Here is a 43,524-nt window from a genome sequence, read left to right as displayed (position 1 = left end):
CGCCCAGAGACGATCTTGATCAAGGTTTGGTTCACTGTTGGCAGAAAAAGCGCTAGAATGTCGCCCCTTTTGCTTAGTTCATGCTCACACACTTACCCAGGTTGAGGCTTTAATCATGTTTTACCAGGATCACTTTGACGTCATCGTTGTTGGTGGTGGCCATGCTGGTACCGAAGCGGCACTTGCCGCAGCACGGATGAACCAAAAAACGCTGTTATTGACCCATAACATTGATACGTTGGGTCAAATGTCGTGCAACCCAGCGATCGGTGGGATCGGGAAAGGACACCTGGTAAAAGAGATCGATGCGTTAGGCGGTGCGATGGCGCAAGCCATTGATAAAGGTGGGATCCAATTTCGAATCCTCAATGCGTCGAAAGGTCCAGCGGTACGCGCGACACGTGCTCAAGCAGACCGTGCACTGTACAAGGCAGCCATTCGTCATACTCTTGAAAACACGCCAAATTTGTCACTGTTCCAACAAGCCGTGGTGGATTTGATCGTCGACCAAGATCGTGTCACTGGCGTCGAGACCGAAATGGGGCTCAAATTCAGTGCCACTACCGTGGTCTTGACCGTGGGAACTTTCCTTGGCGGTAAAATCCATATTGGACTGGATAACTATGCCGGCGGTCGTGCTGGGGATCCACCGTCAAACAAACTCGCGGATCGCTTACGTGCCTTGCCATTTCGGGTGGATCGCCTAAAAACCGGCACTCCCCCGCGGATCGATGCCCGCTCGGTCGATTTTAGTGTGATGCAAACCCAACATGGTGATACTCCATGTCCGGTGTTTTCATTTTTAGGCGATGTGTCTGAGCACCCACAACAAGTTCCGTGCTACATCACCTATACCAATGAAAAAACCCATGATGTGATTCGCGCTAATCTTGATCGCAGCCCGATGTATGCTGGGGTGATTGAAGGTATTGGCCCACGTTATTGCCCGTCGATCGAAGACAAGGTGATGCGTTTTGCGGACAAAGACAAACACCAAATTTTCGTCGAGCCGGAAGGGTTGACCAGCACTGAGCTGTATCCAAATGGGATATCCACCAGCTTGCCGTTTGATGTGCAAATGGGGATCATCCACTCGATCAAAGGGTTCGAGAATGCGCGCGTGATCCGCCCAGGCTATGCGATTGAGTATGACTTCTTCGATCCGCGCGATCTCAAGCACACCCTGGAAACCAAATTTATCCACGGTTTGTTCTTTGCTGGACAAATCAATGGCACCACCGGCTATGAAGAAGCTGCAGCACAAGGGTTGTTGGCCGGTTGTAATGCCGCGTTACAAGCACAAGGCAAAGAAGGATGGAGCCCACGTCGCGATCAAGCTTATATGGGCGTGTTGATTGACGACTTGTCCACCATGGGCACCCAAGAGCCTTACCGGATGTTTACCTCGCGCGCCGAGTACCGTTTGCTGTTGCGTGAAGATAACGCCGATATGCGCTTAACCGAAAAAGGGCGAGAGCTGGGACTAGTAGACGATGTGCGCTGGGCTCGCTTCAACCAAAAAATGGAAAACATGGAGCAAGAGCGTCAGCGTCTGCGTAGTACTTGGATTCATCCTCACTCAGACGATGTCCATGCGCTTAATGCCATGCTAAAAACACCGCTGACGCGTGAAGCAAACGGAGAAGATTTACTCCGTCGCCCAGAGCTACGCTATGAAAATATCGTCTCGTTGCCGACCTTTGGTCCGGCGCATGACGATGTTCAAGCTAGCGAGCAAGTTGAGATCCAAGTGAAATACGCCGGCTATATTGAACGTCAGCAAGACGAGATCGAAAAGTCTCAGCGCCATGAAAATACAGTGATCCCATTTGATCTTGATTACATGCAGATCAAAGGCCTTTCAAACGAAGTACGTGGCAAGCTACAAGACGCGCGTCCGGAAACGATCGGTAAAGCATCGCGTATCTCAGGTGTCACGCCGGCGGCTATTTCGATTTTGCTGGTGCATTTGAAAAAGCACGGCATGCTCAAAAAAGGAGCCTAAATGCAACAGCAACTTCAACAAGGGCTGGCGAAAGCCGGCCTTGCGCTTTCTCCGTCGCAACAACAGCAGCTGCTTGATTATGTAGGCTTGCTCGACAAGTGGAACAAAGCCTATAACTTAACCTCGGTTCGTCGCCCAGAAGACATGGTGGTGAAACATATCCTTGATAGCTTGGTAGTATCACCACACTTGGAAGGTGAACGCTTTATCGATGTCGGGACAGGACCAGGTTTGCCCGGGATCCCTTTGGCCATCGCCAACCCAGATAAACAGTTCACCTTGCTCGACAGCTTAGGTAAGCGGATTCGTTTTATTCGCCAAGTGCTGCACGAGCTTGGCATCGACAATGTCACGCCGGTACAAAGCCGTGTCGAAGCGTTTATCCCTGAAACCGGGTTTGATGGTGTGCTAAGTCGCGCGTTTGCGTCGATGAATGACATGGTGAGTTGGTGCCATCACCTCCCTCATGCGCGGGGGCTGTTTTACGCTTTGAAAGGACAGGTGGACCAACAGGAGCTAGATGCCCTGCCGACTGATTGTTCTGTGACCGATATCAAAGCTTTGAAGGTGCCGGGATTGGAAGGGGCGCGTCATCTAGTAATCTTGAGAGCAAAGATTAACGAGTAGAGGTCATAGGCACGTGGGTAAAGTTATCGCGGTAGCAAACCAAAAAGGCGGTGTGGGTAAAACCACCACGAGTGTCAACTTAGCGGCATCGCTGGCAGCCACTAATCGCAAGGTGCTACTTATCGACCTTGACCCACAAGGGAACGCGACCATGGCCAGTGGTGTGGATAAATACGATGTCCATGCCACCGCCTACGATCTACTGGTTGAAGAAGCCCCGTTTGAACAAGTTGTGGTCAGCGATACGTCCGGTGGCTATGACCTGATTGCGGCGAACGGTGATGTCACTGCCGCAGAAATCAAGCTGATGGAAGTATTTGCCCGTGAAGTGCGCCTACGCACCATGCTTGAGCCTGTGGTTGCACGCTACGATTACATTTTTATCGACTGTCCCCCGTCTTTGAACCTCCTTACCATCAATGCGATGACCGCAGCAAACTCGGTACTCGTCCCCATGCAATGTGAATATTTTGCGTTGGAAGGGCTCACTGCATTGATGGATACCATCAGTAAACTGGCTAGCGTCGTGAACGCCGACCTTCATGTTGAAGGTGTATTGCGCACCATGTACGACCCAAGAAACCGATTAGCGACCGAAGTATCGGATCAGATCAAAAAACACTTCGGTGATAAGGTGTATCGTACTGTGATTCCCCGCAATGTGCGGCTCGCGGAAGCGCCAAGTCATGGCCGACCCGCCATGTACTATGACAAGTTATCCAGTGGTGCCAAAGCCTACCTAGCCCTTGCGGGTGAAATTCTGCGTCGAGAAGAGCAATCACGCGCTTCTGCCGACGCTGTCAATGCCTGAGGAACACAATGAATTCAGCGAAACGCGGTCTTGGAAAGGGCCTGGATGCCTTATTGGCGACCAGTGCACAAGCTCAGTCTCGTTATACATCCGAACCTGAATCCACCGATGCGAGCAATAGTGAATTGCAGCAATTATCCGTATCGGCGTTGGTGCCGGGTCTGTACCAGCCACGCCAAGATATGGCGGAAGAGGCGCTGGAAGAGTTAACCGAATCCATTCGCGCTCAAGGTATTATTCAGCCCCTCGTGGTTCGCCACGCAGAAAACGGGCAGTACGAAATTATTGCTGGCGAACGTCGCTGGCGAGCAGCAAAGCAAGCCGGTTTAGCCAAAGTGCCCTGCTTGGTCCGTGAGATGAGTGACAAAGTCGCCAGTGCGGTGGCGTTGATTGAAAATATCCAACGCGAAAACTTGAACGCGATGGAAGAAGCTCAAGCGCTCGAACGCTTGGTCAATGACTTCTCACTCACCCACCAGCAACTGGCTGAATCGCTCGGTAAATCTCGCACCACCATCAGCAATTTATTGCGCTTGAATGGGTTAGAGTCTGGGGTAAAACAACTGCTGCTTAACAAACAACTCGAGATGGGCCACGCACGTGCCCTGCTGGCGTTGGAAGGAGACGCGCAAATTGATGCGGCACTGACTGCCGTCAACAAAAAAATGACCGTCCGCCAGATAGAGAAACTGGTGAAAAAAATGCTTTCACCGCAAGTTGAAGCGAAAAGGCCAGAATTATCACCTGAAGTAGAGGCACTGCAGCAGCGCCTCGGCGACAAGCTTGGGGTGAAAGTGGCATTAACACAACAGAAAAATGGTAGTGGTAAATTGGTGATCAATTTCGAAGAATCTGACAAGTTAGCGCAAATTCTTGCAATTTTCGACGAAGAAGTGTGACCCGTGCCATTCGCTTTTTGTTACATAAAAGCGCTTACTGTGATCAGGTTACTCTGTTGTAAAATTTTCCCCGCTTTTTTACATCGATGCGATTGCATTAGCTGGGGTGAAACGTATAATTTTCGCTGTTTTCCCAGCACGGCAACAGTGCTAAGTGGAACGGAATCGAGGAACAAATACATGGTATCGACGCTCGCGCGGCCGGGTCGTGTTATCGCGACAAAATTGGTGCTTTTGCAAGCTGGCGTCGTATTAGCAACGGCAAGCGTGATGGCACTCGCTATCAATGTCGACTGGGGAAAATCCGCGCTGATCGGCGGCGGCATCTTTGTGATTGCCAATGCTGCATTTGCGTCGTGTGCTTTCCTTTTTAGTGGGGCAAGAGCTGCAAAATTTGTAGTCGCGTCCTTCTTCAGCGGTGAAGTGTTAAAAATTTCACTGACCGTCGTCCTGTTTGTCCTTGCTTACCTGTATATCGAGGTGGAACTCGTTCCCCTCAAACTGGCCTATTTGCTGGCATTAGGGATTAACATCCTCGCGCCAGTTTTATTCATTAACAACAACAAATAGGATGAGTTATGGCTGCGTCAGGTGATGCGCTTACACCGTCTAGCTACATCACTCACCACCTGACTAATTTGTCAGTGGGTGAAGGATTTTGGGCGGTTCACATTGATAGCCTGTTTTTCTCTGTCCTCATCGGTATCGTCTTCCTAGGCATCTTCCGATCGGTGGCAAAGAAAGCATCGACAGGTGTCCCAGGTAAGTTTCAGTGCTTCGTCGAGATTTTGGTTGAGTTCGTTGATGATAACGTTCGCGAAACCTTCCACGGACGAAATCCACTGATTGCACCTTTGGCCCTGACTATCTTCGTTTGGATATTCCTGATGAATACGATGGACTTAATCCCCATCGATTTTCTACCGTATCCAGCGGAACATTGGTTAGGCATTCCTTACTTGAAAGTAGTGCCAACTGCAGACGTAAATATCACCCTTGCGATGGCGCTGGGCGTGTTCTTCTTGATGATTTTCTACAGCATCAAGATTAAGGGCCTAGGCGGCTTTGCAAAAGAGCTGGCTCTGCACCCGTTCAATCACCCTATCATGATCCCGTTCAACCTCCTGTTGGAAGTCGTCTCGCTGCTGGCGAAACCGATTTCTCTTGGGATGCGTCTGTTCGGTAACATGTTTGCCGGTGAGGTGGTATTTATTCTTATCGCGGCATTGCTGCCGTGGTGGGCGCAATGGCTGGGTTCTGTGCCGTGGGCAATCTTCCACATTCTAGTCATTACAATTCAAGCCTTTGTCTTTATGATGTTGACCATCGTGTATCTCTCGCAGGCACACGAAGACTCAGATCATTGATGACATTTTTTAGTTAGTAAGCAATTTGTTAGTCATTATTGGCGTTTACGCCGACAACGAAAACTGGAGATAGTGATGGAAACTTTATTGAGCTTTTCTGCAATTGCCGTGGGCATCATTGTAGGTCTTGCTTCCCTAGGTACTGCGATTGGTTTCGCCCTGCTGGGTGGTAAATTCCTTGAAGGTGCAGCACGTCAACCTGAGATGGCTCCTATGCTGCAAGTGAAGATGTTCATCATCGCGGGTCTTCTGGACGCCGTACCAATGATCGGTATCGTAATCGCACTGCTGTTCACTTTCGCGAACCCATTTGTAGGTCAACTGTAATCTGGCTAGTAGCTGAACAGACCCTTTAGCTAATGATTAAGGAGGCGCTGTTGTGAATATCAACGCAACTCTGCTAGGCCAGGCAATCGCATTCACAATCTTTGTGTGGTTCTGCATGAAATATGTATGGCCACCATTGATGCAAGCGATTGAGGAGCGTCAGAAGAAAATTGCTGACGGACTCGCGGCGGCAGATCGTGCTGCCAAAGACCTGGATTTGGCCCAGGCAAATGCTTCTGAGCAAATGAAAGAAGCGAAGCGCGCTGCAACTGACATCATCGAGCAGGCGAACAAACGCAAAGCACAAATCCTCGACGAGGCGCGTGCTGAAGCGGCTGCTGAGCGCGACAATATCCTGAATCAGGGTAAAGCCGAGTTGGAAGCAGAGCGTAACCGTGCTCGCGATGAGCTGCGTAAGCAAGTTGCATCGCTCGCTGTTATTGGTGCCGAGAAAATTATTGAGCGTTCTATTGATGAGAATGCCCATAAAGATCTTCTCGATAAAATCACTGCAGAACTGTAATAAGGAGGGGCAGCAATGTCTGAACTGACAACAATCGCTCGCCCCTACGCGAAAGCAGCCTTTGATTTTGCGGTAGAAAAAGGCGAGCTGTCCCAATGGGCAGAAATGCTCGCCTTTACTGCTGAGATCGCCCGTGATGAGCGCGTCCAACATATGCTGGACGCCTCTTATTCCGCTGACAAGTTAGCGGAATTATTTATCGCAGTTGGTGGCGATCAGCTCAACACGTTCGGCCAGAACCTGATTAAGGTAATGGCAGAGAACCAGCGCCTAAAAGCCCTGCCTGAGGTTTGTGAACAGTTCCTGGCCATGCGCCGCGATCTGGAAAAAGAAGCGGAAGTCCAAGTGATTTCAGCGACGGCTCTTTCCGAAGAGCAACAACAAGCCATCAGTGACAAGCTCGCCGCGCGTCTTGAGCGCAAAGTAAAGCTGAACTGTAGTGTAGACGAAGCCCTGGTTGCCGGGGTTGTTATTCGAGCTGGAGACTTGGTCATCGATAACTCAGTAAGCGGCCGTATGCGCCGTCTGAGCGATGCATTGCAGTCTTGATTTGGGGAATTGGAGCATGCAACTTAATTCCACGGAAATAAGCGATCTGATCAAGCAGCGTATCGAGAAATTCGACGTTGTAAGTGAAGCGCGTAACGAAGGTACCATCGTGTCAGTCAGCGACGGTATCATTCGCATCCACGGCCTTGCTGATGCTATGCAAGGTGAAATGATTGAACTGCCTGGCAACCGCTATGCACTTGCATTGAACCTTGAGCGTGACTCAGTGGGTGCGGTTGTGATGGGTCCTTATGCGGACCTGCAAGAAGGCATGAAAGTGACCGGTACAGGTCGCATTCTTGAAGTCCCGACTGGCCCTGAACTTCTGGGTCGCGTTGTGAATACGCTGGGTGAGCCGATCGACGGTAAAGGTCCGATCGAAACCAAAACCACTTCGCCAGTCGAAGTGATTGCCCCTGGTGTTATCGCACGTCAATCGGTCGATCAACCTGTTCAAACCGGCTATAAAGCGGTTGACTCGATGATCCCAATCGGCCGTGGTCAGCGTGAGCTGATCATCGGTGACCGCCAAACCGGTAAAACCGCGCTGGCGATCGATGCCATCATCAACCAGAAAGATTCTGGTATTTACTCTATCTACGTTGCGATCGGCCAAAAAGCGTCGACCATTGCGAACGTAGTGCGCAAACTGGAAGAGCATGACGCACTGAAAAACACCATTGTTGTGGTGGCTTCAGCGTCTGAAGCGGCAGCATTGCAATACCTCGCGCCTTACGCGGGTTGTGCAATGGGTGAGTACTTCCGTGACCGCGGTGAAGATGCCCTGATTGTTTACGATGACCTGTCTAAGCAGGCTGTTGCATATCGTCAGATCTCGCTGCTGCTACGTCGTCCACCAGGCCGTGAAGCTTTCCCAGGTGACGTTTTCTACTTGCACTCACGTCTTCTAGAACGTGCGGCACGTGTTAATGCGCACTATGTTGAGCAGTTCACTAAGGGTGAAGTGAAAGGAAAGACCGGTTCGTTGACCGCACTCCCTATCATTGAAACCCAAGCGGGTGACGTATCTGCATTCGTACCGACCAACGTTATCTCGATCACTGATGGTCAGATCTTCCTGCAAACTGAGCTGTTTAATGCAGGTATCCGTCCAGCGGTTGACCCAGGTATTTCGGTATCGCGTGTTGGTGGTTCTGCGCAAACCAAGATCATGAAAAAACTGTCTGGTGGTATTCGTACCGCGCTTGCACAGTATCGTGAACTTGCGGCGTTCGCTCAGTTCTCTTCCGATCTGGATGACGCTACTAAGAAGCAATTGGACCACGGTCAGAAAGTGACCGAGCTGATGAAGCAGATGCAATATGCACCTATGTCTGTGTTTGAGCAGGCGCTGGTGATTTTCGCTGCGGAAAAAGGCTTCCTAGCAGACGTTGAGTTGAACAAAATCGGTGATTTTGAGCGCTCTCTGCTGGCCTTTGCTAAGAGTCAGTACGCTGACCTAGCGGCTCAGATCGATGAGTCTGGTGCTTATAACGATGAAGTTGAAGCACAGCTGAAAAAGCTGTTGGAAGATTTCAAAGCGACCCAGACTTGGTAAAACGTAGGTGACCACTCAGGTGGTCACCCACTAACGGAGAGTAACTATGGCCGGCGCAAAAGAGATTCGTAATAAGATCGGAAGTGTGAAAAACACACAGAAGATCACTAAAGCGATGGAAATGGTGGCAGCCTCCAAAATGCGTAAAACGCAAGAAGCCATGGAGTCGTCACGTCCATACGCTGTCACTATGCGCAAAGTGATCGGTCATCTTGCACTGGGTAACTTGGAGTACCGCCATCCTTATTTGGAAGAGCGGGAAGCCAAGCGCGTTGGTTACATCATCATTTCTACAGACCGTGGGCTGTGTGGTGGCTTGAACATCAATATGTTCAAAAGCGCTATCAGTGACATGGAAAGCTGGACCCAAAAAGGGGCTGAGATTGATTTAGCCTTAGTGGGCGCTAAAGCGACAGCTTTCTTCAACAGCTACGGCGGTAATGTAGTGGCGCAAGTGTCTGGTCTGGGTGATACCCCAGCACTGGAAGACCTCATCGGTACCGTTGGGGTGATGCTGAAAAAATATGATGAAGGTGAGCTGGACCGCTTGTACTTGGTTTTCAATAAGTTTGAGAACACCATGGTGCAGACCCCAGTGATCGATCAATTGCTGCCTTTGCCAAAGTCAGACGACGAGGAAATGCAGCGCAGCCATGCTTGGGATTATATCTATGAGCCTGASCCAAAGCCGTTGCTCGATACCCTATTGGTCCGTTATGCGGAATCACAGGTGTATCAAGGTGTGGTTGAGAACCTCGCCAGTGAGCAAGCGGCACGTATGGTGGCGATGAAAGCTGCGACTGATAATGCAGGGAATCTGATTGATGATCTGCAATTGGTCTACAACAAAGCCCGTCAGGCTGCGATCACCCAAGAGCTGTCAGAAATTGTTTCTGGCGCAAGCGCGGTGTAAAGGCAAGGGTTAACGAACTAGTTTAGAGGAATAAYGATGGCTACAGGTAAGATCGTTCAGATCATCGGTGCGGTAGTCGACGTAGAGTTTCCACAAGACGCAGTACCTCAGGTATATGATGCGTTGAATGTGAAACGTGAAGGCGAGCGTCTGGTGCTGGAAGTTCAGCAGCAGCTAGGTGGTGGCGTAGTCCGTGCCATTGCTATGGGCTCATCTGATGGTCTACGTCGTGGAATCGAAGTAGAAAATACAGGTAAATCAATCGAAGTCCCTGTGGGTGAAGAAACCCTCGGCCGTATCGTCAACGTGCTGGGTGATGCGATTGATGAGCGTGGCGATATCGGTGAGAAAGWGCGTTACTCTATCCACCGTGAAGCGCCAAGCTACGAAGAACAGTCAAGYGCGACTGAGCTTTTGGAAACGGGTGTAAAGGTTATCGACCTTATCTGTCCGTTTGCGAAAGGCGGTAAAATCGGTCTGTTTGGTGGTGCGGGTGTCGGTAAGACCGTTAACATGATGGAGCTTATCAACAACATCGCACTGCAACACTCAGGTCTGTCTGTATTCGCTGGTGTAGGTGAGCGTACTCGTGAGGGTAACGACTTCTACTACGAGATGCAGGAAGCGGGTGTTGTAAACATTGAGAAGCCCGAAGAGTCAAAAGTGGCCATGGTATATGGTCAGATGAACGAGCCACCAGGTAACCGCCTGCGTGTTGCACTGACCGGTTTGACCATGGCGGAAAAATTCCGTGATGACGGCCGTGACGTACTGCTGTTCATCGATAACATCTATCGTTATACCCTTGCCGGTACCGAAGTATCTGCMCTGTTGGGTCGTATGCCATCGGCAGTAGGTTACCAGCCAACACTGGCTGAAGAGATGGGTGTGCTGCAAGAGCGTATTACCTCAACCCGTACCGGTTCTATCACCTCGGTACAGGCGGTTTACGTGCCTGCGGATGACTTGACTGACCCGTCACCAGCAACCACGTTTGCTCACTTGGATGCAACCGTTGTTCTGTCACGTAACATCGCGTCTATGGGTATGTACCCAGCGATCGACCCATTGGACTCAACATCGCGTATGTTGGACCCATTGGTGGTTGGTCAGGACCACTATGATGTGGCACGTGGCGTACAGTCTGTGCTTCAGCGCTATAAAGAGCTGAAAGACATCATTGCCATCCTGGGTATGGACGAGTTGTCTGAAGACGACAAACTGACCGTTGCACGTGCACGTAAGATTGAGCGCTTCTTGACGCAGCCTTACCACGTTGCAGAAGTCTTCACCGGCCAACCAGGTGTCTATGTTTCGCTGAAAGATACCATTGCAAGCTTCAAAGGCCTGCTCAGTGGTGAGTACGACGATATCCCAGAACAGGCATTCCTGTACTGCGGTAACATCGACGAAGTGCTCGAAAAAGCGAAAAACCTGTAAGGCTTGAGTAGGAGGCGATATGGCAGCGATAACCTTCCATCTGGATGTGGTCAGCGCAGAGCGACAATTGTTCTCTGGCCGTGCCGAGCACATTCAGGTGACCGGTAGCGAAGGTGAACTGGGTATTCACGCAGGACACACACCGCTGCTGACCGCTATCACGCCTGGTATGGTTCGCATCGTCAAACTAGGCGGTAGCGAAGAGATCATTTATCTTTCTGGCGGTACCCTTGAAGTACAGCCTGGCACAGTGACTGTGTTGGCTGATACGGCAATTCGGGGTGAAGAGCTAGACCAAGCCAAGGCAGAAGAAGCGAAGCGCCGCGCTGAGGAGCGAATCCATAATCAGCACGGTGACATCGACTTTGCTCAGGCGGCCAGTGACCTGGCTAAGGCGATTGCGAAGCTTCGAGTGATCGAGCTGACCAAGCATAAGCGTTAATCAGGCGCTCACGGTGAAATAAAAGCGACGCGTTGGCGTCGCTTTTTTATTGCCTGTACAAGTGTACTTTTTCGGCGCGATTCGCTCGCAAGCCAAAACGCGTTACACTAAGCGCAATATCATAGACAACTCATCTCTCTTATCACGGAAAGACTATGCAATACAGTGCAGTAATTCTTGCGGCCGGAAAAGGCACGCGTATGTATTCTAATACTCCCAAAGTGCTTCATACTCTCGCCGGTAAACCTATGGTGAAACATGTGATTGACACTTGCCAAGGGCTAGGCGCCGCGTCGATTCATCTGGTTTATGGTCATGGTGGCGATACTATGAAGCAGGTGCTTGCTGATAGCGATGTGAACTGGTGTTTGCAAGCAGAGCAATTGGGGACTGGTCATGCGGTACAGCAGGCGGCGCCGCATTTTCGTGATGATGAGCAGGTTTTGGTGCTGTATGGCGACGTGCCTTTGATTTCAGAGCAAACCTTAACCCGTTTGCTTGAAGGACAGCCTGAAGGCGGGATTGGTCTATTAACGGTGCATCAAAACGATCCGACTGGCTACGGCCGTATTGTGCGTGAAAATGGGGAAGTGGTCGCGATTGTTGAGCAAAAAGATGCCACTGATAGCCAGCTTGCCATCACTGAAATCAATACCGGTGTGCTGGTGGCGACTGGACGTGACTTGCGTCATTGGTTATCGCAGCTTGATAACAATAACGCGCAAGGTGAGTTTTATCTCACCGATGTGATTGCACTTGCACATCAACAAGGCCGCACGATTCAAGCTGTGCACCCTGTGAATGCGATTGAAGTTGAAGGGGTCAATAATCGCCTGCAACTTTCACGCCTTGWGCGGGAATATCAAAAAATGCAGGCTGAACAGTTATTGCTTAGTGGCGTGATGCTCATCGACCCTACGCGCTTTGATTTGCGTGGCCAACTGCAATGTGGGCTGGATGTCACCATTGACGCCAACGTGATCATCGAAGGCAATGTCACCCTAGGGGATAACGTAACCATCGGTGCTGGCAGTGTGCTGATTGATTGTGAGATTGATGACAATACATTAGTGCGCCCGTACAGCGTCATTGAAGGGGCCAGCGTTGGTGAAGCGTGCACAGTCGGTCCGTTTACGCGGTTGCGTCCGGGGGCCGAACTGGCTCGCGATGCGCATGTCGGCAACTTTGTGGAAATGAAAAAGTCTCGCTTAGGGGAAGGGTCGAAAGCCAATCACCTGACTTATCTGGGTGATACAGAGGTAGGGCGCGGCGTGAATATTGGTGCTGGGGTGATCACCTGCAATTACGATGGCGCCAATAAACATAAAACCGTGATTAAAGACAATGCCTTTATCGGCTCGGACTCTCAGCTGGTGGCACCTGTGGTGATTGGCGAAGGAGTGACCGTTGGAGCGGGTAGTACCATCAGCAAAGATGTCTCCGATGGTCAACTTATCATCACTCGCGCCAAACCAAGGACAATTGAGGCTTGGCAACGGCCGAAAAAACAGTAAAATCACTGTCTGTTGAGCGCGTATCAACGGCTTTTTCACGCAAGCGGCTAAAACTTGCGCGGTTGGTAAAATCAGGTGTTGACTCCCGATAAAAACCAGCCTAGTATACGCGCCTCAGTTGGGGTATCGCCAAGCGGTAAGGCAACGGGTTTTGATCCCGTCATTCCCAGGTTCGAATCCTGGTACCCCAGCCAACGCGTCCGTAGCYCAGCTGGATAGAGTACCTGGCTACGAACCAGGCGGTCGGAGGTTCGAATCCTCCCGGACGCGCCATCTTTCTTCAACTACCATGAAGTGAGATGAACAACTTGGAATGCGGAAGTGGCGGAATTGGTAGACGCACCAGATTTAGGTTCTGGCGCCGCAAGGTGTGAGAGTTCAAGTCTCTCCTTCCGCACCATTATTTGAAAGCATGTGGCGTAAAGCGGCATGACTAAGTTGGGGTATCGCCAAGCGGTAAGGCAACGGGTTTTGATCCCGTCATTCCCAGGTTCGAATCCTGGTACCCCAGCCACTTTAGGTTGGCTACGTAGCTCAGTTGGTTAGAGCACATCACTCATAATGATGGGGTCACAGGTTCGAATCCCGTCGTAGCCACCATTCTTTCCGATTTGTCGCCAAAAGCGGGAAATCACACCGGTTTGCGGCGGTGGCGGAATTGGTAGACGCGCTAGCTTCAGGTGCTAGTGTCCGAAAGGACGTGAGGGTTCAAGTCCCTCCCCCCGCACCAAGACAATTGGTACTCAGCCCGCCCGCTGAGCTATCATAAAAATATGCGGAAGTGGCGGAATTGGTAGACGCACCAGATTTAGGTTCTGGCGCCGCAAGGTGTGAGAGTTCAAGTCTCTCCTTCCGCACCATCTTAAAAGCCCATCAGCTGTTGCTGGTGGGCTTTTTTGTTATTTCTTGTTTATCTGCTTATTTCTCGTCACTTTTTGTGTTCTTTTCTTGATCTTTGATGTGTTTTCACTACCATAAGTTTCGAAACGAAAGTTGATAGGTTACATGTCGAAACGAAACACGCAACAGCGTCGTCATACCATCGTTACCTTGCTTACCGAGCAGGGCAGCGTCAGCGTTGACGAACTCTCTCAACGCTTTGAAACGTCAGAAGTGACTATCCGTAAGGATCTTGCCGAGCTAGAAAAAAATGGCTTGTTGCTGCGCCGTTATGGCGGAGCGGTGCCTGTGCCGCAAGAAATGGTCTCGGAACAAGCCGTCAAAGTTTCGAAACAAAAGCAAAGCATCGCCGATGCCGCCGCTGCGCGCATTCGGGACCACAACCGTATTGTGGTCGACAGTGGCACGACCACCGCCGCTTTGATCCCTTTATTGGATAAAAAGCGTGGCCTAGTGGTGATGACTAACTCACTCCAGGTGGCCAATGCCATTCGTGAACTCGAACACGAGCCAACGCTGCTGATGACGGGCGGCACTTGGGATACCCATTCTGAATCGTTTCAAGGCCAAGTGGCTGAACAAACCTTACGTGCGTACGACTTTGACCAGCTTTTTGTGGGCGCTGACGGCATTGATGTGGCGCGCGGGACGACCACCTTTAACGAGATGACGGGCCTGACTCGGGTGATGGCGGAAGTCGCGCGAGAGGTGGTGGTGATGATCGAGTCTGAAAAAATTGGCCGTCGGATCCCTAACTTGGAGCTTGCGTGGTCCAGTATCGACACCTTGATCACTGATAATGCGTTGGATGAAGACACTCGGCGCGCGATAGAACAAACCGGCACAGACGTTATCTGTGTAGACAATGTATAAGGACTCACTATGTGTGGAATTGTAGGCGCTGTGGCGCAGCGTGATGTGGCAGAAATTCTGGTTGAAGGCTTACGTCGCTTAGAATATCGCGGATACGACTCAGCAGGGGTCGCCATTACCGATACAACGAGCGGGCAGATGACGCGTTTACGCCGACTGGGTAAAGTAGCGGCGCTTGCGGACGCAGTGGCTGACGCCAACCCTGCGGGAGGCACAGGGATTGCGCACACGCGCTGGGCAACGCACGGTGAGCCAAGCGAAGCCAATGCGCACCCACACATGTCTGGTGATGATATTGCCATTGTGCATAACGGCATTATCGAAAATCACCACAGCTTGCGCGAACAATTGCAAGCGCGTGGTTATCAATTCCACTCCCAAACCGATACCGAAGTGATTGCTCACCTCGTTGATTGGGAGCGTCGTCAATGTGGCGATCTCCTCGCCGCCTTCCAGCGCACGGTCAGTCAGCTTGAAGGCGCGTATGGCACTGTGGTGATGGATAAAAACCAACCTGAGCGTTTGATTGCGGCTCGTTCAGGCAGCCCGTTGGTGATTGGCCTGGGTGTGGGAGAAAACTTTCTCGCCTCTGATCAGCTAGCGCTGCTCAATGTCACTCGTCGCTTTATCTACCTTGAAGAGGGCGATGTGGCGGATATTAGTCGTCGTGAAGTGGTGATTTACAACCAAGAAGGTACGCCGGTTGAGCGAGAGGTGCATGAAGCAAGCGCCCAGTACGACGCGGCGGACAAAGGCCAGTATCGCCATTACATGCAAAAAGAGATTTACGAGCAACCGACTGCGCTTACCAATACCATGGAAGGGCGTTTGGGCAACGATCACGTGATTGTGGATGCGATTGGTAACGGTGCTAGCGATATTCTTGCTAAAGCGCAGCATATTCAAATTATTGCCTGTGGCACCTCCTATAATGCGGGCATGGTGGCGCGTTATTGGTTTGAATCGCTGGCAGGGATAAGCTGTGATGTGGAAATCGCGTCAGAGTTTCGCTATCGCCAGTTTGTCACCCGTCCGAACAGTGTACTGATCACCTTATCGCAGTCTGGTGAGACCGCAGATACGCTAGCAGCGCTGCGTTTGGCCAAAGAGCGTGGCTATATGGCCACCATGACCATCTGCAACGTGGCGGGCTCCTCGTTGGTACGTGAATCCGATCTGGCCTTTATGACGCGCGCGGGCGCAGAAATCGGTGTTGCATCGACCAAGGCGTTCACCACCCAGCTTTCTGCCCTGCTGATGCTGGTCACTGCACTGGGTAAAATGCAGGGCACCATCGGATACGAAAAAGAGCGTGAGATTGTCGATGCCTTGCATCATCTGCCTTCAAGCATCGAGCAAGCGCTGACCTTTGATAAAGCCATTGAACAACTGGCGGAAGACTTTGCTGACAAGCATCACTCACTGTTCTTAGGGCGTGGTGAGTTTTATCCGATTGCCGTAGAAGCTGCGCTAAAGCTAAAAGAAATCTCTTATATTCACGCTGAGGCCTATGCCGCTGGTGAGCTAAAGCACGGCCCACTGGCGCTGATTGATGCCGATATGCCAGTGATTGTGATTGCTCCGAATAATGAGCTGTTGGAAAAGCTTAAATCCAATATCGAAGAAGTCCGCGCTCGTGGTGGTCAACTGTATGTGTTTGCCGATCAAGATGCCGGCTTTACACCAGAAGAGGGGATGAACATTATCGCCATGCCACACGTGGATGACATCATCGCTCCTGTGTTYTACACCATCCCGATGCAGCAATTGTCGTATCATGTGGCCTTGATTAAAGGCACGGACGTCGACCAACCTCGTAACCTTGCGAAAGCCGTTACTGTAGAGTAAGCCTGCCTAACATTCACCACGCTCTGACTAGGAGCGTGGTTGATCTTTTATCAATTACTGCCGTTTTGCTACAAAAATGCGATCTGCAGTGACACATTTTGCAAAATGCAAATCATTTTGCACTCAATCTCAGACATCCCGCCTGAAAATACAAACAGAACGCTATTCTATACCATAAGTTTATGATTTTTATTGCTTTTACTCCTGCCTAATAACTTGGCCTGCATTGTGCATAGTCGATGGACAAGTACCAACATTGATAAGTTGTAGAGAGGAAGCAATGATTGACTCTAAAAACCAAGTCGCTAAGCGCATCAAAGAAGCCCGTGAGTGGAAAGGGATCACTCAAGTAAAAATGGCCAAGCTACTCAATGTCGCACGCCAAACTTACTTGGATATTGAAAATGGTAAAACCGAACCGCGTGTGCGCATGTTGTCGAACATCGCTGAGCTGACTGAGCGCCCATTAGTTTGGTTTGTGTATGGCGATGAAGACGTCGAGATGCACGATGTGCAGTACAAGCAAGATGTGAACCGCTTGTTGGAGCACTTCTCTCGTTTACCGCATGAAGCACGTACGGCGATCTTGAACCAGAGCGTGAACATGGCCTCATTCTTGGTGAACTATTCTAAGGCCGCACAGCGTGCCTAAAGGCCTGCCTGCCTGATTAGATATGCGGGTAAGTGCCTGCTTACTGAGGTAGGCATCAGCAGCGTAGCATCACACTATCGATGACAACGCCCATGATAGGCCCGCCGAGCCATGCATAATGCAAGGTCGGTGATGTGACGGGAACCGATGTTTAAACGGCCCGGGTAACAGAGATGAGGCATGGACCATGGTGATTTCGACAGCGAGCATGGCGCAACGGATCCGTGAAGCACGGGAATTCAGTAAAATAACCCAAGTAGACATGGCGAAGCGTTTGAATGTGGCGCGCCAAACCTACTTGGATGTGGAGTCGGGAAAGACCGATCCTAAGATTCTCGCGCTCATCACGATTGCAGAGATCACTGGTCGCCCATTTAATTGGTTTATTTATGGTGAAACAGACGAGCGAGATATTGCCTTCTCTCACCGCGATGATTTAGCGGCATTGACCAGTCTGTTAAGCCAGTTGCCTCAAGTGGCGCGCCAAACGGTGATGGATAACGCCTTATCGATTGCCGAGTATCTGGTATCACTCTCGCCAGATAAGCGCGCTTAACCTCTGTTATCGGCCCGGCACCCCCTGTCGGGCCTTTTTGTATTATTCGCTTAACGGCGAGAGAGAAAGAAGCGATAGGCTGGATTAGCCGTTTCGTCCTTCCACGCATAACCCAGTTCACGCAAATGGGCGGTAAACGCGAGTAAGTCCTGCTCGCCAAGTTCAAACCCACATAGCACACGGCCATAATCTGAGCCATGGTTGCGGTAGTTGAATAAGCTAATGTTCCAGTGAGTGCCCAAGGTTTGCAAGAAGTGCAGTAATGCCCCGGGGTATTCCGGAAACTCAAAGCTATACAGGCGCTCGTTAAGCGGCACCGAGGGTCGCCCACCAATCATGTAGCGTACGTGTACCTTGGCCATCTCATCGTCAGATAAGTCCTCGACCGGATAACCGGCTTGGCGCAAATCATGCAGAATACTGTCGAGCTCTTCTTGCCCGCCCAGTAAACGTACCCCAACAAAAATATTGGCCAATTGGTCGTCGCCATAGCGATAGTTAAATTCGGTAACCGCGCGGCCACCGAGAATATCGCAAAACTGTAAAAATGCACCGGTTTGCTCGGGGATGGTCACCGCCAGTAGGCCTTCACGTTTCTCCCCCAGTTCAGCACGCTCAGACACGTAGCGTAGTGAGTGGAAGTTGGTGTTGGCGCCCGACAGTACCGCCCCCAATTGCTTGTTTTGTAGTTGGTGCTTGTCGACATAATGCTTGAGACCAGCGAGTGCCAAGGCACCTGACGGTTCAGAGATCGCGCGCGTGTCTTCGAAAATATCTTGTACGGCAGCACAAATCGCATCACTGGAGACGGTAATACTGTCGTCTAGGTATTGCTGACACAGTCGAAATGATTCGTCACCAATCCGTTTAACCGCCACCCCATCGGCAAAAGTTCCCACCCGCTCTAAGGTGACGGGAAAGCCTGCATCCAAGGCGGCACGCAGACACGCCGAGTCTTCCGCCTCCACTCCGATTACCTTGATATTGGGCATAAGCTGCTTGATAAGCACCGCCACACCGGCAGCAATACCACCTCCGCCGACCGGGACAAAAATGTAATCAAGGTGGCTGTTTTGTTGCACCAGCTCCAGCCCGATCGTGCCTTGTCCGGCAATGACCTGCGGATGATCAAAAGGGGGCACAAAGGTATARCCGTGTTSGTCGGCCAGCGCTTGTGCTTTGCTTTTCGCTTCATCAAAGTTATTGCCGTGTAGGACCACATTCCCCCCAAAGCCTTTAACGGCTTCAACTTTGATGGCGGGAGTGGTGCGGGGCATGACAATGGTGGCTTTGATACCCAGTTTACTGCCGGACAGGGCGACACCTTGGGCGTGGTTACCCGCTGATGCAGCGATCACGCCCGCTTTTTTCTGCGCCTCTGTCAGCTGCGCCATCATGTTATGCGCGCCGCGTAGCTTAAATGAGTGCACGGGCTGCCGGTCTTCACGTTTGAGCTGAACCTGATTACCTAAGCGTTCAGAGAGTCGCTTCATGGCCTGAAGTGGCGAGACAGTCGCCACTTCATAGACAGGCGCACGTAAAATATTCCTTAAGTAATCCGGGCCATCCATGGGGTGTTCGGGTGACGTTTGCGCCTGTTGCATGGTTACTCCTCCAACTTACTGCGATCGCGCACTGCACCCTTATCGGCACTGGTGGCGAGACTGGCATACGCTTTTAGCGCATAGGAGACTTGGCGTTGGCGGTCTTTAGGCTTCCAACCGCGAGCGTTCACCTCAGCACGGCGGGTGGCGAGGGTGGCTTCATCCACCAGCAGGCTGATTTCGCGGCTAGGAATATCGATACGAATCCGATCGCCATCTTCGACTAAGGCGATGGTGCCGCCATTGGCTGCTTCGGGCGAAACATGGCCGATGGACAGCCCAGATGTCCCCCCAGAGAAACGACCATCGGTGAGCAGGGCACAGGATTTACCCAATCCCATCGATTTTAAGTAGGTGGTCGGATACAGCATTTCTTGCATACCTGGGCCACCTTTCGGGCCTTCATAGCGGATCACCACCACATCACCCGCTTTCACTTTGCCACCTAAAATGGCATCTACCGCGCTGTCTTGGCTTTCAAACACCACCGCGGGGCCTTCAAAGGTCAGTATGCTTTCATCCACCCCTGCGGTTTTGACGATGCAGCCGTTCAAGGCGATGTTGCCTTGTAGCACGGCAAGCCCGCCATCTTGACTAAAGGCGTATTCATGGGCACGAATACACCCGGATTGGCGATCATCATCCAGGGTATCCCAACGGCAACGTTGCGAGAACGCTTGGGTGGTGCGGATGCCTGCGGGGCCGGCGCGATAAAAAGACTTCACGTCCTCATCATCGGTTTGCATGATGTCATACTGGGCGAGCTGTTCCTCGAGGCTCATCCCCAGCACGGTTTGTTGTTTGACATTGAGCAGGTTCGCGCGCTGTAGCTCCCCAAGAATGCCCATCACACCCCCAGCACGGTGCACATCTTCCATGTGATATTGCTGGGTTGACGGCGCGACTTTGCAAAGGTGAGGTACTTGGCGAGACATGCGATCGATGTCATCCATATCAAAATCAATTTCGCCTTCTTGCGCGGCGGCCAGCAGGTGTAAGACCGTATTGGTGGACCCACCCATGGCAATATCCAGCGCCATAGCATTTTCAAATGAGGCACGGTTGGCGATATTGCGTGGCAAGATGCTGTCATCGTCCTGCTCGTAGTAGCGTTTGGTCAGACCCACAATGCGTTTGCCGGCGTTGATGAACAATTGCTCACGGTCGGCATGGGTGGCGAGCATGGAACCATTACCCGGCTGGCTCAGCCCCAGCGCTTCGGTCAAACAGTTCATCGAGTTGGCGGTAAACATACCAGAGCACGAGCCACAGGTTGGGCAGGCGGAGCGTTCGATTTGCTCGCTTTGCTCATCGGAGACGTCGGGATTGGCGCCTTGCATCATGGCATCGACCAAATCGAGCTTGAGGATTTGATCGGACAGTTTGGTTTTGCCCGCTTCCATCGGGCCGCCCGACACAAAGATCACCGGGATATTCAGGCGCATAGCGGCCATCAGCATGCCCGGAGTGATCTTGTCGCAGTTGGAAATACACACCATGGCGTCGGCACAGTGCGCGTTGACCATGTACTCCACGGAATCGGCAATGATCTCGCGAGAAGGCAACGAGTAGAGCATGCCGCCGTGACCCATAGCGATACCGTCATCGACCGCGATGGTATTGAACTCTTTGGCGATACCGCCGGCTTGCTCGATTTCTTTCGCCACCAGCTGGCCCATGTCTTTGAGATGGACATGACCGGGAACAAACTGGGTAAAGGAGTTCACCACGGCAATAATGGGTTTGCCAAAGTCGTCATCTTTGACGCCAGTGGCGCGCCATAACGCGCGCGCCCCTGCCATGTTGCGACCGTGGGTGGTAGTAGCGGAACGATAGGTTGGCATAATTACGGCTCCTTTGCCTTTATTCGCTGTGCTGAGGGTTTACGGGGTCAAGCCAGCCCCATTTGTCGTCGGTGGTGCCATCAAACAAGCCGAAAAAGGCTTGTTGTAACGCGGCGGTGATCGGGCCTCGTTGGCCTTCGCCGACCGTGATCTGATCGACGCTGCGTACGGGAACAATCTCGGCCGCGGTGCCAGTCATAAACACCTCATCGGCCAGATAAAGCGCTTCGCGTGCAATCGGCTCTTCGCGCACGGTGTAGCCCTGTTCTTTTGCAAGGGTGATGATCGAATCACGGGTGATCCCAGGCAAAATCGCGCTGGTGGCGGGTGGTGTACTGATCACGCCATTTTTGATCACAAAGAGGTTTTCCCCCGCGCCTTCGGATAAAAAGCCGCGTACGTCCAGAGCAATCCCTTCGGCGTAACCATGGCGGCGAGCTTCGCCTCCTACCAGTAGGGAGGATAAATAGTTTCCGCCGGCTTTAGCTGCGGTGGGGATGGTGTTTGGGGCGGCGCGGTTCCAGCTTGAGATCATCGCATCCACGCCTTGGGCCAGTGCATCTTCACCGAGGTAGCTGCCCCAACTGAACGCGGCAATGATGACATCCATTTCTGTATCTACAGGCGGACAAACGCCTAAACCCACGTTACCCACAAAGCCTAACGGACGGATATACGCCGAGCGCAGTTGATTAACACGCAGGGTTTCGCGGCATCCTTCCATTAGGGCATCGACACTAAAGGGGATCGGGAAGCGGTAGATTTTGGCTGAGTCTTTTAAGCGCTGCATATGCTCACGATGGCGAAAGACCACCGGGCCGTTTGGGGTGTCGTAACAACGGATCCCCTCAAAGACGGAGGTACCATAATGCATCGCGTGAGTCAGTACGTGCACAGTGGCATCCTGCCAAGCGATCATTTCACCGTTAGACCAAATGTAATCAGCGGTATTTGTCGACATGTTATTTTCCTTTTTTATGCGCGTAGGGAATGTGATTGGGTTGAGGGTGTGAGTACCTCAACCACGTCCCATAGCTTAGTCAGTTGTGGTCGCAAGGTCTCGATCGCGCGTTGGCTTTCGACGGTCACGTCAAAGATTACCTCGCCCGCCGCTGTGGGCATGGAGACATTGAGCTGACGCACGGTAAAACCACGGTGACGGATCACGCGCAAGATGCGCTCCAACAATTCTGGACTGTGGGTAGCATGAATCGAAAATTGGTGTTGTGTCATCAGCTTTGCTCCATCATTTGTTGGTTGGCCGCACCGGGTGGCACCAGCGGCCAAACATTTTCCATTTCATCGATAGCAACGTGTAGCAAGTAAGGACCGGGATGGCCCATCATCATGGTCAGCCCAGCATGTATTTCTTCTTTGCAGCGGATACGGTGTCCCGGTATGTCAAAGGCGCGCGCTAAGGTGAGAAAATCAGGGTTGTCAGATAAATTGGTCTCGCTGTAGCGCTGATCAAAAAAGAGCTGTTGCCACTGGCGCACCATGCCTAAGCGTTGATTGTCGAGCAGGATGATTTTCACGCCGATGCCTCGGCGTTTTAAGGTACCAAGCTCTTGGATATTCATCATAAATGAGCCATCACCGGTCACCAGCACCACCTCATCGTGGGGGCGAGCGATCTTCGCACCCATCGCGGCGGGCAAACCAAACCCCATGGTGCCAAGTCCTGCCGAGGTCAATAGGTTTTCGGGCTCGCTAGGCGTCACATGCTGGGCGACCCACATTTGATGTTGACCGACATCGGTGGCGATCACGGTTTGCGCCGGCATGCTGTCTGATAAGGTTTTCAGTAGCGCGGGCGCATAAATGGCATCGCCGGGATGGTCGTAACGCCATGCATGCTGCTGTTGCCAGTGGTGTACTTGCTCTTGCCATGCCGGTGAGGTGTTGGGCGTGGCGAGCTTGGGTAAGACGGTATTCAGCTCAGCGCAAACCGGCGCTTGTGCGCGGCGCAGCTTGTTTAATTCTGCGGCATCAATATCCACATGCACTACCTTTGCGTGAGGAGCAAAGGTATCGAGCTTCCCGGTGACGCGATCATCAAAACGGGCCCCGACGGCAATCAACAAATCACATTGTTGTACCGCAAGGTTGGCGGCTTTGGTGCCGTGCATACCCAACATGCCTAAATAGTGCGGATAGTCTTTGTTAACGGTGCCTAGCCCTTTGAGGGTACTGACAACGGGCATTTGACTGCGAGTAAGATAGTCACGAAGCGCCGCCGTTGCTTTGCCTAACACCACGCCACCACCGACATACAGCATAGGACGCTCGCTTTTTTGGATAAGCGCATTGGCATGTTCGAGCGCGACAGCATCTAGAGGGATGCCAGTGGGCGCAGGCACTGAGGCTTCTCGGGGCGCAGGGATCAGCGCTTGTTGTACGTCTTTAGCAATATCGACTAACACAGGCCCCGGGCGGCCTGATTGTGCCACGACGAACGCCTTTTCGAGCGTGGCGGTAAGGTCTGCGGGGTCTGTGACCAAAAAGCTATGTTTGGTACAGGCCAAAGACAAACCTAAGACATCAATTTCTTGGAAAGCATCCGTGCCGATTAATGGGCTGGCCACTTGGCCTGTGATGGCGACCACTGGGACGGAGTCCATCATGGCATCAGCCAATCCGGTGATCAGATTCGTCGCGCCGGGGCCAGAGGTCGCTAGGCATACGCCGGGACGCCCGCTAGCACGAGCATAACCGATGGCGGCCATGGCAGCGCCTTGTTCATGGCGACATAAAATGTGTTCGACGCCGCCGTCGTATAGCGCATCATAGACTGGCATGATGGCRCCRCCYGGATAMCCAAATACSGTYTCAACGCCTTGCTTAYGTAAGGCTTCCACAACCCATTGTGCACCTGTCATCSTCGYCCCTCCCCGWATGAACRGGGAGGGCAGGYGKGCGAATRRTCRGTSTCTGCGCTCTCCATTTTTGCTGCTTCCGTTTTTGTGTGGCTTGACCACATGAATGAAAAAAGCCCCCGAACCTGGTTGGGTGCGGGGGCTTGGTTGCGATGTTTGCTGCTGTGTTTCGCGTACCTACACCCCTCGCGGTAGAATGACCACGATAAGGCGAATAATGAGGACGGTAGCGAAGTTTGGCATTTGTCTGTCTTTTCTTGTCGTTAGTCGCCCATTTTTGGGCGTTTTGTTAATTATGTTTTTGTTTGCGCCTGCTTGTTACAGGTCAGTCACGAACTCGATCTGGCGCCGAGTCTCATGTTTAATTGTTGTGCATTTGTAGTGGTATCACAGACCTCACTCGCATGACAAGAAAAAATTACTCTGAATCACAAATTCTCTCGTCACCATAAGCGCAAGGTTTCATAGTAATAGCAGGATAGAGTCATGGCGCTAGCGATTGTGCATAGTCGAGCGTGTGTCGGGGTAGAGGCTCCCAATGTGACGGTTGAAGTTCACATTTCCAATGGATTGCCAGGGTTTGCGCTGGTGGGGTTACCGGAAACCACGGTCAAAGAAGCGCGTGATCGGGTCAGAAGTGCCATTGTGACCTCCAATTTTGAATTTCCGTCACGGCGTATTACCGTCAATTTGGCACCGGCGGATTTACCGAAAGAAGGTGGGCGTTTTGATTTGCCCATCGCGCTTGGCATTTTGGTCGCCTCAGGGCAAATTCCAGCGAAACGGCTGCATGAATTTGAGTTTCTTGGTGAGCTGGCGTTATCCGGGCAGTTGCGTCCCGTCAAAGGGGCATTACCGGCGGCGCTTGCCAGTCAAAAAGCGCAGCGAGCGCTCGTGGTCCCTGATGATAACGCTAGCCAAGTGGCGTTGGTGGACAGCGAGCGCCATGTGTCAGCGCCCGATTTAATCGCAGTGTGTCAGCACTTAGCTGGCCAACAGAGTTTGCAGCTTAACGCGACACCTCATGGTGATACAACGCCGGCGCCAACCCGCTGCTTACGTGACATCATCGGTCAGCAGCAAGGCAAACGCGCGCTAGAAATCGCCGCCAGTGGTTCACATAATCTGCTTTTTGTTGGCCCGCCCGGAACGGGAAAAACCATGTTAGCGTCGCGCTTGTGCGACTTGCTTCCTCCCATGAACGACGAAGAAGCGTTAGCCTCCGCCGCGGTCACTTCATTAACCCAGCAACCTTTACATGAGGGAAACTGGCGTCAGCGACCGTTTCGAAGTCCTCATCACTCTAGCTCTATGGCGGCACTGGTCGGGGGCGGAACGGTCCCGCGTCCCGGGGAGATCTCATTGGCGCACCAAGGGGTGCTGTTTTTGGATGAAATGCCAGAGTTTGAGCGTCGTGTGCTTGATGCGCTCCGCGAGCCGCTGGAGTCGGGTGAAATTATTATCTCGCGTGCTAACGGTAAAACCCGTTTCCCCGCGCGTTTTCAGTTGATTGGCGCATTAAACCCGAGCCCGACAGGCCATCATGAGGGCGAACTAGCGCGCTCTAACCCACAGCAAGTATTGCGCTATTTGGCGCGTTTATCTGGCCCTTTGCTGGATAGGTTTGATATGTCGATTGAGATCCCGGCACTGCCGCGCGGGATGTTATCGAGCGGCGGCGACCGCGGTGAATCAACCGCAAAGGTGCGGGCGAGAGTCGCGTGTGCCCSTGCGCGTATGTTGGCGAGGCAAGGGAAAGTGAATGCGTTACTCAGCAATCGCGAAATGGAGGAATATTGTCGGCTTGCGCAGGTGGATGCTGCGTTTCTCGAGCAGGCATTGCATCGATTAGGACTATCGGTACGGGCATACCATAGGATCATTAAAGTGGCGAGGACGATTGCCGATCTGGCCGAAGCGGAGGCGATAAGCCGCCCTCATCTTGCCGAGGCCTTAGGGTATCGGGCGATGGATGGCTTACTTCGCCATCTCAACGCCCAAGTCAGTTGATTACTTCTGGCTTAACAGGAAGTTAATCAGCTGGAAGTACTCTTCCGGGGTTTCGACGGTTTTCGGTGTCACGTGATATTTACCGTTCACGATCACCGCAGGCACGCCGCGTAGGCCGGCTTTTTCAAAAGATTGATCAAATCGTTTGGCCATCGAGTTGGCGGCAAAGCTGTTGTAAGCCGAATCGAACTCTTTGCCATCGACGCCGTTGTCGACAAACATTTGGCGAACGTCATCTAGCGACTTGGGCGCATTTTGGGCCACATGAATACGGTCAAAAATCACCGGGATCATGGTGTCTTCAACGTTTAAGACCACGGCGGTTGCATAGGCACGTGTGACCACTTCACCCATGTTGCCGCCCATGAAAGAAACGTGATTTTTTACCACTTTGGCATTGTCTGGCACTTGTTGCTTCAACTGCTGCACCAGTGGCTCAAATTGGAAGCAGTGCGGACAATAAAACGAGAAGAACTCGGTTACCGTTGGGGTGTCGGTCGCTGCGGTATCTAGAATTTGATAATCCTCGCCCGCTTTGAAGCGGCCGGGTTTGGCGGCGGGGACGTCGATCGCTTCTGCTGGCTCAGTTTGGGTTTGAGTTTGCGTCGTGGCCTGTTGGCTTGTCGACTCGACGGTTTCAGGCTCAGAGCAGGCCGCAAGGCCGAGTACGAGCAAGATAGGAAGCAGTTTTTTCAGCWTCATTGAATGACTCTCCGTTATCGGTTGAACGCTTACGGGTACAAGGTAAGCGATGGCGCTTGTAAGGCGGCAAGCTGCTCTTTAAAAGCAAGCACCTGACTTTCCCAGTATTTTGCCTCAGCAAACCAGGGGAATGCACGTGGAAATGCCGGGTCTTGCCAGCGTTTTGCTAACCACGCCATATAGTGCACCATTCTCAGACCACGTAAGGGCTCGATCAGTTGCAATTGGTCAGCGGGAAATTCACTAAACTCACGATAGCCTTCGGCAAGGGTATCAAGTTGGGCCAGCTGATCGGCACGGCTGCCGTTTAAAAACAGCCACAGATCTTGAATCGCGGGGCCATTGCGGGTGTCGTCAAAGTCGACAAATAACGGGCCATCGCGCCATAGAATATTGCTCGGGTGGCAGTCGCCATGCAAACGGATAATCGGCCAGTTGGTGTGCCATCTTTCGCTAATGGCATCGATCAGTCGGTCAAGATCGGAGAAAAAGGTCGATTTAATCCCATCGGGGATCAGGCTCGCACGGGTCAATGCTTGGCGAGGTTGGTAGAGGTGGGTGTCGAGATCAAATCGCGCACGTGCCTGAAAAGGTCGAGCGGCACCGACTTGGTGAATACGGCCAAGATAGCGGCCAACCGCTTCGAGCTGGTCCCAGTTGTCGACTTCAAAGTTGCGCCCACCCACGCTGGGAAACAATGCAAAACGGTAGCCGTTGAAATGAAACAAGCTGGTCCCGTCGAGAACGAGTGGGGCGACGACGGGAACCTCCGCGTCGACTAACTCTTGGCAAAACGCGTGTTCTTCAAGAATTTGCTCGTCTGTCCAACGCGCAGGACGATAAAACTTCACCACGTAGCGCTTGCTATCATCGGCAACAAATTGGTAAACCCGATTCTCGTAGCTGTTCAGTGCAAGTAAACCCGATTGTGGGTAAATCCCTACCGACTCAATGGCATCCAGTTGATGCTCAGGGGTGAGGGCGTGAAAATCAAAGCCAGGTTCAGTCATGGTTTGCTACTCATTCAGCACAGAAGTGTCATGGTAACAAATAAAAAGGGCGCTGCATGCGCCCTTGTTACCAATCAGCTGAGTGGCTGATTAAAGGTCTGTAATAAAGCGGCTTTCCGCTTGGACCTCTTTTTGTTTGTCGCCCGATGCACGCTCCATGACAAAAGTGATGTCAGCAATGCGTTGGGTCATCTCGTAGGTGTCTACGCCTAAACTGATGGGCAGTGAGAACACTTCTCCCGCTTGCACTTTAACGGTTTGTGGGCCGTACCATTGCACGTCTTTTAGCCCTTTCACCGAGAGGGTATAGGTTTCATCACTTTGGGTCTTATTGAGGATTTTCAGCGTGTAAGTATTCTCAATCAGCCCTTGATTGTTGACGCGATACAGCTGGTTACGGTCACGAATGACATCCAATTCCATGGGCATCACGGACATGGCTAAGTAGATAAACATAGCCGTGACAATGGTCATAACGACGCCATAACCGACCAGTTTGGGTCGCATAACTGCCGTCTTCTTCCCTTCAAGCTTATGCTCGGTGGTATAGCTTATCAGTCCGCGTTCATAACCCATGCGGTCCATGGTTTGATCACAGGCATCAATACAGGCACCACAGTTGATACATTCATACTGTAGGCCATCGCGAATATCGATGCCGGTTGGGCAGACTTGAACACATAAATTACAGTCAATACAGTCACCCAGCCCCAACTCTTTAGGATCTTTTTTACGTGGACGTGGGCCACGTTTTTCACCCCGTTCGACATCATAGCCGACAATAAAAGTGTCTTTGTCGAACATGGCAGATTGGAAACGTGCATAGGGACACATATGGATACACATAATCGAGCGCATCCATCCCGCATTTCCGTAAGTACAGGCGGCAAAGAAAATCACCCAAAAACCGACCCAGAAACTGGTATCAAAGGTGACTAAGTCCACCGCCAGCTCGCGCATGGGGACAAAATAGCCGACAAAGGTCATGCCCGTAATTAAAGAAATCACCCACCATGCTGCGTGTTTCGCGGTTTTGCGTACGGCTAGCTCAGGCGTCAGTTTTAATGAGTCTTGCTTACGACGCTTGTTGGCGGCGCCTTCGAGCTTTTCTTCAAACCAGATAAACAGGAAGGTCCACACAGTTTGCGGGCAAAGGTATCCGCACCAGACGCGGCCGAGGAAGGTGGTAATAAAAAAGAGTCCGAACGCCCCAAGCATCAACAAGGCTGCCAATAAGGTCAGATCTTGTGGCCAAAGTGTGGTGCCAAAAAAGGTGAACTTCTGGTTGCCGATATCGAGCAAAATCGCTTGGCGTCCTTGATACGGGATCCAAGGAATCGCAAGAAACAGCACCATGAAAAACCAGCCCATGTAGCGGCGCATTTTTTGGTAATAGCCTTTTACCGCGCGTACATAGATGCGATTGCTCGGATTAAAGCGATCGTCGCCCCCTTTATGGGTTTTCGGATTGTATTCTTTTGCGGTCACGTCTTTGACGTCTATCTTTTCTTTGCTCATGACATTGGCGTTCCTTKGGATGTCGAGGCCTTGGTACGTTGCCAGACCCTGTTTATCGTTGTGACGCGTGATTATAGCGTAGCCAGATTCGCGAATACTCTATCAGTGTCATAGTTTGCGAAACAGTCACAAACTAGAACAATTCCAGCTATAACAGCGCTCTATGTGTGCTCCCTGCCTCATTCCGCTTAAGATTGAATACCGCGAGCACGCAAGATAGCGGCTTTGAAGTCCTCTTCGCTGTCTTTTGCCAAGCCGGGAATGGGGGCAGTTTTATCCTCTAGTCGCATTTTGAGTTGATAGATCAAGGTGTCGTCCGAGATGTTATCCAGTCCGTCTTGATGACCAGCCTCTTGGGCAATGACAGTGAGCATCTCGACCAGTGAGCGCTCCGGCGTTTTCTGCCACGACTGATTTAACAGCTCGAGCAGTTCATTGATGCGATGGCAATTCATAGGTGTCCTTTATATGTGGCACGTAAAAAACACCATTTTGCCCGAGCGTATTGGGCTGAAACTTAGCCAAGATCAAATAAGGCGCAGGTGAGGATTAATTTATCGGCATCACGCGATTGCGGCCGAGTTTCTTAGCGCTGTATAAGTGCTTGTCAGCACGATGAATGAGATCTGACGCAGACTCACCCGTTTCATTATCGTACTCCGCAACGCCAATCGATACCGTGATATGGTCGAGCGTGTTGCCACGGCGTCTATCTTTGATAATCATCCGGTCGATAGCGGTGCGTATCGTTTCAGCAATACGCTTGGCGCCATTGAGACGTTTTTGCGGGATGAGCAAAGCAAACTCTTCGCCGCCATAACGAAAGGCTTGGATGCCATCACGACAGTAATCGCTGAGGCGCTTGGCCACTTGTTTTAGCACGGTATCGCCAATCACATGGCCATAGGTGTCGTTGAGCTTTTTAAAGTGGTCAAGGTCAATCATGGCGAGGCAAAAAGGCGGCGTGAGATTGCTGTCGATATAGGCGGTGAGTTCTCGGTCGAAGGCACGGCGGTTTAATAGGCCGGTTAAGCCATCATGCGTGGCTTGCTCTGTCATTTCTGCCAGCGTCTGTTTGAGCTGAGAGATCTCTTGCTGCGCATCACTGAGCTGGTGCTTGAAGTAGCGGGTTGACTGGGTGAGAGAGTGCGAGTCTTTAACCACGTTACGCACGACCGCGATGGTCTCATCGATAGACAAGCCTTCCTCTTCCACCCGCGCAAGCTGTTCGAAGGTACGATCTAACACACTCTGGAAGGCATCGGTGTCTTGCAACGTATCCGACATCGAGTGGCTCATCTCGGTCATCATCGACTCGAGGCTTTGCTTGAGAGCGCTCATGTCTTGGCTGTGTTTATCGGCGACGTGTTTTTGGTAGAGCATGTCGCTTTGCAGCGGACTGCAGGTGCCATGATGCGTGAGCGTGTCGTCTACATCCGCATTGAGTTGAGGATCGGTATCCGCGACATAGGTGTACCACAATGCGTAGTTGGTAGGGGTGGTGGGCACCTTGTATTTCATCATTAACGGCACGGCTTTCTTTAGAAAACCGGTCGATTGTTGAAACTGATCATCCGACATGGCTACGTTGATACTCCCTGTCCGGTCGGGGGCCGAAAAAACACGTTATTATCAGTGTATACCCAAATTTAGGGTGCTGGCAGTGCGCGAGCCAAAAGTGTGTGCCTGTAGGCCAGATTGGCCTACAGGACATTGATTTAGAGAAAGAAAGGACTGGGCTGGAACAGGCGCTCTACGTCTGGAATGTATTTTTTATCGACCAAGAACATCACCACATGATCGTCTTGTTGGATCACGGTTTTATCGTGTGCAATCAAGACTTCTTCGCCACGTACCACTGCCCCGATGGTGGTGCCGGGGGGCAGTTTGATATCGCCAATCTCACGGCCCACGACTTTGGATGTTGCAGAATCACCATGAGCGATGGCCTCGATGGCTTCGGCCGCGCCACGCCGTAGCGATGACACATTGACGATGTCACCACGACGCACATGGGTTAGCAGGGCAGAGATAGTCGCTTGTTGAGGCGAGATGGCAATATCGATCGCGCCGCCTTGTACCAAGTCGACATACGCACCGCGTTGAATCAGCACCATGACTTTCTTTGCCCCAAGGCGTTTGGCCAACATGGCAGACATGATGTTTGCTTCATCTTCGTTGGTCACCGCGATAAAGACATCGATTTGGTCAATGTGCTCTTCGCTCAACAGCTCTTGATCGGAGGCATCGCCACAAAATACCGTGGTATCTTCCAGCAACTCAGAGAGGTGTTCGGCTCGGGCAGGATCGCGCTCGATAAGCTTAACGCTGTATTGGCGTTCAAGTGCCATGGCTAGGCCTGCCCCGATATTCCCGCCCCCGACAATCATGATCCGTTTGTAGGGTTTTTCGAGGCGTTGCAATTCACTCATTACGGAGCGAATGTGGTTACTGGCGGCGACAAAGAACACTTCGTCATCGGCTTCGATAATGGTGGTGCCTTGCGGGCGAATGGGGCGATCGCGACGGAAGATAGCGGCAACACGGGTATCGACGTGCGGCATATGCTCTCGCAGCGCCGACAAAGCCTTTCCGACAAGCGGGCCGCCGTAATACGCTTTGACGGCGACTAAGCCCACTTTGTTATCGGCAAAACCGACCACCTGCAGCGCCCCGGGATATTCAATGAGGCGGCGAATGTAGCGGGTGACGAGCTCTTCGGGCGCAATTAAATGATCGACCGGACAGGCCTCGCGATTAAACAGCTGATCTTTGACTGCCAAGTACTCTGGGCTGCGGATCCGGGCGACACGATTAGGTGTATTAAATCGGGTATACGCAACCTGACAAGCAATCATATTGGTCTCGTCAGAATTGGTGACCGCAACCAACATATCAGCATCTTGTGCGCCAGCTTCTTGCAGCGTTGAGGGATGACTGGCATAGCCTTGCACCACGCGCAGATCGTATTTGTCTTGCAAGTCACGCAGTCGTTCAGGCGCACAATCGACAATGGTGATGTCGTTGTTTTCACCCACCAAGTTTTCTGCCAAGGTGCCGCCGACTTGTCCGGCGCCCAAGATGATGATTTTCATGTTATTAACTCTCCCTGCTTGGCACTTAGGTCAGTGACTTTTCCAAGCATGCGTAGTAAAAGCCGTCCATGTCTTGCTCGCCGGGTAAAATCTGACGTCCCGGCACCTCTGACGAGCCGGTGCGCAAGTTGGCATCAGGTGTACGGGCGAGAAAATCACGGATTTGATGGCGATTTTCATCGGGTAAAACAGAACAGGTTGCATACACAAGGGTACCGCCCGGCTTAAGCTGCTGCCACATTGCATCCAAGATTGCCGCTTGGAGCGTGACGAGGGCGGCAATGTCGCTATCACGGCGTAACCATTTGATGTCGGGGTGGCGACGGATCACACCGGTTGCCGAACAGGGTGCATCAAGCAAAATACGGTCAAATGCGGGACCTGAATGCCAAGCGCTGGGTTCGCGAGCATCGGCTTGTTTCACCGTGGCATTAAGCCCCAGTCGAGCAAGGTTCTCTTTGACGCGGCTCAATCTTTGCGCATCGGCGTCAATCGCGGTGACATGGGCGCTCGGTTGGTGCTCTAAGATGTGGCAGGTTTTTCCGCCCGGTGCCGCACAGCAATCAAGAATCGTCTCGTCTGCTTGCGGAGTCAGGTAGTCGATGGCGAGTTGGGCTGCGGCGTCTTGAACGGATACCCAACCTTGGTCAAACCCCGGTAAGCGCGAGACATCGCACGGCTTGGTCAATTTGATTGCATCACCTGCTTCAACGAGGCACTCCCCATCAATGCCCGCTTCTTTGAGTAGTGCAAGATAGGTATCAGGGCGATGGTACTGACGATTAACCCGCAGCCACATGGGCGCTTTTTGATGGTTGGCTGCGACAATTGCTTGCCATTGCTCGGGATAGGCTTCTTGTAACCGCTTGAGTAGCCAACTGGGGTGGCAAAACTCGCCGGCGGCATTGGCGGTACTGGCTTCATCTAACGCGGTTTGCTCGCGTTGATATTGACGCAAGATGGCATTGATCAACCCACGAAGTTGAGGGCGCTTGAGTGTTTGGGTGGCGTTCACGGTTTCAGCCACTGCTGCATGCGCTGGGATGCGCATATAACCTAATTGATACAAGCCGACCAGAATGAGGTGATGGAAGACACGTTGTTTGCCTTTCAGTGGCTTATCCATCAAGGATTGCACGATTTGCTCAAGGCGTGGCAACCAACGTAAGGTGCCATAACACATCTCTTGTAATAAGGCCGCGTCACGCGGTGCGATGCGTTGCTGGGCTAAAGGCAGTTGTTGTGACAGGGACTGACCCTGATCGACAACTTGATACAGAACGCGGGCAGCCGCGGCTCTTACATTCATGCTGTTACCTACATTGCAGCCAAGTGGCGAGTAGTATGCCACCAAGGGGCGTTAACCAATAAAAAAGGCCAGTGGACTGGCCTTTGAATGACGATGACACGGGAAACCGTGTTCATTATAGCTGTGTACCAATCTCAAACCATTCACGGCGCGCGTTGAGCAGCTCATGGGCTTGCATAGCTTTTTTACCGGGAGGCTGAAGCTGTGTTAGCTGGAGTACACCTTTGCCGGTAGCAACCTGAATACCGTGCTTGTCGGTATTGATCACTGTGCCAGGTGTGGCGTCGACATCAATGTCGAGCACATTGGCCTGCCAGACTTTGATATTTTGCTCTCCCAAGGTGAAGTAGCTGACTGGACGTGGATTAAAGGCGCGAATGCAGCGTCCGATAAACGCAGCATCTTGTGTCCAATCAATTTTGGCTTCTTGCTTGGTCAGCTTCTCGGCATAGTTGGCTTTGGCATCGTTTTGTGGCTCGGCAAGAATAATGCCGTTGGCCATGTCATTGAGACAATCAATCAAGGCTTGGGGCCCCAATTCTGCCAAACGCGTATACAAGCTGGCACTGGTATCGGTTTCTTCGATAGGCAGCGTGGCGATTTTTAGCATATCGCCGGTATCAAGGCCTTCGTCCATCTGCATGATGGTGACACCGGTTTCGGTATCGCCCGCCCACACGGCACGCTCAATTGGCGCGGCGCCGCGCCAACGTGGCAAAATAGAGCCGTGGACATTCACACAGCCCAATCGCGGTGTATCCAATACCGCTTTGGGCAGGATCAGCCCGTAAGCGACCACGACCATCACGTCAGCGTTTAAGGCTGCCAGTTCCGCTTGCGCTTGTTCATCACGCAGCGTGCGGGGTTGATACACGGGTAAGTTATGCTCAAGCGCGAGCTTTTTCACTGGGCTTGCCGTGAGCTTCTTGCCTCGGCCTGCCGGTTTATCTTCGCGGCTATAAACCGCAATCACCTCATGCTCGCTGTTGAGCAGGGCTTGCAAATGGCGCGCGGCAAAATCCGGCGTGCCCGCAAATACAATACGCAGCGGTGTACTCAAAGTGACCTCAGCTTGCTTTTTGGTTAGCGCGTTTGATTTTTTCCATCTTCTGCTTGATGCGTTGACGCTTCAATGGCGAGAGGTAGTCAACAAACAGCTTACCTTCTAAATGGTCAAGCTCATGCTGGACACAAATGGCCAACAGGTCGTCAGCATCAAACTGATATGGATTGCCGTCGCGGTCTAACGCTTTCACAGTCACTTCGGCAGCACGTGGCACTAAGGCACGGGAACCCGGTACGGACAGGCAGCCTTCTTCGATACCGTCTTCGCCACGTTTTTCGATGATCTCTGGGTTAATTAACACCATAGGGTCATCACGGGTTTCAGATATATCGATCACCACGATACGTTGGTGAAAATCCACCTGAGTCGCGGCGAGACCAATACCGTCTTCGTCGTACATGGTCTCGAGCATGTCGTCGACCATTTTTTGGATCTCAGGCGTCACTGCTTCGACCGGCTTGGCGACGGTGCGAAGACGCTCATCTGGGAATGTTAATACGTTCAATAAAGCCATAACGTCTCATAAAAATTGAACTGTGCCGAAAGCGGCACGGGGTAATTGGGTTAATTCTAGACATTTTGACAGCCAATTGACAGCATCAGCATCATCCGTCTGGTGAGGAAGACATTGATGACAAGAAAGCTATTCAATCTCGCCGCCGCTGGGCTATTGGCTATCGCGCTACCAGTACTGGCAGCCAGCTCTGCCGAGAGTCAGCGATATGTGGTTGAACGAGGGGATACCCTGTGGGATATCGCCGCTACCTTTTTCGATAACCCTTGGCAATGGCCTGAAGTGTGGTACGCAAATCCGACCATAAAAGATCCCAATCTTATTTATCCCGGCGATGTGCTCACCCTCACATGGCAAGCGGGGAAACCGACCGTTAGCTATAAGCCTAGGCGTGCGATTGCAGCAAAGGGAGGTTCGCCTAAGACGCCAGCGCTGAGCAGTGTCGATCCTATGCTGCTGCCGTACTTACAGCAGGACATGCTGGTTGAAAAAGCGCGTTTGGTGGCGCTGCCTCGCGTCCTTGGCTCGGCGGATGGGCGTCAATATCTGTCAGTGCACGATACCCTGTATGTGGATGCGTCGCTGAGTGCTAAGGATTGGCAAGTGTTTCGGGTTGAGAAAACCTTTTTACGCCCTGCGACGTCAGAGGCTAGCGCCGAACCTACCGCGATGGTGAGCTTAAAACATGTGGCTGATGGACGCATCCGTGCGAGAAGTGAAGGGCGCAGTGTGATGACATTGACTCGGGTAGTGCAAGAAGTGCGCCCCAATGATGTCTTGTTACCTTTACCCGAGAACACGCATCCGCGCTTTTGGCCCCAAGCGGCTCAAACTGATGCCACATTATTGGGGCATCTGTATGGCAGTGAGTATGTCGCGAAYGGTCAGCTTGTGGTACTTGATAAAGGCGCCAATGATGGCGTGACAGCCGGGCAAATGTTTACTGTCACTGAAGCTGGTGCCAACGTATTAAATGGCCCTGGTGAGTATCGCTATCAAAACGCCAGTGACAGTACTGCGCAGCCGATGACCGCCTTGCCTGATGTGACGGTGGGACAAACCATGGTGGTTCGGGCTTATCCGTGGGTCAGTTTGGCGGTGATCACCCAAGCGCGTCAGCCAATTAAAGCCGGCATGCATGCGGTGCCACCGTCCCCTCAACTGGCCTATGCGCGATAAATCCCTGCGAGGGTGGTTGATACTGACCCAAGTGCCGCGGTTGCGCGTTTCGCAGCGACGCGCGCTGTTGGCCAAAGTGCCCATCGATGCGTTGAGTGAGCAAACTGCTCATGATCTTGCCGCGGTTGGTTTAACCGCTGAGCAATGTCAGGCTATCACGCATCCCAATCATGCCATGATTGAGCGTAGCCTTGAGTGGGCGAGGCAAGAGCATTGTCACCTGATTGGCTTTGACCACCCAGCTTACCCTGCATTACTCCGAGAAATCGCACGGCCGCCTTTGCTCTTGTATGTGCAAGGCGATCTGGCTTGCTTGGCGATGCCTCAATTGGCGATGGTGGGCAGTCGTCACGCGACCCCGCAAGGCTTAGAAACGGCGTATCAATTTGCTAAACAACTGGTTGAGCATGGTGTTGCGATTACCAGTGGGCTTGCGCTCGGTATCGATGGCCGAGCACACAAAGGTGCTCTTGAAGGTCACGGTAAGACATTGGCGGTGCTAGGAAGCGGGCTTGCCAATGTGTATCCTGCACGACATCGCGCATTGGCCGAGCGGATTGAAGCACAGGGCGCACTGGTTTCAGAGTTCTGGCCAGAGGCACCGCCAAGAGCCGAACACTTTCCGCGGCGCAACCGGTTGATCAGTGGCTTGTCGGCAGGCGTATTAGTGGTAGAGGCCGCGCCACAAAGTGGATCGCTGATCACGGCACGTTATGCACTTGAGCAAAATCGTGATGTGTTTGCGATTCCTGGGCCCATTGACCAAGTCCAGTCGCGTGGATGCCACCAATTGATTAAACAAGGGGCCACACTCACAGACTGTGTCGATGATATCTTGCATGAAATTGATAGCCTGATAAGCTTCGCCGCGTGTCAACAAACCGAATTATTTAGTGACGCGCCTAAGTTAGATACACATGAAGGATTGCCATTTCCTGAGCTGTTGGCTAACGTAGGTACTAAAGCGACGTGTGTCGACGTACTGGCTGAGCGCTGCAACCAACCGGTTCACGAAATCATGATGCAGTTGTTAGACTTAGAACTCCAGGGGCTTGTAGCAGCAGTACCCGGTGGCTATGTCAGAACGAGGAGGGGCTAGCCATGATGGACATTCTTATGTACCTGTTCGAAACCTACATCCATAGCGATGTGGAAGTGATGATCGATCAGGACGAGTTAGCAGATGAATTGTCCCGCGCGGGTTTTCATCAAGACGATATATATAAAGCCCTGAACTGGCTTGAAAAGCTGGCACAGTTGCAAAATGCGGATAAACAGCCTTACCTATCAGGCAGTGCCCAAAGCTCGATCCGAATCTATACCGAGCAAGAAACGCGCTTTATTGACCAAGAAAGCCGAGGCTTCCTCTTATTCTTGGAGCAGGCTGGGGTGCTTTCACCGGAAACGCGTGAAATGGTCATCGATCGGGTGATGGAACTCGAGACCCAAGAATTTGGTCTTGATGATCTAAAATGGGTTATTTTGATGGTGCTGTTTAACGTGCCTGGTAACGAACGTGCGTATACACAGATGGAAGAAATGCTGTACGACGCACAAGAGGGATACGTGCATTAACGCTTATCAATGACAGTAAAAGGTGTGAATGAGTAAAGATAACACCCCGAATACCCACGAGCGCTGCCCGGAATGTGGCAGCGCTCTTGCGTTTAAATCGGGCAAACGAGGCCCGTTTCTGGCCTGTACGGCCTACCCAGACTGCCACTATACCAAAGCGTTACATCATGGCGATGGCCATGTAGTAAAAGCCCTTGGCGTGGCTTGTCCGGCGTGTCATCAGGGAGAATTGGTGTTACGTCAAGGTCGATTCGGTATGTTTATTGGCTGTGATCAGTTCCCGCAATGTACGCATATCGAAAAACCGGATGAACCGGATCATACTACCCTCACTTGCCCTGCCTGCCACAAAGGTGAGCTGGTGGAGCGCACCTCGCGTTACGGCAAGCGCTTTTTTGCCTGTGACCAATACCCGAAGTGTCATTTTGCGGTAAACGCACAACCGATAGCCGGCACCTGCGAGCAATGTGGCTTTGCGCTGCTGGTGGAACGCAAGAAAGGCGGCAAGACGGTGCATCAATGTGCCGATAAACCCTGCAGCGCGATTCAAGGTGAATCGGCTGCAGAATCGGAGAGCGAAGGCTAATCGGTTTGCGCGGCGAGAGCTAATGCCGCCGATTTCAAACCGTGAAAAGCATCATCGGGGAGGTAGCTGGCGAGACTGGCTAACTTGGTGGCAAGCGCCGCGTTCGATGTGGCCGTGACATTAATATGACCCACTTTACGCCCCGGACGAGGCGTTTTGTTGTACCAATGCACATGGGCATCACGATAGGTCGCAAGCGGGACACTGCCTTGGCCTAAGATATTAATCATCGCCGTTGGCTGGATTAAATCGGTCGGGCCAAGGGGTAAGCCGCTGACCGCGCGCAGGTGGTTTTCAAATTGGCAACACGCGCTACCTTGCTGTGTCCAGTGACCGGAGTTGTGCACCCGAGGCGCTATCTCGTTCACCAGCAAGCTGCCGTCCACATCAAAGAATTCCACCGCGAGTACCCCCACATAGTTAAGCGCGCTGGCAATCTTTTCCAACATGTCCGCCGCCTGTGTTTGCAAGGCATGCTCATCCGGGCGCACCACAGACAAGGTTAATATCCCATCATGGTGGTGGTTTTGGGTCAGGCTATAACTGGCAAATTCACCATTCGCGCCACGCACACCAATCAGTGACACTTCTCGGTCAAAAGGGATCATGGCTTCGGCAATGATGGCTTGGCCATCGCGTTGCTCTGGCGCGGTGAGAAAGGCGTCGAGCTCGGCCCATAATGCGTGAAGATCATCGCCGTCACGATAGCGCCACTGTCCTTTGCCGTCATAACCATCCAAGGTGCTTTTGAGGACCAAGGGGGCCCCCAGTGCGTCGACCGCCTTTTCTAAATCGGCCTGTGTATACACCACTCGGTATGGCGCATTGGCGACACCTGCTTGCATCAGCAGGGCTTTTTCAATTTGGCGGTCGCCACCGGTTAGAATCGCCTGAGCACTGGGGCGTAACTTCCCGCTTTGCTCGCATTGGTGCAAGATATCAGCGGGGATATGCTCAAATTCCGCGGTGATAATATCTGCGCCGGCGATAGCCGTATTGAGGCCGTGCCCTAGTGGTTGCAGCGTCAGTGGGTGAATAATGTCGCCACTACGCACATCATAGGCGCTGACGATAAGATTGAGCGGTGCGCCGGCCAAGGCCATCATCCGGGCCAGTTGTCCCGCACCTAACACCAGAATATTCATGGCCTTACCCTTGTGGATTGGGTTGAGCGAGAACGGCTTCAGTTTGCGCTTGGCGAAACGCATCCACTTTTGCCATCAAGTCAGGGTCGGCCGTTGCGAGAATTTGTGCGGCAAGGAGGCCTGCATTCGCGGCGCCTGCGTCACCAATGGCGAGCGTGCCCACTGCCACGCCCTTGGGCATTTGAGCAATAGAAAGCAATGAGTCCATGCCCTTTAACGCTTTTGACTGGACCGGCACGCCGAGCACCGGCAGGCTGGTGTGTGCGGCGGTCATCCCAGGCAAATGGGCGGCCCCCCCAGCGCCGGCAATAATCACTTTAATCCCGCGCTCGGCCGCTTGTTGGGCGTAGTCGGCAAGTAACTGTGGTGTGCGATGGGCAGAGACAATACGGGTTTCGTAAGGGATGGCAAAGTGATCCAACATAGCCGCTGCATGTGTCATGGTAGGCCAATCGGATTGCGAGCCCATGATGATACCGACAGTCATAATACGTCCTTCTTGATGACAAGCGTGAATAAGATAAGCTGAGCGTGACGCGAATTATACCCAGATTTCATCGCAAGGAAAACGTTTGCGTAAGCGGTGGGGGATGAAATTCCGTCAAGATCCCAGTGCTTGGATCAGGTAAAGTAAGCACATAGTCTCAGTAACAAAGGATGTGAGCGTGGCACACGGTCAGTCGACAATTGATAAGCAAGCCGTGAAGGCTTTTTTCCTCCAACTTCAAGATGATATTTGCCAACAGCTTGCGCAAGAAGATGGTCAAGCGCATTTTATTGAAGATGCGTGGGAGCGTGAGAAAGGGGGCGGTGGTCGCAGTCGCGTCCTGCGTCAGGGCCAAGTATTTGAGCAAGCGGGAGTGAACTTCTCGCACGTATTTGGCGATCAAATGCCTGCCTCGGCGACCGCGCATCGCCCAGAGCTCGCCGGGCGCTGCTTTGAGGCCATGGGGGTGTCGTTAGTGATCCACCCTCACAACCCGTACGTGCCGACCTCGCATGCGAACGTGCGGTTTTTCATTGCTGAAAAGGAAGGCGCCGATCCTGTGTGGTGGTTTGGCGGTGGCTTTGACCTCACGCCTTTCTATCCGTTCGAGGAAGACTGCCAGCATTGGCATGAGACCGCCAAAGCCTTGTGCGCGCCCTTCGGTGATAGCGTGTACGCTGATCACAAAGCATGGTGCGATCGCTATTTTTATCTGCCCCATCGCGATGAAACCCGTGGCGTCGGCGGGCTTTTCTTTGATGATTTGAACCAGTGGCCATTCGAGCAGTGCTTTGCCTACACCCAAGCGGTTGGAAAAGGTTTTATCGATGCTTACCTGCCGATTGTACAGCGCCGCAAGGCAACGCCCTATGGTGAGCGTGAGCGAGATTTCCAGCTTTACCGCCGCGGACGCTATGTCGAATTTAACTTGGTGTATGACAGAGGTACGCTATTTGGCTTACAAAGTGGTGGGCGTACCGAATCTATCCTGATGTCGATGCCGCCGATGGCACGTTGGGAATATAATTGGTCACCCGATGAAGACGCGCCGGAAGCGAGACTCTATCGCGACTATCTTAAACCGAGGGAGTGGTAACGGATGACCGATCGTTATTGCGTGGTAGGCCACCCGATTGGCCACAGTAAGTCGCCGCAGATCCACGCCGCATTTGCGACGCAAACCCAACAAGACATCGACTATCAAGCCATTGAGGCGCCGCTTGAAGGCTTTGTGACCACCATGCAGGCGTTYTTTGCGCAAGGAGGGTGTGGCGCCAATGTGACCGTGCCTTTTAAACAGCAAGCGTATGAATGGGCTGATACACTGACAGAGCGTGCCCGCCGCGCCGGTGCCGTGAATACGCTGGTTAAGCAAAGCGATGGTTCCCTACTGGGTGATAATACGGACGGGGCAGGTTTGGTAACTGACTTACACTACCACCATGTGGCACTGCGCGATAAGCGCATTATGGTTGTGGGAGCAGGCGGTGCAGCAAGGGGTGTGTTGCTTCCTTTACTGGAGCAAGAGCCAGCATTGCTGATGATAGTGAATCGCACCGAGCAAAAAGCCCAGCAATTAGCCGCTGCATTTGGTGAGGCCGGACCGATCGCCTGTCATGCCGTGGATAAAACTATGGCGGCGCCGGTTGATGTGATCATTAATGCGACCTCGGCAAGCTTACATCAAAGCCATCCCCCTCTCCCGCAAGGAGCGATTGGCCCAGCGACCACTGTCTATGACATGGTGTATCAAGCTGGCTGTACAACCAGCAACCAATGGGCGCAACGCCAAGGAGCAGGGCGATGTTTAGACGGCTTGGGCATGCTGGTGGAACAAGCGGCGGAAAGCTTTGCTATATGGCGTGGCTGTCGGCCACAAACCGAACGTGTGCGCGAGCAGTTAAGAGAGGCACTCAGTCGATGAATCAATCCCTTATTCTGGCTGCGGACGAAGCGCAGGTCGATACCGTAAAGGCGCGTGTTTGTTTCTACGGCCAACTTAATGGTGCGTTGTTAACATGCGCTGTCCGCTTTACCACCTTATCTGCGCTCGCCGGCTGTGCGGTAGACTCGGATAATGCGCAGGCGATTGTCGAACAGGTTTGGTTTGATATTGAAGAGCAAATGGAAGCAGCCATCGAATCAGAAGCGTTTGAACCCGATGGCAGCTTGGTGATCTAGTGCTCGCAGCGGTAGATGTCTTTAGTGTCGACATAGTTTTGCGCTGAGCGTGCAAAATAGGCACGCTCTTTGTCAGTGAGGGGGCGAACCTGTTTGACCGGTGAGCCAACATACAGGTAGCCGCTCTCTAAGCGTTTTCCCGGCGGGACTAAACTGCCAGCGCCAATTAGCACTTCATCTTCAATCACAGCGTCATCAAGAATAATCGTCCCCATTCCCACTAGAACTCGGTTGCCAATCCGGCAGCCGTGTAACATGACTTTGTGGCCGATTGTCACTTCTTCACCGATGATCAGCGGGTAACCTTGTGGGTTTTCGGCATTTTTATGGGTGACATGAAGGACTGAGCCATCTTGCACATTGGTCCGTGCGCCAATCTGGATATGGTTCACGTCACCACGTGCCGCCACCAGCGGCCAAATACTCACATCATCGCCTAGCGTAATATCGCCAGCCAATACACTGGATTCATCAATATAGACGCGTTCGCCCAGCTGAGGCGTCATGCCTTTATAAGCGCGCAGCTGTTTTGCCATCACAAATCCCTCTTTATATCGCTATACAATGTCAGATAACGCTGACTTTGGTACCAGTTTTACACCCTAGCGAGCAAAAAAACAGCGAGTGACAGTTTTTTTCTAAAAAACCACTAAAAAGGGGTTGCCAATCTGATCAGCTTCCCTATAATGCGCCTCCATCGACACGGCACACAGGGCAAGCGCTCAGCGGCCATGTCGGGGCAAAAAATCAAATAAAAATAAACGCTTGACGTCAGTTTTTAAATGATTAAGATAGCCCACCTACTTAACGCCGGCAACGCGTTAGGGGAGTCAAAAAGAAGTTTTGTTTTCGCCGGCTGGCATCAACAAAAAGATAAAATTTCTTCTTGACTTCATCGGCAAGGCGAGTAATATACGCAGCCCTGACCGAGCGAAGCAACGCTTCGCAAGTCAACGCTCTTTAACAATTTGACCTATGCAATCTGTGTGGGCACTCGTTGAGAATAGACAAAAAGATTT

General features: G+C 52.2%; 42 protein-coding genes, 7 tRNA genes and 1 pseudogene. 33 read left to right on the top strand and 17 right to left on the bottom strand.

Annotated elements, in window-relative coordinates; all coding sequences use genetic code 11:
- Positions 1–115: 115 nt before the first annotated feature.
- The 25 genes from mnmG (at position 116) to BZG83_RS06845 (ending at position 17,804) form a co-directional block, all read left to right on the top strand.
- On the top strand, positions 116–2,005 hold the full coding sequence (mnmG, locus tag BZG83_RS06965) for a tRNA uridine-5-carboxymethylaminomethyl(34) synthesis enzyme MnmG (RefSeq protein ID WP_077479888.1): 1,890 nt from the start codon (positions 116–118) through the stop codon (positions 2,003–2,005).
- On the top strand, positions 2,006–2,632 hold the full coding sequence (gene rsmG, locus BZG83_RS06960) for a 16S rRNA (guanine(527)-N(7))-methyltransferase RsmG (RefSeq protein WP_077479887.1): 627 nt from the start codon (positions 2,006–2,008) through the stop codon (positions 2,630–2,632).
- 13 nt (positions 2,633–2,645) lie between these two features.
- Complete coding sequence (locus BZG83_RS06955) at positions 2,646–3,443, top strand: ParA family protein (protein WP_069590720.1); 798 nt, start codon at positions 2,646–2,648, stop codon at positions 3,441–3,443.
- Between the two features lie 8 nt (positions 3,444–3,451).
- On the top strand, positions 3,452–4,342 hold the full coding sequence (locus BZG83_RS06950; protein WP_069590718.1) for a ParB/RepB/Spo0J family partition protein: 891 nt from the start codon (positions 3,452–3,454) through the stop codon (positions 4,340–4,342).
- 180 nt (positions 4,343–4,522) lie between these two features.
- The gene (locus BZG83_RS06945) at positions 4,523–4,912 is read left to right on the top strand and encodes a F0F1 ATP synthase subunit I (RefSeq protein WP_069590716.1); all 390 of its coding nucleotides are present in this window, start codon (positions 4,523–4,525) and stop codon (positions 4,910–4,912) included.
- 8 nt (positions 4,913–4,920) lie between these two features.
- Positions 4,921–5,709 carry a F0F1 ATP synthase subunit A gene (atpB, locus tag BZG83_RS06940; protein WP_077479886.1) on the top strand — a complete coding sequence of 263 codons (789 nt, stop codon included), beginning with the start codon at positions 4,921–4,923 and terminating at the stop codon, positions 5,707–5,709.
- Positions 5,710–5,784: 75 nt separating this feature from the next.
- Positions 5,785–6,036 carry a F0F1 ATP synthase subunit C gene (atpE, locus tag BZG83_RS06935; RefSeq protein WP_025672872.1) on the top strand — a complete coding sequence of 84 codons (252 nt, stop codon included), beginning with the start codon at positions 5,785–5,787 and terminating at the stop codon, positions 6,034–6,036.
- A gap of 52 nt (positions 6,037–6,088) precedes the next feature.
- Positions 6,089–6,559 (top strand): F0F1 ATP synthase subunit B, encoded by a 471-nt coding sequence (gene atpF / locus BZG83_RS06930; RefSeq protein WP_069590712.1) that lies wholly within the window; start codon positions 6,089–6,091, stop codon positions 6,557–6,559.
- A gap of 15 nt (positions 6,560–6,574) precedes the next feature.
- Positions 6,575–7,108 carry a F0F1 ATP synthase subunit delta gene (atpH, locus tag BZG83_RS06925; protein WP_069590710.1) on the top strand — a complete coding sequence of 178 codons (534 nt, stop codon included), beginning with the start codon at positions 6,575–6,577 and terminating at the stop codon, positions 7,106–7,108.
- Positions 7,109–7,124: 16 nt separating this feature from the next.
- Complete coding sequence (gene atpA, locus BZG83_RS06920; RefSeq protein WP_069590709.1) at positions 7,125–8,666, top strand: F0F1 ATP synthase subunit alpha; 1,542 nt, start codon at positions 7,125–7,127, stop codon at positions 8,664–8,666.
- A 46-nt stretch (positions 8,667–8,712) separates the two neighbouring features.
- Positions 8,713–9,579 (top strand): F0F1 ATP synthase subunit gamma, encoded by an 867-nt coding sequence (gene atpG, locus BZG83_RS06915; protein WP_077479885.1) that lies wholly within the window; start codon positions 8,713–8,715, stop codon positions 9,577–9,579.
- 36 nt (positions 9,580–9,615) lie between these two features.
- Entirely contained in the window at positions 9,616–11,019 is a 1,404-nt protein-coding gene (gene atpD / locus BZG83_RS06910; RefSeq protein WP_077479884.1) for a F0F1 ATP synthase subunit beta, read from the top strand.
- A 19-nt stretch (positions 11,020–11,038) separates the two neighbouring features.
- Complete coding sequence (locus tag BZG83_RS06905; protein ID WP_077479883.1) at positions 11,039–11,461, top strand: F0F1 ATP synthase subunit epsilon; 423 nt, start codon at positions 11,039–11,041, stop codon at positions 11,459–11,461.
- A gap of 155 nt (positions 11,462–11,616) precedes the next feature.
- Positions 11,617–12,975, top strand: a complete 1,359-nt coding sequence (gene glmU, locus BZG83_RS06900) for a bifunctional UDP-N-acetylglucosamine diphosphorylase/glucosamine-1-phosphate N-acetyltransferase GlmU (protein ID WP_077479882.1) — start codon at positions 11,617–11,619, stop codon at positions 12,973–12,975.
- A gap of 119 nt (positions 12,976–13,094) precedes the next feature.
- Positions 13,095–13,169 (top strand) — tRNA-Gln (locus tag BZG83_RS06895).
- 2 nt (positions 13,170–13,171) lie between these two features.
- Positions 13,172–13,248 (top strand) — tRNA-Arg (locus BZG83_RS06890).
- 42 nt (positions 13,249–13,290) lie between these two features.
- A tRNA-Leu gene (locus BZG83_RS06885) sits at positions 13,291–13,375 on the top strand.
- Between the two features lie 39 nt (positions 13,376–13,414).
- Positions 13,415–13,489 (top strand) — tRNA-Gln (locus BZG83_RS06880).
- Between the two features lie 9 nt (positions 13,490–13,498).
- A tRNA-Met gene (locus BZG83_RS06875) sits at positions 13,499–13,575 on the top strand.
- Positions 13,576–13,618: 43 nt separating this feature from the next.
- Positions 13,619–13,705: transfer RNA gene (locus BZG83_RS06870), tRNA-Leu, on the top strand.
- 45 nt (positions 13,706–13,750) lie between these two features.
- A tRNA-Leu gene (locus BZG83_RS06865) sits at positions 13,751–13,835 on the top strand.
- A gap of 145 nt (positions 13,836–13,980) precedes the next feature.
- The gene (locus BZG83_RS06860; RefSeq protein WP_069590699.1) at positions 13,981–14,748 is read left to right on the top strand and encodes a DeoR/GlpR family DNA-binding transcription regulator; all 768 of its coding nucleotides are present in this window, start codon (positions 13,981–13,983) and stop codon (positions 14,746–14,748) included.
- Positions 14,749–14,757: 9 nt separating this feature from the next.
- Entirely contained in the window at positions 14,758–16,596 is a 1,839-nt protein-coding gene (gene glmS, locus BZG83_RS06855) for a glutamine--fructose-6-phosphate transaminase (isomerizing) (RefSeq protein ID WP_077479881.1), read from the top strand.
- A 280-nt stretch (positions 16,597–16,876) separates the two neighbouring features.
- Positions 16,877–17,248, top strand: a complete 372-nt coding sequence (locus tag BZG83_RS06850; RefSeq protein WP_069588077.1) for a helix-turn-helix transcriptional regulator — start codon at positions 16,877–16,879, stop codon at positions 17,246–17,248.
- Positions 17,249–17,435: 187 nt separating this feature from the next.
- Entirely contained in the window at positions 17,436–17,804 is a 369-nt protein-coding gene (locus BZG83_RS06845; RefSeq protein ID WP_077479880.1) for a helix-turn-helix domain-containing protein, read from the top strand.
- A gap of 50 nt (positions 17,805–17,854) precedes the next feature.
- On the opposite strand, the gene ilvA is transcribed toward BZG83_RS06845, so the two are convergent.
- The 5 genes from ilvA to ilvG are packed head-to-tail and all read right to left on the bottom strand — an operon-like array spanning position 17,855 to position 24,131.
- Positions 17,855–19,408 (bottom strand): threonine ammonia-lyase, biosynthetic, encoded by a 1,554-nt coding sequence (gene ilvA / locus BZG83_RS06840; protein ID WP_077479879.1) that lies wholly within the window; start codon positions 19,406–19,408, stop codon positions 17,855–17,857.
- Between the two features lie 2 nt (positions 19,409–19,410).
- On the bottom strand, positions 19,411–21,252 hold the full coding sequence (gene ilvD / locus BZG83_RS06835) for a dihydroxy-acid dehydratase (RefSeq protein WP_077479878.1): 1,842 nt from the start codon (positions 21,250–21,252) through the stop codon (positions 19,411–19,413).
- Between the two features lie 19 nt (positions 21,253–21,271).
- Positions 21,272–22,213 carry a branched-chain-amino-acid transaminase gene (gene ilvE / locus BZG83_RS06830; RefSeq protein ID WP_069588071.1) on the bottom strand — a complete coding sequence of 314 codons (942 nt, stop codon included), beginning with the start codon at positions 22,211–22,213 and terminating at the stop codon, positions 21,272–21,274.
- 14 nt (positions 22,214–22,227) lie between these two features.
- A complete protein-coding gene (ilvM, locus tag BZG83_RS06825) occupies positions 22,228–22,485 on the bottom strand; it encodes an acetolactate synthase 2 small subunit (RefSeq protein ID WP_069588069.1) in 258 nt (85 codons plus the stop codon).
- On the bottom strand, positions 22,485–24,131 hold the full coding sequence (gene ilvG / locus BZG83_RS06820) for an acetolactate synthase 2 catalytic subunit (RefSeq protein ID WP_077479877.1): 1,647 nt from the start codon (positions 24,129–24,131) through the stop codon (positions 22,485–22,487). Before ilvG ends, ilvM begins: the two co-directional genes overlap by 1 nt.
- Before the next feature lie 483 nt (positions 24,132–24,614).
- On the opposite strand from ilvG, the gene BZG83_RS06815 reads away from it, so the two are divergent.
- On the top strand, positions 24,615–26,138 hold the full coding sequence (locus tag BZG83_RS06815; RefSeq protein ID WP_077479876.1) for a YifB family Mg chelatase-like AAA ATPase: 1,524 nt from the start codon (positions 24,615–24,617) through the stop codon (positions 26,136–26,138).
- Here BZG83_RS06815 and BZG83_RS06810 read toward each other — a convergent pair whose 3' ends face one another.
- The 9 genes and pseudogenes from BZG83_RS06810 to def all read right to left on the bottom strand — a co-directional run bounded on the left by BZG83_RS06810 (position 26,139) and on the right by def (position 35,352).
- Positions 26,139–26,840, bottom strand: a complete 702-nt coding sequence (locus BZG83_RS06810; protein WP_077479875.1) for a thiol:disulfide interchange protein DsbA/DsbL — start codon at positions 26,838–26,840, stop codon at positions 26,139–26,141. It abuts the gene before it with no gap.
- Positions 26,841–26,869: 29 nt separating this feature from the next.
- Positions 26,870–27,850, bottom strand: a complete 981-nt coding sequence (locus BZG83_RS06805; protein WP_077479874.1) for a serine/threonine protein kinase — start codon at positions 27,848–27,850, stop codon at positions 26,870–26,872.
- A gap of 90 nt (positions 27,851–27,940) precedes the next feature.
- Positions 27,941–29,368, bottom strand: a complete 1,428-nt coding sequence (gene ccoG / locus BZG83_RS06800; protein WP_077479873.1) for a cytochrome c oxidase accessory protein CcoG — start codon at positions 29,366–29,368, stop codon at positions 27,941–27,943.
- A gap of 188 nt (positions 29,369–29,556) precedes the next feature.
- Positions 29,557–29,823 carry a YihD family protein gene (locus BZG83_RS06795; protein WP_077458097.1) on the bottom strand — a complete coding sequence of 89 codons (267 nt, stop codon included), beginning with the start codon at positions 29,821–29,823 and terminating at the stop codon, positions 29,557–29,559.
- 94 nt (positions 29,824–29,917) lie between these two features.
- Positions 29,918–30,949 (bottom strand): GGDEF domain-containing protein, encoded by a 1,032-nt coding sequence (locus BZG83_RS06790; protein ID WP_077479872.1) that lies wholly within the window; start codon positions 30,947–30,949, stop codon positions 29,918–29,920.
- Between the two features lie 137 nt (positions 30,950–31,086).
- A pseudogene (trkA, locus tag BZG83_RS06785) lies at positions 31,087–32,469 on the bottom strand (Trk system potassium transporter TrkA); the annotation flags it as partial.
- Positions 32,470–32,488: 19 nt separating this feature from the next.
- Entirely contained in the window at positions 32,489–33,772 is a 1,284-nt protein-coding gene (gene rsmB, locus BZG83_RS06780) for a 16S rRNA (cytosine(967)-C(5))-methyltransferase RsmB (protein WP_077479870.1), read from the bottom strand.
- 115 nt (positions 33,773–33,887) lie between these two features.
- The gene (gene fmt, locus BZG83_RS06775) at positions 33,888–34,832 is read right to left on the bottom strand and encodes a methionyl-tRNA formyltransferase (protein WP_077479869.1); all 945 of its coding nucleotides are present in this window, start codon (positions 34,830–34,832) and stop codon (positions 33,888–33,890) included.
- Between the two features lie 7 nt (positions 34,833–34,839).
- Positions 34,840–35,352, bottom strand: a complete 513-nt coding sequence (gene def / locus BZG83_RS06770; RefSeq protein ID WP_077458105.1) for a peptide deformylase — start codon at positions 35,350–35,352, stop codon at positions 34,840–34,842.
- Positions 35,353–35,469: 117 nt separating this feature from the next.
- Here def and BZG83_RS06765 point away from each other — a divergent pair, with 117 nt between their 5' ends.
- From BZG83_RS06765 to BZG83_RS06750, 4 genes are read left to right on the top strand one after another with little or no spacing between them, the layout of a single operon-like run.
- The gene (locus tag BZG83_RS06765) at positions 35,470–36,531 is read left to right on the top strand and encodes a LysM peptidoglycan-binding domain-containing protein (RefSeq protein WP_077479868.1); all 1,062 of its coding nucleotides are present in this window, start codon (positions 35,470–35,472) and stop codon (positions 36,529–36,531) included.
- Complete coding sequence (gene dprA, locus BZG83_RS06760) at positions 36,491–37,630, top strand: DNA-processing protein DprA (protein WP_241828276.1); 1,140 nt, start codon at positions 36,491–36,493, stop codon at positions 37,628–37,630. Before BZG83_RS06765 ends, dprA begins: the two co-directional genes overlap by 41 nt.
- 2 nt (positions 37,631–37,632) lie before the next feature.
- A complete protein-coding gene (locus tag BZG83_RS06755) occupies positions 37,633–38,106 on the top strand; it encodes a DUF494 family protein (protein WP_046074885.1) in 474 nt (157 codons plus the stop codon).
- 28 nt (positions 38,107–38,134) lie between these two features.
- The gene (locus BZG83_RS06750; RefSeq protein ID WP_077479866.1) at positions 38,135–38,692 is read left to right on the top strand and encodes a DNA topoisomerase family protein; all 558 of its coding nucleotides are present in this window, start codon (positions 38,135–38,137) and stop codon (positions 38,690–38,692) included.
- Here BZG83_RS06750 and BZG83_RS06745 read toward each other — a convergent pair.
- Both BZG83_RS06745 and purE read right to left on the bottom strand, forming a co-directional pair.
- Positions 38,689–39,837 carry a 5-(carboxyamino)imidazole ribonucleotide synthase gene (locus BZG83_RS06745; protein ID WP_077479865.1) on the bottom strand — a complete coding sequence of 383 codons (1,149 nt, stop codon included), beginning with the start codon at positions 39,835–39,837 and terminating at the stop codon, positions 38,689–38,691. The two genes, BZG83_RS06750 and BZG83_RS06745, sit on opposite strands and share 4 nt — an antisense overlap.
- A 4-nt stretch (positions 39,838–39,841) precedes the next feature.
- Complete coding sequence (gene purE, locus BZG83_RS06740; RefSeq protein WP_069362358.1) at positions 39,842–40,324, bottom strand: 5-(carboxyamino)imidazole ribonucleotide mutase; 483 nt, start codon at positions 40,322–40,324, stop codon at positions 39,842–39,844.
- 178 nt (positions 40,325–40,502) lie between these two features.
- On the opposite strand from purE, the gene hemF reads away from it, so the two are divergent.
- From hemF to BZG83_RS06725, 3 genes are read left to right on the top strand one after another with little or no spacing between them, the layout of a single operon-like run.
- On the top strand, positions 40,503–41,420 hold the full coding sequence (gene hemF, locus BZG83_RS06735) for an oxygen-dependent coproporphyrinogen oxidase (RefSeq protein WP_046074889.1): 918 nt from the start codon (positions 40,503–40,505) through the stop codon (positions 41,418–41,420).
- 3 nt (positions 41,421–41,423) lie between these two features.
- Positions 41,424–42,248 (top strand): shikimate dehydrogenase, encoded by an 825-nt coding sequence (gene aroE / locus BZG83_RS06730; protein ID WP_077479864.1) that lies wholly within the window; start codon positions 41,424–41,426, stop codon positions 42,246–42,248.
- Entirely contained in the window at positions 42,245–42,505 is a 261-nt protein-coding gene (locus BZG83_RS06725) for a DUF1488 family protein (RefSeq protein WP_158011500.1), read from the top strand. The genes aroE and BZG83_RS06725 overlap by 4 nt, the downstream gene beginning before the upstream one ends.
- On the opposite strand, the gene BZG83_RS06720 is transcribed toward BZG83_RS06725, so the two are convergent.
- The gene (locus BZG83_RS06720) at positions 42,502–43,041 is read right to left on the bottom strand and encodes a gamma carbonic anhydrase family protein (protein ID WP_021022715.1); all 540 of its coding nucleotides are present in this window, start codon (positions 43,039–43,041) and stop codon (positions 42,502–42,504) included. The two genes, BZG83_RS06725 and BZG83_RS06720, sit on opposite strands and share 4 nt — an antisense overlap.
- Between the last annotated feature and the right edge of the window lie 483 nt (positions 43,042–43,524).

Origin of the sequence: Salinivibrio sp. PR919, from assembly GCF_001995355.1 — a bacterium.
GTDB lineage: Bacteria > Pseudomonadota > Gammaproteobacteria > Enterobacterales > Vibrionaceae > Salinivibrio > Salinivibrio proteolyticus.
This window is presented reverse-complemented; position numbering and strand designations above follow the sequence as displayed.

Coding starts and splice junctions, on each gene's coding strand:
- atpH (WP_069590710.1), top strand. CDS start 6,575: ATGTCTGAACTGACAACAATCGCTCGCCCCTACGCGAAAGCAGCCTTT.
- BZG83_RS06805 (WP_077479874.1), bottom strand. CDS start 27,850: ATGACTGAACCTGGCTTTGATTTTCACGCCCTCACCCCTGAGCATCAA.
- BZG83_RS06725 (WP_158011500.1), top strand. CDS start 42,245: ATGAATCAATCCCTTATTCTGGCTGCGGACGAAGCGCAGGTCGATACC.
- ilvE (WP_069588071.1), bottom strand. CDS start 22,213: ATGTCGACAAATACCGCTGATTACATTTGGTCTAACGGTGAAATGATC.
- ilvM (WP_069588069.1), bottom strand. CDS start 22,485: ATGACACAACACCAATTTTCGATTCATGCTACCCACAGTCCAGAATTG.
- BZG83_RS06755 (WP_046074885.1), top strand. CDS start 37,633: ATGATGGACATTCTTATGTACCTGTTCGAAACCTACATCCATAGCGAT.
- purE (WP_069362358.1), bottom strand. CDS start 40,324: ATGACTGTCGGTATCATCATGGGCTCGCAATCCGATTGGCCTACCATG.
- atpE (WP_025672872.1), top strand. CDS start 5,785: ATGGAAACTTTATTGAGCTTTTCTGCAATTGCCGTGGGCATCATTGTA.
- atpB (WP_077479886.1), top strand. CDS start 4,921: ATGGCTGCGTCAGGTGATGCGCTTACACCGTCTAGCTACATCACTCAC.
- BZG83_RS06845 (WP_077479880.1), top strand. CDS start 17,436: ATGGTGATTTCGACAGCGAGCATGGCGCAACGGATCCGTGAAGCACGG.
- dprA (WP_241828276.1), top strand. CDS start 36,491: ATGCGGTGCCACCGTCCCCTCAACTGGCCTATGCGCGATAAATCCCTG.
- BZG83_RS06945 (WP_069590716.1), top strand. CDS start 4,523: ATGGTATCGACGCTCGCGCGGCCGGGTCGTGTTATCGCGACAAAATTG.
- BZG83_RS06860 (WP_069590699.1), top strand. CDS start 13,981: ATGTCGAAACGAAACACGCAACAGCGTCGTCATACCATCGTTACCTTG.
- BZG83_RS06790 (WP_077479872.1), bottom strand. CDS start 30,949: ATGTCGGATGATCAGTTTCAACAATCGACCGGTTTTCTAAAGAAAGCC.
- mnmG (WP_077479888.1), top strand. CDS start 116: ATGTTTTACCAGGATCACTTTGACGTCATCGTTGTTGGTGGTGGCCAT.
- BZG83_RS06720 (WP_021022715.1), bottom strand. CDS start 43,041: ATGGCAAAACAGCTGCGCGCTTATAAAGGCATGACGCCTCAGCTGGGC.
- ccoG (WP_077479873.1), bottom strand. CDS start 29,368: ATGAGCAAAGAAAAGATAGACGTCAAAGACGTGACCGCAAAAGAATAC.
- ilvD (WP_077479878.1), bottom strand. CDS start 21,252: ATGCCAACCTATCGTTCCGCTACTACCACCCACGGTCGCAACATGGCA.
- atpA (WP_069590709.1), top strand. CDS start 7,125: ATGCAACTTAATTCCACGGAAATAAGCGATCTGATCAAGCAGCGTATC.
- BZG83_RS06905 (WP_077479883.1), top strand. CDS start 11,039: ATGGCAGCGATAACCTTCCATCTGGATGTGGTCAGCGCAGAGCGACAA.
- rsmB (WP_077479870.1), bottom strand. CDS start 33,772: ATGAATGTAAGAGCCGCGGCTGCCCGCGTTCTGTATCAAGTTGTCGAT.
- BZG83_RS06950 (WP_069590718.1), top strand. CDS start 3,452: ATGAATTCAGCGAAACGCGGTCTTGGAAAGGGCCTGGATGCCTTATTG.
- BZG83_RS06795 (WP_077458097.1), bottom strand. CDS start 29,823: ATGAATTGCCATCGCATCAATGAACTGCTCGAGCTGTTAAATCAGTCG.
- BZG83_RS06850 (WP_069588077.1), top strand. CDS start 16,877: ATGATTGACTCTAAAAACCAAGTCGCTAAGCGCATCAAAGAAGCCCGT.
- rsmG (WP_077479887.1), top strand. CDS start 2,006: ATGCAACAGCAACTTCAACAAGGGCTGGCGAAAGCCGGCCTTGCGCTT.
- BZG83_RS06750 (WP_077479866.1), top strand. CDS start 38,135: ATGAGTAAAGATAACACCCCGAATACCCACGAGCGCTGCCCGGAATGT.
- BZG83_RS06745 (WP_077479865.1), bottom strand. CDS start 39,837: ATGAATATTCTGGTGTTAGGTGCGGGACAACTGGCCCGGATGATGGCC.
- def (WP_077458105.1), bottom strand. CDS start 35,352: ATGGCTTTATTGAACGTATTAACATTCCCAGATGAGCGTCTTCGCACC.